General features: G+C 73.4%; 43 protein-coding genes and 2 pseudogenes (2 of these 45 only partly in view). 21 read left to right on the forward strand and 24 right to left on the reverse strand.

From position 1 onward, the window contains the following. Positions 1-999, forward strand: partial view of a hypothetical protein gene (locus ACZ6CL_RS18755; RefSeq protein ID WP_468937221.1) — the 3' portion only. The gene continues 285 nt to the left of window position 1, outside the view; only the last 999 of its 1284 coding nucleotides appear in the window; its start codon lies off the left edge, out of view; the stop codon is at positions 997-999. 559 nt (positions 1000-1558) lie between these two features. Here the strand turns inward: ACZ6CL_RS18755 and ACZ6CL_RS18760 are convergent. Continuing rightward, entirely contained in the window at positions 1559-3811 is a 2253-nt protein-coding gene (locus ACZ6CL_RS18760) for an ATP-binding protein (protein ID WP_468937222.1), read from the reverse strand. A gap of 159 nt (positions 3812-3970) precedes the next feature. Next, a complete protein-coding gene (locus ACZ6CL_RS18765; protein WP_468937223.1) occupies positions 3971-4453 on the reverse strand; it encodes a MarR family winged helix-turn-helix transcriptional regulator in 483 nt (160 codons plus the stop codon). A gap of 51 nt (positions 4454-4504) precedes the next feature. On the opposite strand from ACZ6CL_RS18765, the gene ACZ6CL_RS18770 reads away from it, so the two are divergent. Beyond that, positions 4505-5767, forward strand: a complete 1263-nt coding sequence (locus ACZ6CL_RS18770; RefSeq protein ID WP_468937224.1) for an FAD-dependent monooxygenase — start codon at positions 4505-4507, stop codon at positions 5765-5767. On the opposite strand, the gene ACZ6CL_RS18775 is transcribed toward ACZ6CL_RS18770, so the two are convergent. Beyond that, positions 5745-6617, reverse strand: a complete 873-nt coding sequence (locus ACZ6CL_RS18775) for an erythromycin esterase family protein (RefSeq protein WP_468937225.1) — start codon at positions 6615-6617, stop codon at positions 5745-5747. The two genes, ACZ6CL_RS18770 and ACZ6CL_RS18775, sit on opposite strands and share 23 nt — an antisense overlap. A gap of 45 nt (positions 6618-6662) precedes the next feature. Here ACZ6CL_RS18775 and ACZ6CL_RS18780 point away from each other — a divergent pair, with 45 nt between their 5' ends. The 5 genes from ACZ6CL_RS18780 to ACZ6CL_RS18800 all read left to right on the forward strand — a co-directional run bounded on the left by ACZ6CL_RS18780 (position 6663) and on the right by ACZ6CL_RS18800 (position 13230). Then, the gene (locus ACZ6CL_RS18780; protein WP_468937226.1) at positions 6663-7052 is read left to right on the forward strand and encodes a TioE family transcriptional regulator; all 390 of its coding nucleotides are present in this window, start codon (positions 6663-6665) and stop codon (positions 7050-7052) included. Between the two features lie 194 nt (positions 7053-7246). Further along, a complete protein-coding gene (gene rsgA, locus ACZ6CL_RS18785; RefSeq protein ID WP_468937227.1) occupies positions 7247-8359 on the forward strand; it encodes a ribosome small subunit-dependent GTPase A in 1113 nt (370 codons plus the stop codon). 151 nt (positions 8360-8510) lie between these two features. After that, positions 8511-9950, forward strand: coding sequence for a dihydrolipoyl dehydrogenase family protein (locus tag ACZ6CL_RS18790; RefSeq protein ID WP_468937228.1), 1440 nt, complete (start codon positions 8511-8513; stop codon positions 9948-9950). Positions 9951-10109: 159 nt separating this feature from the next. Continuing rightward, positions 10110-11405 (forward strand): protein phosphatase 2C domain-containing protein, encoded by a 1296-nt coding sequence (locus ACZ6CL_RS18795; RefSeq protein ID WP_468937229.1) that lies wholly within the window; start codon positions 10110-10112, stop codon positions 11403-11405. Between the two features lie 82 nt (positions 11406-11487). Beyond that, the gene (locus ACZ6CL_RS18800; protein WP_468937230.1) at positions 11488-13230 is read left to right on the forward strand and encodes a pyruvate dehydrogenase; all 1743 of its coding nucleotides are present in this window, start codon (positions 11488-11490) and stop codon (positions 13228-13230) included. Between the two features lie 6 nt (positions 13231-13236). Here the strand turns inward: ACZ6CL_RS18800 and ACZ6CL_RS18805 are convergent, their stop codons facing one another. The 7 genes from ACZ6CL_RS18805 to ACZ6CL_RS18835 all read right to left on the reverse strand — a co-directional run bounded on the left by ACZ6CL_RS18805 (position 13237) and on the right by ACZ6CL_RS18835 (position 18336). Next, positions 13237-13650, reverse strand: a complete 414-nt coding sequence (locus ACZ6CL_RS18805; protein WP_468937231.1) for a cupin domain-containing protein — start codon at positions 13648-13650, stop codon at positions 13237-13239. A 33-nt stretch (positions 13651-13683) separates the two neighbouring features. Further along, complete coding sequence (locus ACZ6CL_RS18810; RefSeq protein WP_468937232.1) at positions 13684-13986, reverse strand: putative quinol monooxygenase; 303 nt, start codon at positions 13984-13986, stop codon at positions 13684-13686. Continuing rightward, complete coding sequence (locus tag ACZ6CL_RS18815) at positions 13983-15056, reverse strand: Ldh family oxidoreductase (RefSeq protein WP_468937233.1); 1074 nt, start codon at positions 15054-15056, stop codon at positions 13983-13985. Before ACZ6CL_RS18815 ends, ACZ6CL_RS18810 begins: the two co-directional genes overlap by 4 nt. A 116-nt stretch (positions 15057-15172) precedes the next feature. Continuing rightward, positions 15173-15898, reverse strand: coding sequence for a GntR family transcriptional regulator (locus ACZ6CL_RS18820; protein WP_468937234.1), 726 nt, complete (start codon positions 15896-15898; stop codon positions 15173-15175). A 59-nt stretch (positions 15899-15957) separates the two neighbouring features. After that, positions 15958-16680: a hypothetical protein gene (locus ACZ6CL_RS18825; protein ID WP_468937235.1), complete on the reverse strand. Its 723-nt coding sequence runs from the start codon at positions 16678-16680 to the stop codon at positions 15958-15960. Between the two features lie 86 nt (positions 16681-16766). Beyond that, positions 16767-17519: an ABC transporter permease gene (locus ACZ6CL_RS18830; protein WP_468937236.1), complete on the reverse strand. Its 753-nt coding sequence runs from the start codon at positions 17517-17519 to the stop codon at positions 16767-16769. Positions 17520-17538: 19 nt separating this feature from the next. Then, positions 17539-18336 (reverse strand): ABC transporter ATP-binding protein, encoded by a 798-nt coding sequence (locus ACZ6CL_RS18835; RefSeq protein ID WP_468937237.1) that lies wholly within the window; start codon positions 18334-18336, stop codon positions 17539-17541. 74 nt (positions 18337-18410) lie between these two features. Between ACZ6CL_RS18835 and ACZ6CL_RS18840 the strand changes: the two genes are divergently transcribed. Then, positions 18411-19070 carry a TetR/AcrR family transcriptional regulator gene (locus ACZ6CL_RS18840; RefSeq protein WP_468937238.1) on the forward strand — a complete coding sequence of 220 codons (660 nt, stop codon included), beginning with the start codon at positions 18411-18413 and terminating at the stop codon, positions 19068-19070. Further along, positions 19058-19366, forward strand: a complete 309-nt coding sequence (locus tag ACZ6CL_RS18845; protein ID WP_468937239.1) for a DUF6204 family protein — start codon at positions 19058-19060, stop codon at positions 19364-19366. Before ACZ6CL_RS18840 ends, ACZ6CL_RS18845 begins: the two co-directional genes overlap by 13 nt. Before the next feature lie 45 nt (positions 19367-19411). Here the strand turns inward: ACZ6CL_RS18845 and ACZ6CL_RS18850 are convergent, their stop codons facing one another. After that, positions 19412-22570, reverse strand: coding sequence for an alpha-mannosidase (locus ACZ6CL_RS18850; RefSeq protein WP_468937240.1), 3159 nt, complete (start codon positions 22568-22570; stop codon positions 19412-19414). Between the two features lie 177 nt (positions 22571-22747). Between ACZ6CL_RS18850 and ACZ6CL_RS18855 the strand changes: the two genes are divergently transcribed. Further along, positions 22748-23200 carry an ATP-binding protein gene (locus tag ACZ6CL_RS18855; protein WP_468937386.1) on the forward strand — a complete coding sequence of 151 codons (453 nt, stop codon included), beginning with the start codon at positions 22748-22750 and terminating at the stop codon, positions 23198-23200. Between the two features lie 335 nt (positions 23201-23535). Further along, complete coding sequence (locus tag ACZ6CL_RS18860; RefSeq protein ID WP_468937241.1) at positions 23536-24294, forward strand: PDZ domain-containing protein; 759 nt, start codon at positions 23536-23538, stop codon at positions 24292-24294. A gap of 353 nt (positions 24295-24647) precedes the next feature. On the opposite strand, the gene ACZ6CL_RS18865 is transcribed toward ACZ6CL_RS18860, so the two are convergent. Further along, positions 24648-25856 (reverse strand): DUF2637 domain-containing protein, encoded by a 1209-nt coding sequence (locus ACZ6CL_RS18865; protein ID WP_468937242.1) that lies wholly within the window; start codon positions 25854-25856, stop codon positions 24648-24650. A 478-nt stretch (positions 25857-26334) separates the two neighbouring features. On the opposite strand from ACZ6CL_RS18865, the gene ACZ6CL_RS18870 reads away from it, so the two are divergent. Then, entirely contained in the window at positions 26335-27024 is a 690-nt protein-coding gene (locus tag ACZ6CL_RS18870) for a GntR family transcriptional regulator (RefSeq protein ID WP_468937243.1), read from the forward strand. Between the two features lie 247 nt (positions 27025-27271). Here ACZ6CL_RS18870 and ACZ6CL_RS18875 read toward each other — a convergent pair whose 3' ends face one another. Beyond that, positions 27272-28051, reverse strand: a complete 780-nt coding sequence (locus tag ACZ6CL_RS18875) for a hypothetical protein (RefSeq protein ID WP_468937387.1) — start codon at positions 28049-28051, stop codon at positions 27272-27274. A gap of 161 nt (positions 28052-28212) precedes the next feature. After that, a complete protein-coding gene (locus ACZ6CL_RS18880) occupies positions 28213-29949 on the reverse strand; it encodes a PucR family transcriptional regulator (protein WP_468937388.1) in 1737 nt (578 codons plus the stop codon). Between the two features lie 219 nt (positions 29950-30168). Here ACZ6CL_RS18880 and ACZ6CL_RS18885 point away from each other — a divergent pair, with 219 nt between their 5' ends. The 5 genes from ACZ6CL_RS18885 to ACZ6CL_RS18905 all read left to right on the forward strand — a co-directional run bounded on the left by ACZ6CL_RS18885 (position 30169) and on the right by ACZ6CL_RS18905 (position 36788). Then, positions 30169-31059 carry an FAD binding domain-containing protein gene (locus ACZ6CL_RS18885; RefSeq protein ID WP_468937244.1) on the forward strand — a complete coding sequence of 297 codons (891 nt, stop codon included), beginning with the start codon at positions 30169-30171 and terminating at the stop codon, positions 31057-31059. Then, entirely contained in the window at positions 31050-31616 is a 567-nt protein-coding gene (locus ACZ6CL_RS18890) for a (2Fe-2S)-binding protein (RefSeq protein ID WP_468937245.1), read from the forward strand. Before ACZ6CL_RS18885 ends, ACZ6CL_RS18890 begins: the two co-directional genes overlap by 10 nt. Before the next feature lie 2 nt (positions 31617-31618). Beyond that, a complete protein-coding gene (gene pucD, locus ACZ6CL_RS18895; protein ID WP_468937246.1) occupies positions 31619-33988 on the forward strand; it encodes a xanthine dehydrogenase subunit D in 2370 nt (789 codons plus the stop codon). A 325-nt stretch (positions 33989-34313) separates the two neighbouring features. Beyond that, a complete protein-coding gene (locus tag ACZ6CL_RS18900) occupies positions 34314-35843 on the forward strand; it encodes a glycoside hydrolase family 6 protein (RefSeq protein WP_468937247.1) in 1530 nt (509 codons plus the stop codon). 189 nt (positions 35844-36032) lie between these two features. Next, positions 36033-36788 carry a DUF4232 domain-containing protein gene (locus ACZ6CL_RS18905; protein WP_468937248.1) on the forward strand — a complete coding sequence of 252 codons (756 nt, stop codon included), beginning with the start codon at positions 36033-36035 and terminating at the stop codon, positions 36786-36788. Positions 36789-36881: 93 nt separating this feature from the next. Here the strand turns inward: ACZ6CL_RS18905 and ACZ6CL_RS18910 are convergent, their stop codons facing one another. Next, the gene (locus ACZ6CL_RS18910) at positions 36882-37760 is read right to left on the reverse strand and encodes a phosphatidylinositol-specific phospholipase C (RefSeq protein WP_468937249.1); all 879 of its coding nucleotides are present in this window, start codon (positions 37758-37760) and stop codon (positions 36882-36884) included. Between the two features lie 207 nt (positions 37761-37967). On the opposite strand from ACZ6CL_RS18910, the gene ACZ6CL_RS18915 reads away from it, so the two are divergent. Then, entirely contained in the window at positions 37968-39704 is a 1737-nt protein-coding gene (locus ACZ6CL_RS18915; protein WP_468937250.1) for a hypothetical protein, read from the forward strand. 73 nt (positions 39705-39777) lie between these two features. Here ACZ6CL_RS18915 and ACZ6CL_RS18920 read toward each other — a convergent pair whose 3' ends face one another. From ACZ6CL_RS18920 to ACZ6CL_RS18955, 8 genes and pseudogenes are all read right to left on the reverse strand, one after another. Beyond that, the gene (locus tag ACZ6CL_RS18920; protein ID WP_468937251.1) at positions 39778-40419 is read right to left on the reverse strand and encodes a cutinase family protein; all 642 of its coding nucleotides are present in this window, start codon (positions 40417-40419) and stop codon (positions 39778-39780) included. 83 nt (positions 40420-40502) lie between these two features. Then, a pseudogene (locus ACZ6CL_RS18925) lies at positions 40503-41060 on the reverse strand (PucR family transcriptional regulator); the annotation flags it as partial. Positions 41061-41528: 468 nt separating this feature from the next. After that, positions 41529-42413 (reverse strand): annotated as a pseudogene (locus ACZ6CL_RS18930) (PucR-like N-terminal domain-containing protein); the annotation flags it as partial. A gap of 122 nt (positions 42414-42535) precedes the next feature. Next, complete coding sequence (locus ACZ6CL_RS18935) at positions 42536-43489, reverse strand: alpha/beta hydrolase (protein ID WP_468937252.1); 954 nt, start codon at positions 43487-43489, stop codon at positions 42536-42538. 35 nt (positions 43490-43524) lie between these two features. After that, positions 43525-47706 (reverse strand): beta-ketoacyl synthase N-terminal-like domain-containing protein, encoded by a 4182-nt coding sequence (locus ACZ6CL_RS18940; RefSeq protein WP_468937253.1) that lies wholly within the window; start codon positions 47704-47706, stop codon positions 43525-43527. Then, positions 47703-49478 (reverse strand): fatty acyl-AMP ligase, encoded by a 1776-nt coding sequence (locus ACZ6CL_RS18945; RefSeq protein ID WP_468937254.1) that lies wholly within the window; start codon positions 49476-49478, stop codon positions 47703-47705. The genes ACZ6CL_RS18940 and ACZ6CL_RS18945 overlap by 4 nt, the downstream gene beginning before the upstream one ends. A 79-nt stretch (positions 49479-49557) precedes the next feature. Then, positions 49558-51111 (reverse strand): acyl-CoA carboxylase subunit beta, encoded by a 1554-nt coding sequence (locus ACZ6CL_RS18950; protein ID WP_468937389.1) that lies wholly within the window; start codon positions 51109-51111, stop codon positions 49558-49560. A gap of 213 nt (positions 51112-51324) precedes the next feature. After that, positions 51325-52515 carry a magnesium and cobalt transport protein CorA gene (locus tag ACZ6CL_RS18955; protein ID WP_468937255.1) on the reverse strand — a complete coding sequence of 397 codons (1191 nt, stop codon included), beginning with the start codon at positions 52513-52515 and terminating at the stop codon, positions 51325-51327. Between the two features lie 407 nt (positions 52516-52922). Here ACZ6CL_RS18955 and ACZ6CL_RS18960 point away from each other — a divergent pair, with 407 nt between their 5' ends. Further along, the gene (locus tag ACZ6CL_RS18960) at positions 52923-53543 is read left to right on the forward strand and encodes a TetR/AcrR family transcriptional regulator (RefSeq protein WP_468937256.1); all 621 of its coding nucleotides are present in this window, start codon (positions 52923-52925) and stop codon (positions 53541-53543) included. A gap of 43 nt (positions 53544-53586) precedes the next feature. Here ACZ6CL_RS18960 and ACZ6CL_RS18965 read toward each other — a convergent pair whose 3' ends face one another. After that, positions 53587-54390, reverse strand: a complete 804-nt coding sequence (locus tag ACZ6CL_RS18965) for a helix-turn-helix transcriptional regulator (protein ID WP_468937390.1) — start codon at positions 54388-54390, stop codon at positions 53587-53589. Between the two features lie 177 nt (positions 54391-54567). Between ACZ6CL_RS18965 and ACZ6CL_RS18970 the strand changes: the two genes are divergently transcribed. Both ACZ6CL_RS18970 and ACZ6CL_RS18975 read left to right on the forward strand, forming a co-directional pair. Next, the gene (locus tag ACZ6CL_RS18970; RefSeq protein ID WP_468937257.1) at positions 54568-56280 is read left to right on the forward strand and encodes an AMP-binding protein; all 1713 of its coding nucleotides are present in this window, start codon (positions 54568-54570) and stop codon (positions 56278-56280) included. A 38-nt stretch (positions 56281-56318) separates the two neighbouring features. Continuing rightward, on the forward strand, positions 56319-57327 hold the 5' portion of the coding sequence (locus tag ACZ6CL_RS18975; protein WP_468937258.1) for an AMP-binding protein. Its footprint extends 713 nt past the window's final position; the window shows 1009 of its 1722 coding nt (coding positions 1-1009); its start codon is at positions 56319-56321; its stop codon lies off the right edge, out of view.

A 57327-nucleotide genomic window follows, 5' to 3' on the forward strand; every position in this document is an offset into this window, starting at 1 on the left:
CTCGCGCTGGCCGCGGGCCACGGCAGCCTGCACGAACTCCACGCGCCCGTCATCGTGCTGCCGCACGGCGCCGGACACAACAAGATCGTGCCCGGTCGGCGGCGGGGGCGCGCGGTGGCGGCGCAGCGCAGCGTCTACGGGCTCAGCAGGCAGCGGCTGGTCCGGGACGGGGCCGTGGTGCCCGAGGCCATCGTCCTGGCGCACCAGGAGGAATTGGCCCGGCTGGGCCGGGAGTGCCCCGAGGCGCTGCCGGTCGCGGAGGTGGTCGGCGACCCGTGCTTCGACCGCATCACCGCGAGCCTGCCCGCCCGCGCCCTGTACCGGGAGGCGCTGGGCGCCCGCCCCCGGCAGCGGCTCGTGCTCGCCTGCTCCACCTGGGGGCCGGACTCCCTGCTGGGGCGCGCCCTTGAGGTCCTGGAGCGGCTGGTGGCGGAGCTGCCGCGCGAGGAGTTCCGGGTCGCCGCGCTGCTGCACCCGCACGTGTGGAACGGCCACGGCGAGTGGCAGGTCCGCAGCTGGCTCGCCCGCCTCGGCCGCTCCGGGCTCACCGTGCTCAGCCACTACGCCGACTGGACGGGGGCGCTGGTCGCGGCGGACTACATCGTCGGCGACCACGGCTCGGTCACCCTCTACGGCTCGATGACCGGGGTGCCCGTCCTGATGGCCACCCTGCCCGACGCCGATGTCGACCCCGGCTCGCCGCTGGCCGAACTGGGCTCGTTCGCGCCCCGGTTGCACGGTGACCGCCCGCTGCGGGAGCAGTTCAAGCGCAGCTCGGCGACCTACCGCGCGCAGCGCCACCAGCGGGTGGCGGCCCGGATCACCTCGGAACCGGGCCGGTTCGCCCGCAAGATGCGGGCGCTCCTCTACCGCAAGCTGCGGCTGCGGGCCCCCGCCGGGCGGCCGACCACCGAGCCCGCGCGGCTGCCGTTCACGGTGCCGTACGACGAGCCGGGCAGCGTCGCGCCGGGCGGCATGCGGCCGGGGGCCGTGTCATGACGCCGGTGACGTGGGCGTCTCCGGTGACCTCGGTGGCTCCGGTGACCGCCGTGGTGACCGAGCCCGCGGGTGGGGTGCCGACGGGCCGCGTCCATGTCGTGCTGCTGCGCCTGGGGAGCGGTGTGCGGGGGCCGCGGGTCCGCCGGACCGTGGACGAGCATCTGCGCGTCCTGCTCCCCGCGCCGGTGGCCTCGCTCTGCCCGCTCGCGGATGTGCTGCTGGCCGGGACCGGGACCGGGACCGGGACCGGGGCCTGGGCTGAGGATGGGGCCGACGCCGGGGCCGGGGCTGACGGTGGGGCCGACGCCGGGACCTCGCCGCCACACCGGCAGACCGCCGCGCTGGCCGCCCGGCATCCCGGTGCCCTGGTGGTGGCGGTTCACCGGGGTCCCCGCCTCTGGATGCGGCTGGGCCGCGACGGCCTCGCGCTGACGCTGCGCGCGCGGTGCCCGGCGGCCGGGCCGCCCTGGGCGGTGTGGGCCTCGGTGGCCCACACCTGGCTGGTGGCCGGACTCCCCGCCGCTGAGCTGGGGGCGGCGCCGGTGCGGCTGGTGTGGAGTCAGCCTGCCGTGTCCGCCGCGCCTTCCGCGTCGCCGGTGTCCGCCGGGCGTCTCGCGTCCGGGGCCCGCAGACGCCCGAGCCGGGTGCGTACGGCCTCGGCGTGGGCCGACTTCGAACGGTTCACCGCCGAGTAGAGGTCCAGCGCCTCCCGGTAGCGCTCCCGGGCCAGCTCCGTCTGGCCACGCCGCTCGGCGAGCGTGGCCAGACTCTCCACGGCGCGCGCCGTCTCGTAGTGCGCGGCCATGCCGCGCAAGGTGGTGAGCGCCGTGGACAGCCACTCCTCCGCGAGGTCGTGCCGGTCCCGGCCGAGGTGCGCGCGGCCGAGCAGGGTCGCCGCGCGGGCGGCGTTGTACGCGTCGCCCGCCTCGTCCAGCGTGGTGTGCGCGGCGTCGGCTTCCGTCACCGCCTGCTCCCACAGCTCCCGCTCCAGGGCGATGTCGGCGAGGTTGAGCCGGGCCAGTCCGCCCGCCCGCGGGTCGCCGGCCGTGGGCAACTCGGCGGCGGCCCGGGTGAACAGCTCGGCAGCCCGGTCCAGGCGGCCCAGCCGCTGATGGGCCAGACCCTGGTAGTTGACCGTACGGGCGTGGCCGAGCGCGTTCCCGCCCGCGTGGAACGTCCGCGCCGCGCGCTCGAACATCTCCAGGGCGCGTTCGTGGTCGCCCATCCCCAGTTCGCCCATTCCGCCGGAGGTCAGCATCCGGCACTCCGCGACCGAGTCCCCCAACTCCTCCGCCGCGAGCAGCCCTTCGCGGTGGGCGGTCCGCCAGTCCTCGTAGAACTTCCGGCGCAGGAACAGCGGCCACAGGGCGTCGGCGAGCTGCCAGGCGACGGTCGGGAAACCGGCGGGGCGGGCGACGCGGATCACCGCCATCAGATTGGGCAGTTCGCTCTCCAGCCAGCCCAGCGCCGCGTCGCTGCCCTCCCCGAAGTCCTCCGGTACGGGTGCGTCGCCCTCACCGTCCTCGCCGTAGTTCCGTTTCAGCGTTCCGTGCTGCGGGTCGACGATCCCCTCGGCGCGGGTGGCGGTGGCGAGGTAGTGGTCGGCGATGCGGCGCAGCGCCGCCGCCCGCTCCCGCGCGGTCTCGTCCGCCTCCGCCTTCTCGGTGGCGTGCAGCCGTACGAGGTCGTGGAACCGGTAGCGCTCGTCCCCGGCGTCGATGAGCAGATTCGCGTCGTACAGCAGATCCAGTGGCCCGGCCGCGTCCCGGCCGCCGCCCAATGCCGCCTCCGCCACCGCGCTCCCGAACTCGGGGCCCGGATGCAGGCTCAAGCGCCGGTACAGCCGGGCGGCCTCGTCCCGCAGCCCCTGGTACGACAGGTCCAGTGCGGCCCGTACGTTGTGGTCGCCTTCGATGGCCAACGCCTCCAGCCGGCCGCGCTCCTCGGTCAGGGCGCGCACCATCGTCGTGATGTGCCGTCGCGGCCGCGCGGCGAGCCGGGCCCCGGCCACCCGCACCGCGAGCGGCAGCCCGGCGCACAGCTCGACGAGGGCCCGCGCCTGGTCGGGCTGCGCGGCCACCCGGTCGTCGGCGAGCGTGACCTCCAGCAGCTCGACCGCCGCCTCGGTGGCCAGCGGGTCGAGATGCACCGCGTAACAGCCGTCGACCGTCAGCCCCGGCATCCGCCACCGGCTGGTCACGGCCGTCACGTTCCGGCCGCCCGGCAGCAGCGGCCGGACCTGCGCGGCGGTCGCGGCGTCGTCGAGCAGCACCACCAGCCGCCGGTCCGCGGTCAGCGACCGGTACAGCGTCACCCGCTCGGCGAACGCCGTGGGTATCTGCCCGGTCGGCACCCCCAGCGCCCGCAGAAACCGCCCCACGACCTCCTCCGGCGATACGGCACCGGCCGCGGACTCGGCGCCGAGGTGGGCATAGAGCTGCCCGTCCGGAAACCGCTCGCGCAACCCGTGCAGCCACGCGAGCGCCACCGCCGTCTTCCCGACCCCGCCCAGCCCGCTGACCGCGGCCAGCGTCCCGTACCCCGCCGCGGCCGCCCGCTCCCGGTGCCCCTCCAGCGTCCGCAGCTCCACCGTCCGGTCGGTGATCCGCACCGACGGCGGCAGCTGCCACGGCACGTGGGCCCGTCGTCCCTCGCCGGGGTCCCCGGCCCGGATGTGAATCCCCCCGTAGACCGCCCCCGCCTGCACGGCCCCGCCGTGCACCGTCCCGCTCAACTCGTTGTGGTCACCGCGCGGTTGCCCCTGCACCCGTCCCCCTCCGAACGCATGCGTGACACGGCCCCTGGAGAACATGCCACTTCCCGTGACGAGGTTACGTGCGAATGCCTCCGTCATATGCCTATTTCGATATGCCTCCTTGGACAGGGCAGTCCGGTGGGGACATTCTCGGCGCTGCTCCTTCGGCCGCGGTCGCGGCCGCCTCGACCGATCGATGCCCGCCGCGCCGCCGCGTCAAGCTTGCCCACGGGTGTCGTCGGCGGCGGACAGGTGGGCCGAGAGGTCGTCGACCATGCGGCCGAGGAGGCGGCCGAGGTCCTGGCGGTCCTGGGCGGGCCAGTGGGCGAGGGCGCCCGTGAACCAGCCGAGCACGGTGCGCATGTAGCGGTCGGCGGTCGAGGCGCCCTCCGGGGTGAGGCCGATCAGGCGGGCGCGCTGGTCGTGAGGGTCGGCGATGCGGTGGACCAGGCCGCGTTGTTCGAGGCCCTGGACCTGGCGGGTGGCGTGGGGGCCCGCCACCTGCATGCGGTCGGCGATCTCGCCGATCCGCAGGGGCTGACCGGCCATCTTGAGGACGCCGAGCACCGCCATCGCCGGTCGCTCCAGCGAGATTCCGGCGGCCGCGGCGGCCTGCTCGAACAGGCGGCCGCGGTTCAGCACGTTGCTGAGCTGGGTCAGCCGGGGGAGCAGCTCTGCGAGCAGGTCGTCGTCATGCATGGGGGTTGATTACCTAACTTAGGTATATAGTTTGGCGTGGGAGGTACAGCAATGAGGAAGTTACCGAAGCGGACGGTCCTGATCTCCGGCGCCAGCATCGCGGGGCCCACCCTGGCCTACTGGCTCCACCGGTACGGCTTCGAGGTCACGGTCGTGGAGAAGGCGGACGCGGTGCGCGGGGGCGGGTACCCCATCGACATCCGCGGCACGGCGCTGGACGTGGTCCGGCGGATGGGGATGGAGGACCGGATCCGGGCCGCGCACCTCGAGACCCGCGCCATCACCTTCGTCAACGGCGAGGGGAAACCGGTGGGTTCGATGAAGCCGGAGATGCTGACCGGCGGAGTGGAGGGCCGGGATGTGGAGCTGCCGCGCGGGGAGCTGGCCGCGGCGCTCTACGACGCGGTGCGGGACGACGCCGAGTTCCTGTTCGGCGACTCCATCGGCACGCTCGACGAGACCGGCGACGGCGTGGACGTCACCTTCCGGGGTGGAGCGCGGCGCACCTTCGACCTCGTGATCGGCGCGGACGGACTGCACTCGCACACCCGAGGTCTCGTCTTCGGCCCCGAGGAGCGGTACCACCGCTACCTCGGCTACTGCTTCGCCGGGTTCACCATGCCCAACCGGCTGGGGCTCGCGCGCGAGGGCGTGGCCTGCAACACCCCGGGCAGGGCGGCGATCCTCTACGCGCCCACCGACGACGGCCCGCTGCACGGGTTCCTCACCTTCGTCCGGGACACTCCGCCCTTCGACGCCTTCACCGACCCCGCCGCCCAGCGCGACCTCGTCGCCTCGGTCTTCGCCGATGGCCGGTGGGAGACCCCTCGGATGGTCGAGGCCATGCGGACGGCCGACGATCTCTTCTTCGACGTCGTCAGCCAGATCCGCATGGACCGGTGGTCACGCGGCCGGGTCGCCCTCGTCGGCGACGCCGCGTACGCACCCTCCTTCCTGTCGGGGCAGGGATCGAGCATCGCCCTGGTCGGCGCGTACGTCCTCGCGGGGGAGCTGGCCACCCGCACCGGCCACACCGCCGCTTTCGACGCCTACGAGCGCGGCATCCGGGCGTTCGTCGCGCGGAACCAGGCCATCGCCGACGGCGGAGGCGCCACCCTCGTACCGCGCACGGCCCGTGGCCTGTGGCTGCGGAACCAGGCGCTGCGCGCGGCGCCGCTGCTGGCGCGTACGGGGCTGTCCGGTCTGGCCGGGCGCAAGGCCCGGAGCGCCAACTCCGCGCTCACGCTGCCCGGGTACGAAAAAGACGTGTCCGGAGCGGAGCGACCGTCGGCTAGCTCCGCGGGACGTCCTTGACGAACACGATCCCGTCGTACGAGGCCAGGTGGGCCGGGTCGAGCGGAGCGTAGCCGTAGTAAGGGGAAACGCGCGGGGCGTTGGGGGCAGTGGGCAGCTGGCGGGGGTCGATGACGCACTGCTTCTCCGGGAGCGCGTACAGGAGCCCTTCGAGGGTGTCTGGCGGCGGGGTGTCCACGCCCTGGTGGCGCATCGTGCCGAGGGCCGTGGCGAGGAAGGCGTACCCCTCACCCAGGTGTGCGCTCACGAGCGCGCCGGCGCTCCACCACTCCAGCGGCGGCTGGTCCCACAGGCGCATCGTGCTCTTGTCCCGCTGGAGATGGGCGTTGTGGGCGTGGACCAGCGCCGGGCCCCGTGCGGCGAGGGAGAGGAGGTTGTCGGCCATCATCTGGTCCCGCAGGCCCACCAACCGTGTCATACGGCTCGGTGAGGAGTCGGCCATCCAGAAGTGGTAGCGGAGCAGGCCGACGGCGGTGCGCGCGTACAGGCGCGCCCGGTCCCAGTCGTCCCGCGAGGTCGCCGTGATCAGGTGCGGCGTCTGCGCGTCGAGCAGCGCCACGAGATCGTCGGCGTGCAGCCGCAGCTCCCTGGCCTCGGCCGACTGCCCCACGGACCGGGCCGGGTCCCTCATCGCGGCGGGATCGGTCCAGGGGCCGTCGGCGCCGAGGAGGCGGTCGAGCGTTTCCGCGGTGCAGGGGAGCTGGCCCCCGTCGACGCGGGCCGCGAGGTAGTCGTGGAGTGCGGTGAGGGCCGGCCGGGGGCTCGCGGCGCCGGTGATCTCCAGCGGGCCGTCGAACCCGGCGAAGCGCAGCCGCTCGGGCGCGGGTCGGCCGTCGTTGTACGCGCGCATCCAGCGCACGAGTTCGCGATTGGCCGCGGACGCGCCGAGCGCGGTGTGGGGCCCGACGGCACGTTCATCGGCTCGCTGGCGGGAAGGCTCGGCATCCGGCCCGCGACGCTGCGCACATGGGAGCGCGCAGGGCTGCTGCGCCCGAGCCGCGACCCGCGGACCGGGTACCGGGTGTACGACGAGGCCGACGTACGGGACGCCCGGCTCGCCCACCAACTCAGGCGGGGCGGCTATCTGCTGGAACAGATCGCCCCGCTGATCTCCCAGGTGCGGACGGCGGGCGGGCTGGAGCCGCTGGAGGGCGCACTGCGCGAGTGGCGCGGCCGGCTGTCGGCCCGCGGGCGCGCGATGCTGACCGGGGCCGCCGCGCTGGAGGCGTACCTCGGCGAACGCGCGAAACCCGGTGGCGCCCGGGGCCGTGGCCCCCTACGGTGAGGCGTACTTCACGCGGCGGCCGTTGGCCGCCGCTGTGGGCTGTCGTTGTCGGCTGAGCGAGGAAAGGGAGGTGTGACCGATGGCTGTCTCGGTGATGGGCGCTGCCCGCGACCAGAAGTTCCTTCACTCCACCTCCGTGGTCTCCGGCTGACGTATCCGAAGCGCGCCGGGGCCGCCCTTCGAAGGGTTTTCCCTTGAGCAACGCTTTTTCTGATGCCGCCTTCCGCCGTGCCGCCCTCGCCCTTTACGGCTGGGACGACCACTGGGAGGCGGAGTTCGCCCCGTACGCGGTGCGGGGCCTGCTGCCCGGCCGGGTGGTGCGGGTGGACCGTGGCCTGTGCGATGTGGTCACGCCCGGCGGCACCGTCCGCGCCGACACGGAGTTCGTCGTTCCGCGTGACCCGATGAAGGTCGTGTGCACCGGCGACTGGGCCGCCGTGGACGCGGGCGGCGAGCCGCGCTACGTACGGACGCTGCTGCCGCGGCGTACGGAACTGGTGCGGTCCACCTCCTCCAAGCGCTCCGACGGCCAGGTGCTGGCCGCCAACGTCGACCACGCCGTGATCGCCGTATCGCTCGCCGCCGAGCTGGACCTCGGGCGGGTGGAGCGGTTCGTGGCGCTCGCCTGGGAGAGCGGGGCACAGCCGGTGGTCGTGCTCACCAAGGCGGACTTGGTGGACGACCCGGCCGCGCTGGCGCATCTGGTCGCCGACGCACAGAACGCCGCGCCCGGGGTCGAGGTACTGGCGGTGAGCGCCACGACCGGGCACGGGATGGACGTCCTCGGCGCGCTGCTCGCGGCCGGGACCGCCGTCCTCCTCGGCCAGTCGGGCGCGGGCAAGTCCACCCTGGCCAACGCCCTGGCGGGCGAGGACGTCCAGGACGTACGCGCCATCCGCGACAGCGACGGCAAGGGCCGCCACACCACGACCACCCGCAACCTGCTGCCCCTCCCCTCGGGCGGCGCGCTCATCGACACCCCCGGGCTGCGCGGGGTCGGGCTGTGGGACGCGGAGGGCGGGGTGGCGCGGGCGTTCGCCGAGATCGAGGCGTACGCCGAGGACTGCCGCTTCCACGACTGCGCGCACGAGACCGAGCCGGGGTGCGCGGTGCTCGCCGCGGTCGAGGACGGTGCGCTGCCGCCCCGGCGGCTGGACAGCTACCGCAAGCTGCTCCGCGAGAACGCCTACCTCGCGGCCCGCACCGACGCCCGGCTGCGGTCCGAGATGCGGCGCGAATGGAAGCAGCGACAGGCCCTCGGCCGACACATGGTCGAGCGCAAGCGCGGCCCACAGCGCAAGCCGTAGCGCCGCGCGACCCCTGCGGGGTGAGGTCCGCCGGGCGTCCGGTTCCGGTGGCCGTCGGGGGTGACTCGACGGGAGGATGGAGGAAGCGCCATCCCACGTCGGGCACACCGTCGGCGGCCGGTCACCGGCTGTCGGCAGAGAGCGGGTCGCGATGAATTCCGGTACGGATGAGTACGACGTCGTTGTCCTGGGCGCGGGCCCGGTCGGGGAGAACCTGGCCGACCGGGCCCGCGCGGCCGGGCTGTCCACGGCGATCGTGGAGAGCGAGCTGGTCGGCGGCGAGTGCTCGTACTGGGCCTGCGTCCCCAGCAAGGCGCTGCTGCGCTCCGTCCTCGCGCGCGCCGAGGCGCGGCGTACGCCCGGGGCGCGGCAGGCGGCGGCCGCGCCGCTGGACGCGGGGGCCGTCTTCGCCCACCGGGACGCGTTCGTCTCGAACTGGAAGGACGACGGCCAGGTCGGCTGGCTCGACTCGGTGGGCATCGACCTGGTCCGCGGCCACGGGCGGCTCGTCGAGCCGCGCCGTATCGCGGTCACCCAGCCGGACGGGCAGGAGCGCTTCCTCGCCGCCCGGCACGCCGTGGCCATCTGCACCGGCAGCCGCGCCGCGCTGCCGGATCTGCCCGGCCTCGCGGAGGCCCGCCCGTGGACCAGCCGGGAGGCGACCAGCTCGTCCACGGTGCCGAGGCGGCTGGCCGTGGTGGGCGGCGGGGTGGTGGCCGTCGAGATGGCCACCGCTTGGAGCGCCCTCGGCTCCGAGGTGACCATGCTGATCCGCGGCTCGGGGCTGCTGGAGCGCATGGAGGCGTTCGCGGGCGAGCTGGTGGCGGAGTCGCTCGCCGAGGCGGGGGTGAAGATCCGTACGGGGACGTCCGTGACGGCGGTGCGGCGCGACGGCGCGGACGGCCCGGTGACGCTCACGCTGGACGGCGGGGAGACCGTCGAGGCCGACGAGGCGCTGTTCGCCACCGGGCGCGCCCCGCGCACCGATGGCCTCGGACTGGAGGCGGTCGGGCTCACGCCCGGCGGCTGGCTGGACGTGGACGACACCTGTCGGGTGCGGGACGTGCCGGGCGGCTGGCTGTACGCCGCGGGCGACGTCAACCACCGCGCGCTCCTCACCCACCAGGGCAAATACCAGGCGCGGATCGCGGGCGCGGCCATCGGCGCCCGCGCCCAGGGCGTACCGCTCCTGGAGACCGACCGCTGGGGCGCCCACGCGGCCACCGCGGACCACGGGGCGGTGCCGCAGGTCGTCTTCACCGACCCGGAGGTCGGCGCGGTCGGGCTGACCGCCGAACAGGCCGAGGCCGCGGGCCGCAGCATCCGGGTCGTCGACTACGACCTCGGCCAGCTCTCCGGCGCCGCCCTGTACGCGGACGGCTACCGCGGCCGCGCCCGCATGATCGTCGACCTGGACCGGGGCCATCTGATCGGCGTGACGTTCGTGGGCCCGGGCGTGGGGGAGCTGCTGCACTCGGCGACCGTGGCGGTGGCCGGTGAGGTGCCGGTCGAGCGGCTATGGCACGCGGTGCCGTCGTTCCCCACGGTGAGCGAGGTATGGCTGCGCCTGCTGGAGGCGTACCGGGGCTAGACCGTATGGAGGGCCGCTGCTTCCGCTTCCGCACAGCCACGCCCGCCCCAGGGGCGTTTGGGCGCGGCCTTGCCCGTGGCGCCCGGAGACGGCCTCGCCGGGGGTTCCGGAGGGCATCGCGTGGTGTTCCCGTGAAGCTCCGCTGTGGACAATATGAGGATGAGCCAGCAGGGGGACGACCGACGCCGTCAGGAAAACGACTGGTGGGGGGAGTTGTACGACCCTGCCCGGGCCGATGCCGGGCCCGCCGCCGCGGCCGATTCGGTGGACGACCGCTTCGACTCCGCGTCCCGCACGCTCGGCAGCGGACGGCCGAACGGCGGGGAGCAGAGGCCCGCCGCGGGGGCGCCCTGGGGCTCGCCGGAGCGTGAGCCGGGCGGTGCCGCGCCGGGGCCGGAGGGCAGGTCGGGCGGGGACGCGGGAGGTGGCCCGCAGGGGTGGCGATCTCCCGGCGGTGACGGGTCCCCAGCCGCCCCCGCGCCCCGGCGGCCCTGGCGGGCTGCCGGGGACGGGTTCGTCGGCGACGGGCCGCCCGTCTACGAGGCCGAGCCGACCACGCTGCCCGTCGCCGACCCGGAAGAGCCCGGCGGGACCGTGCCCGACACCGTGCTCGACGGCGCCCGCTACGGGACGTTCACCCTGCGGGCCGTATCGCTGCGCGGCGACGCGGCGCGCTCAAGCGGCGAGCCCCGGCGGGACACGCTGCTCACGGCCCGGTTCGGGACCGGGGACGGCGCCCTGGTCCTGGTGGCTGTGGCGAGCGGGGCGTCGCCGGAGGCCGCGCGGGAGCTGTGCGGCTGGATCGGCGCCGCCGTCGGCCGCAGCCACGCGCGGCTCGCGCAGGACATCCACGCGGCCCGGCGCGGCGCGCTCAAGTCGGGGCTGCACCGGCTCACCGACCGGGGCTACGGGCGGCTGCGCGCCCGCGCGGCCGCACTCGGCCTCGACCCGGACGCGTACACCGCCCCGGTGCGCTGTCTGCTGCTGCCCGCCCACCCGGGCTGCCGGGTGCGGGTGTTCTTCGGGGCGGGTGACGGCGGGCTGTTCCGGCTGCGCGACGGCGCCTGGCAGGACCTGGAACCGGACCCTCGGGAGGGCGACACCGTCGGCGGGCCCGTGCTCGCCTTCGGCGACGGACGGCCGTCAGAAGCGCTCGGCCCGCCCGCCCCCGCGCTGCCCGCCGACTGGGAAGCCGTCGCGGACGCCGTCCCGCGGTCCGAACCCACCGGCGCCTTCCGCTTCCGCGCCTCCGTCGCCCAACCGGGTGACACCCTGCTGCTGTGCGGCACCGGCCTCGCCGAGCCGCTGCGCGCCGAGCCCGCGCTCGCCGCGCGCTTGGCCGAACGCTGGTCCGGGGCCGAGCCGCCGGGCCTCGCGGGGTTCCTCGCCGACGCCCAGGTGGGGGTCAAGGGGTACGCCGACGACCGTACGGCGGCGGCCGTCTGGGAGGCGTGAGCGTCCCGTTCATGGGTTGATGGACCGTGAGGAAACACGGCAACCCGGGACGACAGGGCTGACAGGGACGAAAGGCGCCGCGATGGGCAAGCAGACCGTGGCCGAGCAATTCGTGGACATCCTGGCCCGCGCCGGGGTGCGGCGGCTGTACGGGGTGGTCGGCGACAGCCTCAACCCCGTCGTGGACGCCATCCGCCGCAACTCCGCCATCGACTGGATCCAGGTCCGCCACGAGGAGAGCGCCGCGTTCGCCGCGGGCGCCGAGGCGCAGCTCACCGGCAAGCTCGCCGGGTGCGCGGGCTCCTGCGGGCCCGGCAATCTGCACCTGATCAACGGGCTGTACGACGCCCACCGCTCCATGGCCCCGGTCCTCGCCCTCGCCTCGCACATCCCCAGCAGCGAGATCGGCACCGGCTACTTCCAGGAAACCCACCCCGACCAGCTGTTCCGCGAGTGCAGCCACTACAGCGAGCTGATCTCCAGCCCCCAGCAGATGCCGCGCGTGCTGCAGACCGCGATCCAGCACGCGGTCGGCCGCCGCGGCGTCAGCGTCGTCTCGCTGCCCGGCGACATCGCGGCGCGCCCGGCGCCCGAGCGTGCCGAGGAGCACGCGCTGGTGACCTCACGCCCCACCGTGCGCCCCGGCGACACGGAGATCGACGCCCTCGCGCGCATGGTGGACGAGGCGGACCGGGTGACGCTCTTCTGCGGCAGCGGCACCGCCGGGGCCCATGCGGAGGTGATGGCCTTCGCCGAGCGGGTGCAGGCACCGGTGGGGCACGCGCTGCGCGGCAAGGAGCACATTCAGTACGACAACCCGTACGACGTCGGCATGAGCGGACTGCTCGGCTATGGCGCCGCGTACGAGGCCACCAACGAATGCGATCTGCTGATCCTCCTCGGGACCGACTTCCCGTACAACGCCTTCCTCCCCGACGACGTCCGCACCGTCCAGGTCGATGTCCGCCCCGAGCACCTGGGCCGCCGCTCCAAGCTCGACCTGGCCGTCTGGGGCGACGTCCGCGAGACGCTGCGCTGCCTGACCCCGAAGGTGCGCCCCAAGAGCGACCGCCGGTTCCTGGACCGGATGCTGAAGAAGCACGCGGAGGCGCTGGAGGGCGTGGTCAAGGCGTACACCCGCAAGGTGGAGAAGCACGTTCCGATCCACCCGGAGTACGTGGCCTCGATCCTGGACGAGGAGGCCGCCGACGACGCGATCTTCACCGTTGACACCGGTATGTGCAACGTTTGGGCGGCCCGCTATCTGACCCCCAACGGCCGCCGCCGGGTGATCGGTTCGTTCACCCACGGCTCGATGGCCAACGCGCTCCCGCAGGCGATCGGCGCCCAGTTCCTCGACCGCCGCCGCCAGGTCATCTCGATGTCCGGCGACGGCGGGTTCACGATGCTGATGGGCGACTTCCTCACCCTCGTCCAGTACGACCTGCCGGTGAAGGTCATCCTCTTCAACAACTCCTCCCTCGGCATGGTCGAACTGGAGATGCTGGTCTCGGGCCTGCCCGCGTACGGCACCGGCAACCACAACCCCAACTTCGCCCAACTCGCCCGCGCCGCCGGGGCCTACGCCGAGCGGGTCGAGAAGCCCAAGCATCTGCGCTCCGCGCTGCGCACCGCCCTGCACCACAAGGGCCCCGCCCTCCTCGACATCGTCACCGACCCCAACGCGCTGTCCATCCCGCCGAAGATCAAGGCAGAGATGGTGACGGGGTTCGCGCTGTCGGCCAGCAAGATGGTGCTGGACGGCGGTGTCGGCAGGATGGTCCAGATGGCCCGCTCCAACCTCCGCAACGTGCCTCGGCCATGAGGGAGTTCAGGAGACGGGCGCTCCGCCCTTGTCGTGGACGGACAGGTGCTCGAAGGTCTCGCCGGTGGCGGTGATGGTCCGGGTCACATCACGGCCGCCGTAGACCCAGTAGATGCGCATCACGCCCTCGCCGCGATTGAGGAAGCGGTGCGGGACACCGGCCGGGACCCAGGTGGCGTCGCCCACTTCCAGGTCGAAGGTCTCACCGTCGATCTCGGCGGTGGCCTCGCCCTCCAGGACGAGCACGGACTCCTCGACGTTGTGGCTGTGCAGCGGCAGGCCGTTTCCGGGCTGGAAGACGGTCTGACCGGTGGTGATGGAGGCGGTCCGGGAGTTCCACTTCCCCACGTAGGGGAGGGTGGCGACCCCGCCGCCGCGGTCGAAGCGCTCGACCTCGTCGGAGTGGATCAGGAGGCACACGGCAGTTGGCTCCGTTCTGGTGATCGGCGGGGATCAGGGGTGGTGGAACAGGCGGCGGGAGAGGGTGTTGACCTGGCTGCCCGGGGCCACGTACCGCGCCGCGGCCTCCCGCCAGACCGCGAAGTGCGGGGCGGCGCGGTGGGCCTCGACGGCGGCCTCGTCCTCGTACAGCTCGTGGAAGACGAAGTGGTGGTCGTCGGAGAGGTCGCAGACGACGTCGAAGTACCGGCAGCCGGGCTCGTCGGTGAAGGACCGCTCGGCCTGCGCCTCGATCGCGGCGAGGAAGTCGTCGCGGCAGCCCGGCTTGACCTGGAGGGACACGGTCAGGGCGATCATGTGGACAGCTCCTCGAAGCGGGGGTGGGGTACGGGCGGCGCCACGCCGGTCCGTTCGGCGACGCTGATGAGGGACCGCCAGGTGTCCTCGACGACCGTGACGCCCTCGGTCCGGAGGCGCTCGGCGGTACGGGCCTCCGGCTCACCGGGTACGAAGATCTCCTCCGTGCCCGGGGCGGTGGGGGTCCCCTTGGTCTCCTCGATCAGCTGCTCGATGTGGTGTGCGAACTCCTCCGGCGCGGTCATGGACCGGACGTCGACGCAGAGCAGCAGGTGGCCGGCACCGCTGCGGCCGTGCGGGGAGTACGGGCCGACCACCGCGCTGCCGTGGGCGCTGCCGGTCAGCACTCCGGCGAGGACGTCGAACATGAACGAGATCGCGTAGCCCTTGTGCCCGGCCATCGGCAGGATCAGCCCCTCGACCGCCTGCCGGGCATCGGTGGTCGGCACGCCGTCGGCGTCGGCGGCCCAGCCTTCGGGGATGGGGTCGCCGCGCTCCTTGGCGTGGTAGATCTTGCCGCGCGCGACGGCGGTGTTGGCGATGTCCATCACCACGGTTCCGTAGCGGCCGCCGGGCGCGGCGATCGACCAGGGGTTGGTGCCGACCCGTTTCTCGCGGCCGCCCCAAGGGGCCATGGCGGGGCTCGCGTTGGTGGCGAGCAGCGCCACGCAGCCCTGTTCGGCCGCTTGGCGGGTGAAGTACGCGGCGGTGCCGAAGTGGCCCGAGTTACGGACGGCCACGGCGCTGACGCCATGCCGCCGGGCGCGCTCGACGCCCAGGGCGGTGGCCCGGTGGGTGAGCACCTGCCCCAGCCCGTGGCGGCCGTCGATCACCAGCACGCCGCCGTTGTCGACGACGGTCTCCGGCCGTGCGACCGCGGCCGTCGCACCGCTCGTGAGGCGGTCCAGATACCAGGGCAGGCGCAGCATCCCGTGGGAGGGATGGCCCCACAGCTCCGCGGTCACCAGTGTGTCCGCGAGCAGCCGGGCGTCCTCGGGCGGCACCCCGTGGGCCTCGGCCGCCGCGGTGGCGAACCGGAGCAGTTCGGCGGCGCCGACGATGTGCGGCATGCGTTGTCCGTCCTCGCGTCGTCGGAGAGCTGTATCCGAAAGCTGCACCAAGAGTTGTATCCACTCCTGTATACAGCAGCGGCCACGGGAAAGGCCATGCCCGCATGGGCCGGATCTCAGCGCGCTACATCCACCTGAACCTCCACCCCGCCAGTGGAACCCTCGCTGGTCAGGCTCTCGATGAGGGCCTGAAGGGTCTGCGTCAGGTGATGACGGCAGGCCGTCTCGGCGGTCTGGGGGTCCCCGAGCGTGATCGCCTTCAGCAGCGCGCGGTGCTCGTCCAGGGACGTCAGCATGCGCCGCGGGCCACTGTGCGAGACGTTCCGCAGCCGCACCGTCTGGCTGCGCAGATCACCGATGGTGCGGGCGAGATACGGATTGCGGCACGCGCCGATGACCGCCTGGTCGAAGCCCTCGGCCAGCGCGTAGAAATCCTGGTAGCCGCGCGTCTGCCCGGCGGCGTCCAGGGCGCGGAAGGACTCCTCGAACTCCTCCAGCCGCTCCAGCAGCACGCGGAACGGAGCCACTACGCGCTCGTCGGCCGTCCCCGAGGCCGCGATCAGCGCCGCCGCCCGGGGCTCCAGCAGCATCCGGATCTCGAACAGGTCGCGCACCCCGCCCAGCGAGATGGCCGCCACCCGCGCCACCTCGCCCGGTACGAAGTCGACCAGCCCCTCACCCGCGAGGCGGCGGATCGCCTCCCGTACGGGCGTACGGGAGGCACCGAGGTCCTCGCCGAGCTGGACCTCGCTCAGCTTCGCCCCGGGCCGCAGCCGCAGCGACTCGATGTCCTCCTTCAGCCGCCCGTAGACCGCTTCGCTCTTGCCCGTCGCCCGAGCCATGGTTCTCCTTGCCGATCGCCGTGCACACCTATGTGTATACAGGCTAGCCAGGGAGGGCCTCAGCCCGTGAAGTCGTCGGTCAGCACGCAGTCGTCGACGAGGGCCGGCGCGGTGCTGGTGTCGCCGGTCGGCTGGTAGTTCGGGTTGCAGTTGAGGACGAGCAGCTGGGACGCGGACAGGTCCCGCAGCGTGTCGGGGTCGGCCGCGATCACGGCGAAGTCCTTGCCGACGCCGAATCCGCCGTCGATCCCGGCGTTCGGGGAGTTCTTGACCCGCTTGGCGAGGTCGGCGCGGTAGGCCTTCTGGAACGTCTTCATGCCCTCGCCCGCACCGGTCCAGAAGACGCGGATGTAGTCACCTCCGCCGTCGTCGCAGGTGCCGCGGAACCGCACGCCCCAGCTCTGGTCGAACGTGTCGTCCATCGGGTAGTAGCGGGTGTCGGACGGGTCGATGCTGTACTCCTCGCAGGTCGTGAACCGCTGGAGGTACTCACCGGCCGCCATGACCGCCCCGGACTCCGGGAGGTTGTCGAGCATGAACCTCTGACGCGTGGTGAGCCCGTCGGGCAGCACACCGTCATCACCGGCGCCGCCGTTGCGCCCGCCCTCGGCGATCGCCGGCGGTTCCTCCGAGCCGTCGGCGCCACCGGCCAGCCCGGAGGCGCCGATCGCGGCGGGGGTGTCGCCGCCGCTCTTGCCCTGGTTGTCGTCACCGCATCCGGTCAGCGACGCCGTCATCGCACCCGCGATGACCGCGGCCACCAGTACCCGCGTCCTACGCATGCTCATCCCCGTTGCCCCCGTCGTGCCCTGATCCAGCTCAGCTCAGGGAATCTACGGCATGCTCATGTCGGTGATCAAAGCCGCCCTCACCGTTCCGCGCGGCGGAAGAGGCGGGCTCCGCCGAGCAGGCAGACGGCGGCCAGGGCCAGGGTGACCGCGGCGCCGAGGGCGATGGTGCCGTCCGCGTAGTGGCCCAGGTACGCCTGGCGCACGGCGTCGACCGTGTAGCGGAACGGGACGGCGCGCGAGGCGCCGTCCAGCCAGCCCGGGGCCAGGGACATCGGCAGCAGCAGCCCGGACAGCAGCATCAGCGGCATGCCCGCCGTATTGGCGATGGCGGCGAACTCCGGCGGTGTCCGCACGTGCATGGCCAGCCCGTACGAGAGGGCGGCCAGCGCCGCCGAGAGCACGGCCACGAACAGCAGCCCGAGCAGGATCCCGGCGAGCGGCGCCCGCAGTCCGAAGGCCAGCCCGAGGAGGACGAGCAGCACCGACTGGGCGACCAGCTGGACGACATCGCGCAGCACCCGGCCGAGCAGCAGGGCCAGGGGGCTCACCGGGGTGACCCGCATCCGGTCGATGACCCCGAGGTTGCGGTCGACCAGCAGGCCGAGCCCCACGTACGAGCCGCCGAGCAGGGCGAGCTGGACGAGCACCCCGGGGACCAGGGTCTGCCAGGACGAACCGCTCGTCCCCAGGCTGAGCCTGGTCAGCAGCGGTCCGAAGAGGGCGAGGAAGAGCAGTGGTTGGAGCATGCCGAAGAAGAGGTTGGTCTTGGAGCGGAGCGTGGCCCGCAGATAGCGGTGGAATACGACGCCGGTGTCGGCGAGCAGGGTCATCGGAATGCCTCACGTGGTGTCAGACGGAGAGGGGTTCGTCGGCCGTCGCGGACCGGCCGGTGATGGCCAGGAAGGCGTCCTGGAGGCTGGCGGTGGGATCGCCGCCGTGGCGGGCCTTGAGGTCGGCCGGGGTGCCCTCGGCGACGATCACCCCGGAGTCCACGACCACGATCCGGTCGGCGAGCGCGTCGGCCTCGTCCAGATAGTGCGTGGTCAGGAAGACCGTGGTGCCGTGCTCGGCGCGGATTCGCCGGACCAGGTCCCACAGTTCGGCGCGGCTGCCGGGGTCGAGCCCGGTGGTCGGCTCGTCCAGGAAGAGAACCTCGGGCTGGTTGATCAGGCCGAGCGCGATCTCGACGCGGCGGCGCTGACCGCCGGAGAGCGCGCCGGTGGGGCGGTCCAGCAGGGCCGTGAGGCCGAGGTCCCGGGCGAGTTCCCCGGCGCGCTCGCGCGCCTCGGCCCTGGGCAGCCGGTGCAGCCGTCCCTGGGTGACCAGTTCCTCGCGTACGGCACAGGCGGGGTCCAGGCCGCCGGACTGGGCCACGTAGCCGATCCTGCGGCGCACCCCCGCGGCGTCGCGCCGCAGGTCGTGCCCGGCGATCGACGCCTCGCCCCCGCTGGGCGGCAGCAGGGTGGTGAGCATGCGCAGGGTCGTGGTCTTGCCCGCGCCGTTGGGGCCGAGGAAGCCGAGGATTTCGCCGCGTTCGACGGTCAGGTCGATGCCGCGGACGGCGTGCACCGGGCCCGCCGGGAGCTGGAAGGTCCGGGTGAGGCCCCGGGTGCGGATGGCCGGTGGAGGGGCGAGGGGTGTGGACATGGCGGCGATAAAAACATAGTCTGCTGCAAAATTGCAATCTATTTCAATTTTGCAACACGGTTAGACTTCAGGGCATGGCAGAAGGGCTACGGGAACGCAAAAAGCGGGAGACGCGGCAGCGCATCAACCGGGTCGCGATCGAACTGTTCGTGGAGCGGGGCTTCGACCGCGTCACGATCGCCGAGGTCGCGGCCGCGGCGGAGGTGTCGGTCAACACCCTCTACAACTACTTCGAGGCGAAGGAGGACCTGGTCCTGCCGCCGGACCAGGCGTCCTCGCGGCGGCTCGCCGACATCGTGCGGGACCGCGGCCCCGGCGAGTCGGCGGCCGGTGCGGTGCTGGCGCGGCTGCGGGACGAGGTGGGGCGGCGGGACCGCTCGCTCGGGCTGACCGAGGGCTTCGGGCGGGTCTTCGCGATGATGCGGGCCGCGCCCACGCTCATCGCCCGGCTGGAGGACCTCGGCCGGGAGATGACCGACGCGCTGGCCGCCGTGCTGGCCGAGGAGACCGGCGCCGCGCCGGACGATCCGCTGCCGCGGGTGGTGGCCACACAGCTCGGGGCGTTCCACGCGCTGGTCTTCTCCGAGATCGGCAGGCGGACCGAGGCCGGGGAGGGACCCGAGGCGATCGCCGCGGCCGTGACCGGTCTGCTGGACGCGTTCGAGGGGGTGCTGGGTGAGCCGCTGGCCACCTATGCCGTACGGGAGAAGGGGGACCGGCCGTGTTCCGGGTGACGATCCGCGGCGTGTTCGAGGGGCTGACGGAGGAGGACCGCGCCGCGCTGCTGAAAGAGGTCGACGCCTTCCGGGCCGCCTTCACCGAGGAGGGCACCTTCAGCTACGACCGTGGCCTGTCGGCGTTCACCTTCCGCTGCCAGCTGCCCGCGGAAGCGGAGGACGACGGCGAGACGGAGGCGACCGAGCGGGCCATGGCGGCGCTGGTGGCGCACGGCTATCCGCATCGGGTCCTGCGGGTCGGGGTGACCGACATGCGCGCCATCAAGATCCGCCGCAAGGGGCGGGGGAAGTAGGCGGGGACGCCCGGCGGCACGGGGGACCGCCGGGCGTCCAACGCCCTACGCGGGCACCGGCCGCAGCCGCAGCGTGACGATCTGATGCGGCCGCAGGGCCAGGCTCAGCCCGGCCGGGCCGGTGGCAGCCGGGTGGAGCGGGCGCTCCAGCAGATCGGTGACGTCCGCCGAGAGGACCGGGAAACCGGCGATGAGCGTGCCCGCAGCGCGGCCGCCGTGCGACTCGTACAGCCGCACCACCACATCCCCGCTGCGGTCCTCGGCGAGCTTGACCGACTCCACCGTGATCGCCGGGTTGTCCACGGAGAGCAGCGGCGCGGGCCCGGCCAGGCCGCTGGGCAGGGCGCGCAGCGGCAGGTTCAGGGCCAGGCCCCCGGCGACCGCGTCGCCGACGCTCGCGCCGGGCAGCAGCGCGTAGCGGAAGTGGTGGGTGCCGAGGTCCGTTTCGGGGTCGGGGGAGTGCGGGGCGCGCAGCAGCGTCAGCCGTACCGTCGTCCCCAGCACCTCGCCGTCGTCGGTAGAGCCGTCCGGCGCCTCGTGCGTCGTACGGGTCACGTCATGGCCGTACGTCGAGTCGTTGAGCAGCGCGGCCCCGTAGCCCGGCTCGGCGACCCGCAGCCAGCGGTGGGCGCAGATCTCGAAACGGGCCGCGTCCCAGCTGGTGTTGGTGTGCGTGGGGCGCTCCACATGGCCGAACTGGATCTCCGCCGTGGACTCCCGGGCGTGGACGTCCAGCGGGAACGCCGCCTTGAGGACCTTCTCCGACTCCTGCCAGTCCACCTCCGTCGCGATGTCGACGCGCCCGCTGCCCGCCGCCAAGGTCAGTTCCTCCACGATCCGCGAGGCACCGAAGACCCGGACGACGCGGACGGTCGCGCGCAGCGGACCGGACTCGGTCAGCTCGACGGACTCGGCGGCGGTGAGGTCGGTGTGGGTGCGGCGGTAGTGGCGGTCGATGTCCCAGGCGTCCCAGTGGTTGGGGTGGTCGGGGTGGAGCTGCAGGAGGTTGCCGCGCGCGCCCGGGGCCAGCACCTCGCGGCCCGCCGTCAGATCGAGGACGGAGGTGAGCAGCCCGTCGCCGTCGATGGTGACCCGCAGCAGATCGTTGTCGAGGACGATGGCGTGGCCGTCGCTCAGCGAGGTCACCGGCGGCGCGCTCCACGTCGTACCGGCGAGGGCCGCCGTGCCCAGCCCGCCCACCCGGACCCCGGCCGCCGCGCGCCCGTCCCCCAGCGGCTGCACCGGGAGGTCGGTGGGCAGGGCCGCCGCCGTCTCCGCGTCCAGCACGGCGACCTCCTCGCGCTCGTACGGCGAGGCGTTGAGCACCGCGGGAGAGCCGGGACCGCCGACGGTACTCAGGGCCCGTAGCGCGTCCGCGACGATCCGCTCCAGCTCGGTGCGCACCCGCGCGTAGGTCTCGCGCGCCTCGCGGTGCACCCAGGCGATCGAGGAGCCCGGCAGGATGTCATGGAACTGGTGCAGCAGCACCGTCTTCCAGATCCGGTCCAGGTCGTCGTACGGATAGGCGTACCCGGGCGCGTGGAGCTCGGCGGCCGTGGCCCACAACTCGGCTTCCCGCAGCAGGTGTTCGCTGCGCCGGTTGCCCTGCTTGGTCGCCGCCTGGGTGGTGTACGTGGCGCGGTGCAGCTCCAGGTACAGCTCGCCCGACCACACCGGCGCCTTGGCCCCGTACTCCCGCTCCGCCTCGGTGAAGAACACCGACGGCTTGTGGATCTCGACGCGCGGCGAGCCCTCCAGGGAGCCCAGCCGCCGCGCCTTCTCCAGCATCTCGCGGGTGGGGCCGCCCCCGCCGTCGCCCCAGCCGAAGGGGACGAGGGAGCGGGTGGCGAGGCCCTTGTCGGCGAAGTTCTTCTCGGCGTGGGCGAGTTCGGCCGCGCTGAACTGGGCGTTGTAGGTGTCCACCGGCGGGAAGTGGGTGAAGACGCGGGTGCCGTCGATGCCCTCCCACCAGAAGGTGTGGTGCGGCATCTTGTTGGACTGGTTCCAGGACAGCTTCTGGGTGAGGAACCACTTCACCCCCGCCAGCTTGGCGAGCTGCGGGAAGGCCGCGGTGTAGCCGAAGGAGTCCGGCAGCCAGATCTCCTCGGTGTCCACCCCCAGCTCCTCCAGGAAGAACCGCTTGCCGTGCACGATCTGCCGGGCCAGGGCCTCGCCGCCGGGCATGTTGGCGTCCGACTCGACCCACATCGAGCCGACCGGAGCCCAACTGCCCGTCGCCACCGCCTTCTTGATGCGCTCCCAGATGTGCGGCTGGTTTTCCTTGACCCAGGCGTACTGCTGCGCCTGCGAGCACGCGAACACCAGCTCCGGGTAATCGCCCGCGAGCGCGGTGACGTTGGCGAACGTACGGGACGCCTTGCGCACGGTCTCGCGCAGCGGCCACAGCCACGCCGAGTCGATGTGGGCGTGCCCGGCCGCCGAGACCCGGTGCGCGCTGGCGTGCGCGGGGCGGCTGAGCACCTCGGTCAGCTCGGCGCGCGCGGCGGCCGCGGTGGCGGGTACGTCGTGCAGGTCGAGCGCGTCGAGCGCGTTCTCCAGGGCGCGCAGGATCTCGTGGCGGCGCGGCCGGTCCGCGGGCAGTTCGCGCATCAGCTCGGACAGCACCTCGATGTCCAGGACCAGATGCCAGACGTCCTCGTCGAGGACGGCCACATCGGCGGAGGCGAAGCGGTACAGAGGCCGGTCCCCGGCGGTGAGGACGTCGCCGAGCGGGGTCGGGGTGAAGCCGTCGCGCAGCACGGACGGATTGGCGGCCGCCTCCAGCAGCAGCCGTACGGGCTCGCCTCCGGCGGCCGGGGCCGCGAGCGGGATGTGGCGGTTACGGGGGTGGATGCCCTTGATCGGCACGCCGTGCGCGTCGTACACCAGCCCCTCGGCCTGGAAGCCCGGACCGTCGTCGGTGAAGCCGGGGTCGATGACGGCCTCGACCCGCCGCCCCGCCCACTCCGGCGGCACCGCGCCCTCCAGCCGGAACCACCACGTCGACCACGGCTCGCCCCACTCCGTACCGGCCTCGAACCGCTCGTACGCCCCGTCCAGCGCGTCGGCCACCGGGACCGGCTCACCGGGGGCGCGCCAGGCGTAGAGGGACAGCGGAACGCGCGCCGGGTACTGGGCGGGCCGGATGAACTGGTGCAGCGCCCGCTCCAGGCGCCCCTCCACCAACAGTCGGTCGTCGTGCATCACGGCTCCTCGGGCTCGGCGCTCAGCGGATCACTCGGGAGGTGTCTTCCCCCGGTGTGTGGCGCGGCAACAGGCGGGAATGCATTCCGTGAGCGTGTTCGACGGCTTTCGACGCTGGCCGCGCCGAGGCGGCCGGGGCGGGGGAGGATGAAGCGTCAGCCTGTACGGCAGGGCCGGATGACCAACCGGCCGGACTCTGGGGCGGTGGCCATCGAAGGGGAGCGGGGCCGGGCCCTCAGCAAGCGACTGAGGCATGACGACTACGCGGCGGTGGCGGACGTCCGCGCCGCGCTGCGCGAGATGCTGCGGCACTGGGGCGAGCCCGGCCGGGCCGATCTCGCCGAGCTGCTGACGAGCGAGCTGGTGACGAACGCACTGGTGCACACCGACCGGGGTGCGCGGGTCAGGGCCACCCTGGGTGGCGGGAGCGCCGGGCCGGTGGCGGGCCGATTACGGGTCGAGGTGCGGGACTTCGTGTCCCGTCACCCGACGCTGCGCGGCCACCCCCCGGAGGAAAGCACCTCCGGGAGGGGCCTGCTGCTGGTGCACACGCTCGCGGACGCGTGGGGCGTACGGGCCCACGGCGTGGGCAAGGCGGTCTGGTTCGAGCTGGACGCGGACGGCGGCTGATGCCATCGGGCGCCGTTGCCCGGTGTCCTGTGACAACGAAGGTTGATCAGTGCCAGTGAAGTTTGAGTGGTGCGGGTCACTTGTGGCTGAGCGTCGTAGCTGGAGGAGCTGAGCGTTGTACTTGGCGGGCGCGCGGGCGCGCGGGTGCGATTTTGGTCGTGGTCAGGTGTTGCGGTTGGGCTGCGTCGTTCGGATGAGGACGATGTCGCGCAAGATGCCGTGGGGACGACCGTTGCGTTAGCGGGTGCTGAGGTCCAGTGAACCGAGCCCGAAAATCAAGCTGTGCTCTGGCGCGGGCTGGGACATTTGGGCCCCTGCGATCAGGAAGGCTCCTGATGATCCGTAAGTTCCGTAGAGCATGCGGCGTCCTTGCCCTGGGCACCGCATTGCTCGCAGCCGGGGCGGCTGTGCCCGCCACCGCGTTCTCCGCGTCGGCAGCGACGTCCGCGCCCTCTCAGGCGCGTTCCCTGCCGCCTCAGCAGAACGTTCCCGACCTGGATGCCGGCGGGCCGGGGAAGACCGTCGACTATCCGCCGGACGGGCAGCGGTACAACCAGCCCGCCTCCATCAGCATCCAGGCCCCGCCGCACACCCGCATCACCGGACTGGACCTGCGCTGCTCGGGGATGTCGTGTCCGGTGCAGATCGCCGGGGACGGCAAGTCCGCCACGGCGCAGGGCTCGGCCAGCACATGGGACTTCATCCGGCCCTACACCGTCCACGTCGTCGCCGACAGCGATGCTCCTCTGGCCGGGGGGACTTTCACCGGGAGCTTTACCCTGAACGGGGTGACGCAGCCGCTCACCGTGCACATCGCCCCCGGAATCCAGGGCGTCATCGCCGGCAACCTCAAGAACACCAGCCCCTCGGGCGGCGGTGTACGAGTGCTCTCTGTTGATCCGGGCAGCAGCACCGAAGCCGCAGGACTCCTGCCCGGTGATCTCATCACCGAAGTCGCGGGAATCCTCACCCCGACCGTCAACGACCTCGATGCGGTCCTCAGCGGCAAGCGGTCGGGCGCCACCTACCCGGTCGTCGTCAAGCGCGGGGGCGTGCTCGTGACCCTGAACATTCCCCTGGACCCGGAGCCGTAAGCGGCATCGACCTGCGCATCGTGCACCATGGGCCCAACGTCCCGCAACAGGCCCCGCCGCCGTGGTGAGCGGGGCCTTCCCCTGTCTCCCGTGAGACCCGGCCCGGGCCACGCTGACCTGGGCCCAGCCGTTTGCGCCCCATGATCGTGACCCGGCCCGCCGACTACGGCGCACATCAGTTCTGCTGCGGTGGCTCTAGATGTGCGAGGTCTCGGGCCAGGAGCGGGTGCTCCGGATGGTGCTTATGGTGCCGTCCTTGCTGTCGATCTTGGGGGACCCTGCCCGCCCAAGGACTGCCCGAGGGGACCGAGGCGGACCTTGCCGACGCTGTCCCCGCCCATCACGCGCCCGCCTCAGCCGAACTGCCGCTCGATCTCCGCGAGCTTCTCCTCCAGGGAGTCCAGCCGCGGGATGGTCAGGGTGTCGTCCTCGGCGGTGAGGTCGACGGTCCGTGCCCTGTCCGTGTCCTTGCCGTCCTTGTCCTTGTCATTCGCCTTGTTCTGGTCGGCTTCGGTGGCGCCGGCGTCACCGAAGCCGAAGCTGAAATCCAGGTCGCGGCTCCAGTCCCGGCCGCGGTCCTCGCGGCGGTCGTCGCGGTGACCGGACTCAGCCGCGTCCGCGGACTGCAAGGCGGGCCGAGCTGAGGGCGCTGCCAGCTCGGCCGCTTCGGCTTTTCCCAGCGCGTTCTCCTCAAGGGAGGACTCCGCGGTGAGCTGCGGCGGCTGTGCCGCGGGGGTGATGTCCACCTGGCGGCCACCGCCCCGGCCCCACGCGCGGTGCTGCCGGTTGAGCGCCCGGATGCGGGCCTTGTCCAGCTTCTCCTGGCCGCGGCGGCGGTTGCGGTTCTGCTCCTTCTCGCGCCGGTCCTCGCGGACCTCCTCGACCGCCTCGTCCAGCGTCCGGACGTTCTCCAGCAGCATCAGCGACCAGGCGCCGAAGGTCTCGCGGGGTGCGCGCAGCCAGCGGACGATACGGATCTGCGGCAACGGGCGGGGCACCAGGCCCTGTTCGCGCAGCGCCGCCCGGCGGGTCTGCTTGAGCGCCCGGTCGAAGAGGACCGCGGCCGACAGCGACATGCCCGCGAAGAACTGCGGGGCGCCGTCGTGGCCCATGCCGCGCGGGGCGTGCACCCAGTTGAACCAGGCGGCCGCGCCCGCGAACAGCCACACCAGCAGCCGCGAACCGAGCGCCGCGTCACCGTGGCTGGCCTCGCGCACCGCCAGCACCGAGCAGAACATCGCGGCGCCGTCCAGCCCGAACGGCACCAGGTACTCCCAGCCGCCGGAGAGGTTCAGGTTCTGCTGCCCGAAGCCCACGAGGCCGTGGAAGGAGAGCGCGGCAGCGACCGCGGCACAGCAGAACAGCAGGACGTACGAGGCCATCCCGTAGATGGCCTCCTTGCGCCGGCGGCGCTCCTCACTGCGCTCCCAGGAGTCGGTGATCCCGTTCTCGTCCTTCTTCCCGTTACGGCCGCGCGCGAGGACAACTCCCGCCCCCACGACTCCGACGAGCGCTATGACGACTGGCAGGGCCCAGCCCAGCGATATGTCCGTCAGTCTCATCCGGTGCCCCTTGCCTCGCTTCGTGAAGTTCTGGCCGCAGTACGGCCCTACTCGCGCGACATCCTGGCGGAATCCTGCCGGGCCTCAAGCGGTTTCTGGACAAGAGGCCGCCAAGTGGGCGGGGGGACACGCGGATAGGTGCGATACGGTTCGAACGCTCGCTCGTTGCAAGCGGCTTGATTCTATTCACGGAACCCGAGCGCGGGTAAATCCGATCCATCGCCTTACCGTCGGCCGACCCTCGGCCGTTCGAACCCCTTGGTGATCTTTTCCCGCCGCTGTCCGGCCCGTGTCCGGTTCGTGTCCGGTAGAGGGTGCTTCGGGAGCCCCGTATCCGTGGCCGAAACGCATCGATCGCCGGTTCCGGCCCGGTCGGGGAGTGTGGTCAGGGTCATGCCGATTTTCCTGTCCACTGTGTGTGGGCTTTGTCCTCGGGCGCCATCCGCATATCGTTCGATGGGATGTCAGGAGGACCCGAGTGGAGCAGGCCAAAGCCGAGGCGGCGACGGAGCCGCGGGACCCCTCCGGCGTGCCCGCGGCGCGCCGGTCCCCGCGCCGCCACTCCGTGCGCGGGCAGATCCTGGACGCCCTGCGGGACGCGCTGGTCGGCGGTGAACTGACCCCGGGCGAGGTGTACTCCGCCCCGGCCCTCGCCGAGCGCTTCGGCGTCTCGCCCACCCCCGTACGCGAGGCCATGCAGCAGCTCGCGGGCGAGGGTGCCGTCGAGGTCGTGCCGAACCGCGGCTTCCGGGTGGCCCGGCGCAGCGCGCGTGAGCTGGCCGAGCTGGCCGAGGTCCGCGCCCTGCTGGAGGTCCCGGTCATGCTCAGCCTGGCCCGGGCGGTCGCGCCCGAGCGCTGGGCGCGGCTGCGGCCGTTCGCGGAGGCGACGGCGGTGGCCGCGGCGAAGGGGGACCGCGCGGCCTACCTGGAATCGGACCGTACGTTCCACCAGACGGTGCTGAGCCTGGCCGGGAACCAGCAGCTGGTCGTCGTCGCCGACGAACTCCATCGGCGGGCACAGTGGCCGCTGGCCTGCGGTCGTGCCGTGCGGACGGCTGATCTCGTGGCCGACGCGGCCGAACACATGGCGCTGCTGGATGCCCTCGCGGCCCGCGACCTGGACGTGGTGGAGTCGCTGGTCCGCGAACACTTCACCTCCGGTGCCTGACCGCGGGTTCTCCCCGGGGCGCCGCCCCGGACCCCGCCGCGCGGGCGGGGGCTCCGCCCCCCGCACCCCCGCACCTCAAGCGCCGGAGGGGCTGGACGGTGGCGGACCAACCCGGTTGTGGGCAATCGTTTCGCCGGGGGGCACCTCCCGGCGGTAGCTGGGGGAGGAACGGGTGGGCGCGACCCGGCCACCGGCCCGCACGCGGGGGCGAAACCTCAGGGGGCGCTGCCTCGGCCGCCGCGCGCCGTCAGGGCGCTAACTGTTCGGCCAGCCAGACCGGCACACCGCCCAGCAGCCGCACCAGCCGTCCCGCCTCGGCGCGCAGCCGCTGCGCCTCCGGCGGCTCCTCGACGTCCGCCAGGGAGGCCAGCGCGGGGGCGATGCCGACCAGGTAGCCCAGCTCCTCGCGGATCCGCAGCGACTCGGCGAAGCCGCGCCGGGCCTCGGCGAGGTTGCCCTCCTCCTCGGCCATCCCGGCCAGATGGCGCCACGTGAACGAGCGCAGCAGCGTGTCGCCGTGCGTGGCGGCGCCCGCGTGGGCGCGCTGGAAGGCGGCCTGGGCACCGGTGGGGTTGTGGGCGAGGTGCTGGGAGATCAGCCCGCGGCGGAAGTCCAGCAGCGGCCGGGTGGCCGAGCCGGGCCCGAGCAGCGCGGCGGCCCGGCCGAGGGCGGTACGCGCCTCATCGGCGCGGTCCCGGTTCCCGAGCAGGGTGGAGGCGTACGCGAGATAGCCGCGCTCGCACGCGATGGCGCCCCGCTCGTCGTCGGTGAGCGCCAGGGCCTCGGCCGCCCGCAGGGCGTCCTCGGCCGCGTCCCAGCCCTGGGAGGTGTACATGCAGCGCTCGATCAGGATGGCGCTGCGCTTGAGGGCCGAGGCCGCGTCGGCCGTGGCGTGCGGGGCGAGCAGTTCGGCGGCGTCCTTCCAGCACGCGCGCGAGCGCAGCCGCCACACCGCCGTGTCGAGCGGGTCATCCGCCCGCCCGGCCCGCAGGCCGGGATCGGAGTTCGACGATCCAGGTGGTGACATGGCGGTGTCCGCCACATTGCCCTCCCCAAGCGCGCCATCGAGCCGGAAGCCGTTGCCGAATCTCAACACGGAAGCGCGCGCCCGGCCAAGAGGTTGGTGTGAATGAATTCACAAACCACCGTCGCGAGTGGTGGCGCGGCGATCCGTCGGTGATCCGTCCGTCAGCTCATCCGCAGGGCGAGGAAGAAGTCCAACTTGTCTTCCAGCCGGGCCAGATCGCGCCCGGTCAGCTGTTCGATCCGGCCCACCCGGTAGCGCAGCGTATTGACGTGCAGATGCAGCCGCGCCGCGCACCGCGTCCACGAGCCGTCGCACTCCAGGAACGCTTCCAGGGTCGGGATCAGCTCGGCCCGGTGACGGCGGTCGTACGCGCGCAGCGGGTCCAGCAGCCGGGCGGTGAAGGCACGGCGTACGTCGTCCGGGACGAAGGGGAGCAGCAGTACGTGCGAGGCCAGCTCGTGGTGCCCGGCCGCGCTGACCCGGCCCGGCCGGGCGGCGGCCACCCGGCGGGCGTGCCGGGCCTCCTCCAGCGCGCCGCGCAGCGCCTCGGCGGAGTGCACGGGGGCGCTGACGCCCAGGGTCAGCCGGGCGTCGTCGCCGAGCCCCCGGCCGAGCGGTTCGCCGACGGTGGCGAGCAGGGCGTCCGCGTGTAGTCCCGCCTCATCGCCCTCCGCATGCGACTCCGCCTCCGCGTGCAGGGGCGTGGCGTCGGTGGCGACCGGTAGCGGCAGGAGCGCCACCGCCTCGTCACCGGTGTGTGCCACGGCGATCCGGTCCGAGGGCCCGGCCCCCGCCGCCCGCGGGTCCACCAGGATCTCTTCCAGCAGCGCCTGGGCGACCAGCCCGCGACCCGGCCCCCCGTCCCCGCTCCCGTCTCCGTCGCCGGGGGTCGCCTCCAGTCGCGCCACCACGACCTGCCAGTGCGGCACCGCGCCGCTGTCCAGCCCCGGCAGCAGCACCGGCGCGGCCACCCGCAGCCGGGCCGTGACCTCGGCGGACGGCGCGCCCGTCTGGAGCAGCTCCAGCACCTCCTGGGCGAGCTGCCGCCGCACCGCGCCGGCCGCGTCCCGCCGGTCGCGCTCGACCGCGATCAGCTGGGTGACCCCGTGCAGCAGGTCCAGCCGCTCGTCCGGCCACTCCCCGGCGTCCGCGGCGACCGCCAGCAGCCAGTCGGCGAGCGGGGTCGCGAGGGGGGCACCGGCGTCGCCGCCGCCCGTACCGCCGCGGATGGGGAAGAGGGAGTACGTCACGCCGTTCGCGGCGGTCAGCCGGTGCGGGCCGTGGCGTCCGGCGCGCCGGGCGGCCAGGTGCTCACCGGCCAGCTGGGCGCGGACCGGCCGCGGCAGCTCGGCGGCCGCGGGACCGGTCGGCCCGGCGATCGGGCGGCCGGTGGGGGAGAGCACCCAGGCGGCCAGGTCGAGGTCCGAGCCGAGCAGATCGAGCACCACCTCGGGCCCGCCGCCCGTGGCCCCCGGGGTCATCAGCCGCCGGTGCCGGTCCACCACGGCGGCCAGATCCCCGGCCCGCTCGCCGGAGACCTTCCGTACGACGTGCTCGGTGATCGACGCGAACGCCACGTCCTCGACCACGGAGAACAGCGGCAGCCGATGCCGCGCGCAGGCCCGCACCAGATCCTCGGGTACGGACCCCAGCTCCGCCTCGCCCGCCGCGAGCCCGGCCACCCCGGCGGCCACCAGGATCGTGACGAACCGCTCGGAGTCGTCCGGCTCGCGCCGCCACGCCAGCCCCGTCAGGACCAGTTCGCCGCCCGACAGATAGCGGCTCGGATCGCGCAGATCGGTGGTCATCACGCCGCGTACGGTGCGGTCCAGCTCGTCCTCGCCGCCGAGCAGGCGCAGGCCCAGGGCATCGGTTTCCAGCAGTGCGCGCAGCCGCATGGTGGTGCCAGCCGATCTCGTTTTTGTCACTCGTGTTCGTTACCGGTCGAATACCGCGAGGTTTCCGCTCCCCGTTGTTCGTTCGAATCTACAAGACCGGCCCGCTGGCCAGCCAATTGCTTCATGCCTTCGGTGACTGCACTGGCGGCCCGTCGCCGGGTCTACTGGACTGGGAGCCGCGTGCACGAGTTCCTTCAGGACTGGTGAGAAGAGAGGCCCATGGACTTCCTGCGCCCCGCCGACTGGCCGGAGGCGCTCGCCGCGAAGGCCGAGCACCCCGACGCCGTACCCATCGCGGGCGGCACCGATGTGATGGTTGAGATCAACTTTGATCACCGTCGGCCCGAACGGCTGCTGGATCTGACCCGTATCGGCGAATTGGCCACGTGGCAGACCGGTGAGCGGACGGTCCGGCTCGGTGCCGGGGTTCCGTACACCCGGATCATCGAGCGGCTGCGCCCCGAGTTGCCCGCCCTCGCGCTCGCCTCGCGCACCGTGGGCTCGCCGCAGATCCGCAACCGGGGCACCGTGGGCGGCAACCTCGGCGCCGCCTCGCCCGCCGGGGACGCGCATCCGGCGCTGCTGGCGGCCGGGGCCGAGGTGGAGGTGGCCTCGGTGCGCGGCACCCGGATGATCCCGGTCGAGGAGTTCTACACCGGAGTGAAGCGCAACGCGCTGGCGCCCGACGAGCTGATCAGGGCCGTCCACATCGAGAAGGCCGACGGGCCGCAGCAGTTCTCCAAGGTCGGCACGCGCAACGCCATGGTCATCGCGGTGTGCGCGTTCGCCCTCGCGCTGCATCCGCGCACCCGCACCGTACGGACCGGCATCGGCTCGGCCGCGCCCACCCCGGTCCGGGCCCGGGCGGCGGAGGACTTCCTGGCCGCGGCGCTCGCGGAGGGCGCCTTCTGGGACAGCGGCGAAACGATCCGGCCCGCCGTCGCCCGGGAGTTCGCCCAGCTGTGCGCGGCCGCGTGCGACCCCATCGACGACGTACGCGGCAGCGCCGCCTACCGCCGCCACGCGGTGACCGTCATGGCGCGCCGCACGCTCGGCTGGACCTGGCAGGCGTACCGCGAGGGTGAAGGGAGGGCCACGGCATGCGCGTGAACATGACCGTCAACGGACGGCCGCAGCAGGCCGACGACGTCTGGGAGGGCGAGTCGCTGCTGTACGTCCTGCGGGAACGACTGGGCCTTCCGGGCTCGAAGAACGCCTGTGAGCAGGGCGAATGCGGATCGTGCACGGTCCGGCTCGACGGTGTGCCGGTGTGCGCGTGCCTGGTGGCCGCCGGGCAGGCCGAGGGGCGCGAGGTGGTGACCGTCGAGGGGCTGCCGGAGTACGCGGAGCGCCGCACCGCTGGGGAGCCGGGTGCGCCGGGCGTGGCGGGCGCGGTGGGCGCTCGGGGCGAGCCGCGCGCCGGGGGTGGTGCGCTGGCCCCCGTCCAGCAGGCGTTCATCGACGCGGGCGCCGTCCAGTGCGGCTTCTGTACCCCGGGCCTGCTGGTCGCCGCCGACGAGCTGCTGGAACGGCACCCCGACCCGTCCGACGCCGACATCCGCGAGGCCCTGTCCGGCAACCTCTGCCGCTGCACCGGCTACGAGAAGATCCTCGACGCGGTGCGCCTCGCCGCCGCCCGCACGTCCGCCTCAGGGGAGGCGAGCTGACCATGCGACCCGACCGCGCCCCCACCAGGATCACCCAGTCCCATCTGACCGAGAGCCGGGGCAAGGGCCACATCGGCGAGTCCACCCTCCGCCCCGACGGCACGCTCAAGGTGACCGGCGAGTTCGCGTACTCGTCCGACCTGTGGCACGAGGACATGCTGTGGGGCTTCACGCTGCGCAGCCCGCACGCCCACGCCGAGATCCGGTCCATCGACATCAGCGGGGCGCTGGCCGTGCCCGGCGTCCACGCCGTCATGACGTACGACGACCTCCCGGCCGCCACCCACTACGGGCTGGAGGTCCACGATCAGCCCGTCCTCGCCAAGGACCGGGTCCGCTACCACGGCGAGGCCGTCGCGATCGTCGCCGCCGACCACCCCGAGACCGCGCGCCGTGCCGCCGCCCGGATCGAGGTCGACTACGCCGAGCTGCCGCTCGTGGTCGACGAGGCCACCGCCACCGCGCCCGGCGCGCCGCTGCTCCACCCCGGCCGCACCGACCGCCACGCCGCCCACGCCCCGCACCCCAACGTCGTCCACCGCCAGCCCGTGCGGCGCGGCGACGTCGCCGCCGCCAAGGCGCGCGCCGATGTCGTCGTGCGCCGGGACTACGAGGTCGGCATGCAGGACCAGGCCTTCCTGGGCCCGGAATCCGGGCTCGCGGTGCCCGCCGAGGACGGCGGCGTCGACCTCTACATCGCCACCCAGTGGCTGCACGTGGACCGCGACCAGCTCGCTCCGGTGCTGGGCCTGCCGCCCGACAAGGTGCGGCTGACGCTCTCCGGGGTGGGCGGGGCGTTCGGAGCGCGCGAGGACCTGTCCATGCAGGCGCACGCCAGTCTGCTGGCGCTCCGTACCGGCAAGCCCGTGAAGATCGTTTACAACCGGTACGAGTCGTTTTTCGGCCATGTCCACCGGCACCCCGCCAAGCTCACCTACGAGCACGGCGCCACCCGCGACGGTCAGCTGCTCTACGTCCAGTGCCGCATCGTGCTGGACGGCGGAGCGTACGCCTCCTCCTCTCCGGCGGTCGTCGGCAACGCCGCCTCCCTGGCGATCGGCCCCTACGTCGTCGAGCACGTGGACGTCGAGGCGCTCGCCCTCTACTCCAACAACCCGCCGTGCGGCGCGATGCGCGGCTTCGGTGCGGTGCAGGCCTGCTTCGCGTACGAGGCCCAGATGGACGCCGTGGCCCAGGAACTCGGGCTGCACCCCGTCGAGTTCCGGCGGCGCAACGCCATGGCGCAGGGCGCCGTCATGCCCACCGGCCAGGTCGTGGACTCCCCGGCCCCGGTCGCCGAGATCCTGCGCCGGGTCCGCGACCTCCCGCTCCCGCCGGAGCGCGCCTGGCAGACGGCGGACGGGGACGTCGACGTCCGCTCCCTGCCCGGCGGGCTGTCCAACACCACCCACGGCGAGAGCGTGGTGCGGGGCGTCGGCTACGCGGTCGGCATCAAGAACGTCGGCTTCTCGGAGGGCTTCGACGACTACTCCACGGCCCGGGTGCGCCTTGAGGTCATCGGCGGCGAGCCCGTCGCCCTGGTCCACACCGCGATGGCCGAGGTGGGCCAGGGCGGGGTCACCGTCCACGCCCAGATCGCCCGTACCGAACTCGGCGTCAGCCAGGTCACCATCCACCCCGCCGACACCCGGGTCGGCTCCGCCGGGTCCACCTCCGCCTCCCGCCAGACGTACATGACCGGCGGCGCCATCAAGCACACCTGCGAGGCGGTACGGCAGGAGGTCTTCCGCCGCTGCGGTGCCCTTGGCGGTGACACGGAGCTGCTGTTGCGGGACGGCAAGGTGGTCACCGTCGGGGGCGAGGTGGTCGCCGACCTCACGGACCTTCTCGGTGACGACGCGATCGACATCGAGACGGAGTTCCGGCACCGCCCCACCGAGCCGTTCGACCTCACGACCGGTCAGGGCTTCGGACACGTCCAGTACTCCTTCTGCGCCCATCGCGCGGTCGTGGAGGTCGACACCGAACTCGGCCTGGTGAAGGTCATCGAACTGGCGGCCGCCCAGGACGTCGGCAAGGCGCTCAACCCGCTGTCCGTCGTCGGCCAGATCCAGGGCGGCTCCACGCAGGGCCTCGGCCTCGCCGTGATGGAGGAGATCCTCGTCTCGGACGGCGCCCGCGTCCGCAACCCGTCCTTCACCGACTATCTGATCCCCACCATCCTCGACACCCCGACCATGCCGGTCGACATCCTGGAGCTGGCGGACCATCACGCCCCCTATGGGTTGCGGGGCGTCGGCGAGGCCCCGACCCTCTCCTCCACCCCGGCGGTCGTCGCGGCCATCCGCGCCGCGACGGGGCTGCGGCTGGGGCGGGTGCCGGTGCGCCCGGAACACCTCACGGGCACGTGACGCGCGCCGGGCGGGGCGCCCGGCCGGGCGCGTGGTCGCGCTCCCGGCCGGGCTTCCGGCCGCCGGGCCTTCGGTCGCCGGGCCGGAAGCCAGACGATACGGTCATCTGACGGTACGCCACCCCTGGGCGGGAATCTCGTTGCGCCACTCGGCGGACGCTCGCGTTGCCGGGTCCCGGTTTCTGAGTGAGCCTCAGAAACGACCTATGCGCCCCGCCCCTTGGAGTACGCCCGTGCGAACGAGACGGAAAACCCTCGCCGTGTCGATGGCCGTTCTGGCCGCAACTGCCCTGCCACTCTTGAGTGGTTCAGCCGTAGGGGCTGCCGTGAAGGAGCGCGCCGCCGCGCCCTCGCACGGCATGCCCCTCTACGTCCCCCCAGCCGACAGCGCCTCATACCGTCAGGTGACGCGGCTCGCCTGGCGGGGCGACTACCGCGCGGCCGCCGGGCTCCTCGCCATGGTGCGGACCCCGCAGGCGGTCTGGTACGGGGACGACACCCCGGCCGAGGTCGCGCGCCTGGTCCGGCAGACCACGAGCGACGCGGCGGCGCTCGGCAAGCTGCCGGTGCTGGCGCTCTACAACGTCCCGGGCCGTGACTGCGGCAGCTATTCGGCCGGGGGTGCGCGGACCACCGACGAGTACAAGGCGTGGATCGACGCCGTGGCGCAGGGGATCGGCGACCGCGAGGTGATGGTCGTCCTCGAACCGGACTCGCTGGCGCTGCTGCCGTCCGACTGCGGCGGGCAGGCGAGCGAGGACACCCCCGCCGAGGCCAAGCCCCTGAACCCGGCCGAGGCGACCGTCCCGACTCCGGCCACGACCCCGGACACGATCCCGACCCCGGCCGCGGGTGCGGCCACCACGGCCCCCGAGGTCACGACCCCCACCACCGCCCCGACCCCGAATCCGCAACCCGGCACCCTCGCCACCCCCGGCGCGGCCACCGCCGCCGAGGCCCCGGCCCCGAAACCGGCCGCCCCCACCCCGGCCCCGTTCCTCCCCGCCGACCCCGCGGACCTCGACAAGGAACCCGAGGTCATCGCTCAGGGGACCACCGAGGCCGCCACGGAGAGTGCGGCAGAGACTGGGACAGAGACGGCGGCGGAGACGCAGACCACGGCCGAGGCGACGGCCGAGACCACGGTCGAGTTGACGGCGGAGACGGACAACACGACCGGCGAGGACGCGCAGACCGTCGCCCGCTTCACCGAGATCAAGTACGCCGTCGACACCCTCATGGCGCTCACCAACGCCAAGGTCTACCTCGACGCGGGCCACGCGGACTGGCACGACGTCAGCAGCATCGTCCCGCGCCTCATCAAGGCCGGTATCGACGAAGCCACCGGCTTCGCCCTCAACGTCTCGCACTACCAGACGGACCAGGCCAGCGCCCTGTACGGACGGCTCATCTCCACGTGCCTGGCCTACGTCGCCGACGGCGGCGACCCCGACACCTGCCCCGACCAGGACTGGTCGCGGCGCCACCTCCGGGCCTGGCTGAGCGCCCATGAGCCGGACGACCCGTCGAGGATGAAGCACTTCGTCACGGACACCAGCCGCAACGGCCGCGGCCCCTGGACGCCGCCGCGGTACCGCCGCCACGCGGACGCCCAGTCCTGGTGCAACCCGCCCCGCCGCGGCCTCGGTACCCGCCCCACCACCGACACGGGCGATCCGCTGCACGACGCGGCCCTCTGGGTGAAGACGCCCGGCCAGTCCGACGGCCGCTGCCTGCGCGGCACCTCCGGCCCCTCGGACCCAGTGCGCAGGAAGGTGAACCCCGAGGCGGGCCAGTGGTTCGATGACCAAGCCCTGGAACTCGTGCGCTTCGCCCGCCCCTCGGTCACCCCTTAGCCTTCCCCTCCACCCACACCAGACGCGCGGAGATGTGCGGCGGCCGCCCGGACCGCCGCACCCCGTGCCCTGGTCACCGTCGTGTTAGCCGGATGTTAGTGGGGCGGCAGTGTTGCGGTAGTGGCCCCGGCCAGAGTCGTTGTCGTACCGAGCAGAGCACGACACCGACCTCTCCGGGGGAGACCCGAAATGCGCTCCGACACCACTGCCCGCACCGCCCGCCGTCGCACCCTCCGCGTCGCCGCCGCGGTCCTGACCGCAGCCGCCGCCCTGACCCTGACGGCCTGCAACGGCTCGGACACCGACGACGCGAAGTCCGCGGGCCAGGCCGACACGGCCCCGGCCGGGTCCGGCGGCTCCTCGGATTCCTCCGGCGGTGCGCAGGGTTCTGACGCCGAGGCCAACGGGGGCTCGGAGGCGGGCGGCTCGGAGAAGCAGTCGGGCGGCGGGCAGGAAGGCAGCGCTCAGGAAGGCAGCGCGCAGGAAGGCAGCGGCAGCGCGCACGCGGGTGTCGAGCGCTGCCGCACCGACAACCTGGAAGCCGCCTTCGCGACGGGCGAGGACGCGCTCCCGGTCCCGGAAGAGGGCGCGGACGGCGGAACGACCGCCACCATCGTCCTGATGAACAAGGGCACCAGCTCCTGCAAGCTCAGCGGCTTCCCCGGTGTGGACCTGACCTCGGTGAACGGCGGCGAGCGCTGGTCCCTGGCCCGCTCCTCGCAGAAGGCGAGCCCCGTGGAGGTGGAGGCCGGTCAGAGCACCGAGTTCACCCTCAACCTCGCCTTCACCAAGGAGGAAGAGGGCTTCTACCAGCCGGCCTGGGTCGAGATCACCCCGCCCAACGAGACCAAGGCCCTCAAGATCGAGTGGCCTTGGGAGAACGAGAGCCTGGTCGACCAGCGCAGCGCCACCCGCCCCGGCACCTTCGTCAACCCCATCGGCTGACCAGCTCAGAGCTGTGTCATGAAGGTCCGCTGCCCCGGTGCGTCACACCGGGGCAGCGTGGTGTCGGCCGAGTCGCCGACCCCGCCGGTGCTGTCACCCGTTGTGCCGCACCAGGGCGTCGACCAGGCCCGGGGTGGTGTTCGGGTAGTCCATCGGTACGATGCCGAGCCCTCTCCAGCCCAGGTTGCCCGCGTTCTCCAGCAGGGACTTGACCTGCGGGTTGAGGCGGTCCGCGTTGGAGCGGGGCGGGAGGAGGGCGGCGGTGCTGACGTAGTTGATGTACAGCTTGCCGGGCTGGGCCACCGCCTTGCGGAAGTGCGCCTCGATCTTGGGGTACTTGCCGAACGGCTCCGCCATGTAGTCGTCCTGGATGTCGAACAGCCCCGTGTCGCCGTACCGCACGCCCGGCATGTTGCCGGAGTCCGCGAGCAGCACCACCCGGCCACGGGCCTGGCCCAGGGTCGGGAGCGTGGTGTCGAGGCGGAAGAGGGAGCGCCAGCCCTTGTCGTCGAGGTAGGTGTCGAAGATCCGGCGGAACTCGGCGGCGCTCACCTCCGAGTACTCCTGCTTGACGCGCATCAGCACGGTCTCGGACGGATGCGCGGAGAGGAAGGCCCGGCACGCGCCGAGCACATCGTCGAAGTTGAGGTTCTGGTAGAAGGCGCCGTGGTGGATCGGGAAGGCGTTGTCGAACGCGCGGCAGCGGATGTCCAGGAAGCGGATGCCGCTGCTCAGTTGGTCGGCGATGGTGGTGTTCTGGCACTCGGTCCACGGCCCGCCGAAGCGGGCACCGGAGTCGTGTGTTCCGGGAAGGGTCAGCCGCTGCACGGGCGTGGCGTCGGCGATGCCGGAAAGCCAGTCCTGCGCGGCCAGCGCCCGAGCCGGTGCGGCGCTCGCGACCCCTCCTAATGCTGTGATCGCCCCCGCCGCGGACAGCGCGGCCGCGCCCTTGAGGAACCCTCGCCGATCCATACGCATACTCCCGTCGCTCGCCCGTTCGTACCGTGCGCACGGCATCGAAGCACAAACGGGGAGCGGAGGGGAGAGCGGAAATCCCTGGACTCCGCGCGGACTTCGCGCGGGGGCACGGTTGGGGTCTGGTGACAAAGATCTTGGTGGGGGCTGCGTTCTTGTGAGCATGGGCGGGGTGGGGCCTTCGCGCGGTCCTACCGTCCCAGCATGGACACGACTCGCAAGCGAGGAAGAACCGCGAAAGCCCTGCGCGGCGCCGTGACGGCGGTGCTGCTGGCGCTGGGGATGGTGGTCACGGGAGTGCCGGACGCGCGAGGGGAAGGGGAGGGGGTACGGACCGAGGCCGGGGTGGGGTCGGGAATCGCGGTCCGGGGGGTGACCGAAACGGTGGTGCGGGTGAAGGTGCCGCTGCCCGCGTCGTTCGGGGCGCGGCCCGCGGCGTGCGACTGGCTGTCGTACCTGCGCTACCGGGCCGCCGACGGGCCACAGTCCTCGGCCGACGCGGACCGGATCCTCGTCGCGCAGCCGGGGATCCTGGAGGGGGCCGGGGCGTTCGACAGTGTCGCCCGCAACACCGTGGCGCGCGCCGCGGAGCAGGGGCGGCACATCGAGTTCTGGGCGCTGGACCGGCGGTCCAACTGCCTGGAGGACCGCACCGGTATCGCCTCCGGCGACCAGCACGCGGCCGTCGACTACTACTACCGGGGGAAGGCGGTCGCTGGCCGCACCTTCGACGGGTACGTCGGGAACGGCCGGATGGGGTGGATGGCCAAGCTCGGCATCGAGCAGACCGTACGGGACGAATACGACCTGCTGGCCGCCGAGTTGCCGGATCAGAAGCTGCGCAAGCAGAAGGTGCTGTGCGGCGGCCACTCGCTCGGTGGTGTGATCACCGGCTATCTGGCAGCCGCCGACTTCGACGGCAACCCCGCCACCACCGCCGACGCCGGATACAACCAGTGCGCCGGGTACTTCGCCCTCGACACCACCGTGTCCACCTCGCTCGGCGATCTGAGCGGCAGCATCCCGGACGACACCAACCTGCCCGACATCGGCCTCGGTTACGGCGTGGTGCAGGCCGGGCTCGACACCGGCGTGCTGCCGCGGTCGCTGTCCGCGCCGGTCCTGCTGAACCCCGAGACCATGACCCTGCTGGGCATCGCCGGACTGGGCGCCGTACGGGACCCGGGCGGGGAAGCCGACCTGCCGAGCTATCTGCCCGCGAACGTCAACATCGAGGCGACCAACCGCTTCCTGTTCTCCAAGGACACCGCCACCTTCCTCACCGGCAAACCGGCGGTGAAGGACTTCCGGCTCACCAACGAGGCCGTGCTCGGCGCGCTGATGGACGACCACTCCGTACCGCTCGCGTTCCTGCAGAGCAGCGTGGGCTTCTTCGACGGCGGACCGGTCGTCGACAAGAGCTTCCCCGTCGCCAATGGTGGCGACGCGCAACCGGGGCTGTTCGGGGGCGAGTACAAGGCCATCCCGGACCGGCCCGGCGGGCCGCTCTACACCTGGCGGAATTACGACCGTGTCGGCGACCCCGACGACCCCGGATACCGGTCGGCCGACGGAACGCCGTTCACCGGTGCGGGCAAGGAGGTCACCGACATCCAGGAGCTGGCCCGCAGCCTGGCCGAGCAGCCGCTGGACTTCACCGAGCAGTACTTTCCGACGAAGCTGGTCACCGACCTCCAACTGGCCACCTCGCCCCAGGTGAAACGGCTCGTCGTGCACCCGAAGGGGCTCACCGCCAACCCGGTGCTCACCGTGCTCGCGGGCGACGGACTGCTGGCGGGCCGTATCCCGGCCGACCTGCACCCCGTGGTGGCCGACGGCTATCAGCACCTCGACGTGCTGACCGCGGCGCCCACGCAGAACAACGGCCGCCCCGAGCCCGTCTCCACGAACCTCGCGACGTTCGCCCATACGCCGCGGTAGCCCGTCCTGCCTCGTTACGGGAGAAGGGCCCGGGCGGATCGCCTCCCGGGCCCTTCTCTTACCTGTACGGGGATCAGACCTTGCCCGCGGCGAAGGTGGCCGCCGCGTCGGCGTCCTTGGTGTAGCCGAGGTGCGCTCCCACGTCGAGCCCGCCACTCTGGCAGATGGGGTCGCCCTTGGCGCAGAAGTCGATGGTGCGGGTCTGGTACGTGCCGGTGACGCTCTTGCCGATGGCCCGGATCGGGTTGCCGAACAGCAGCACGGCGGCGACCTTGGGTTCGAGCGCGGCGGGAATGGTGGCCACGATGGGGCTGCCGACCACCGCGCCCGCGCTGCTGATGCCGATCGAGTTGTCCACGACGTTGGCGCCCTGCGAATACCCGACCAGCACGAAACGCTGGTTCGGGCACACGGCCGCCTGGCTCTTGACGTGGTTCACCACGTCCGCATTGCCCTGTGCGGCCGAGGTGAGGGAAAGGTCGGCGGGGTAGTTCACCTTGTAGCTGGACAGGGTCTTGCCGGTGACTTTCTTCTGCAGCGCGGAATACACGGGGTCGCCGACGATGAAGCCGAGGTTGCCCGGTTCGAAGGTGCCGCGGGCCGCGACGACGTCGATGTCGGCGCAGGCCGCGGCCGTTGCGGTGGGGGCCGACAGGGTGACCAGTCCGGCCCCGCCGAGCAGCGAGAGCACGGCGAGGCCCAAGCGGATACGCATGAGGGGAATCCTTTGCGGATGAGGCGCGTGGAGCGCCTGCGGACAAGGACGTCCCGAAGGTATTCGCGTGAACTGACCGAGTGTTATGGACGGGAATTCAAATATTCCTCGCCTTTTTGTGCGGAGGTGAGTGCGGAGGTCAGTCCGGAGGTGAGCGAGGGGAATTCGTTGCGCAGTGCCTCGGCGCGCAGGGCCAGGATGAGGTCCAGACGGCTGTCGGGGTCGTGCAGGGCGTCGCCGAAGAGCTTCTCCAGCTGGCGCAGGCGGTAGCGGACCGTCTGCGGGTGGATGTGGAGGCGGGCGGCGACGTCGGGCACGTTGCTGCCGCTGAGCAGCCACGCCAGCAACGTCTCGGCGAGCCGCCCGCGCTGGCCCTCGGAGACGGCGGCGAGGGGCGCGAGGGCCCGTGCGTGGAGCTGGGCGAGCATGGGTTCGTCGCTGTGCAGGAGGAGGGTCGACAGATGGTCGGCGCAGCGGACCACCCCCTGCCGGGGCAGGATGCCACGCCCCATCAGCCCGAGGGCCCGGGTGGCCCAGTGCAGCGACCGGGCGGCCTCGGCGAGCGGCACGGTGGGCCCGATAGCGGCGGGCCGCCCACGCAGCGCAAGGCTGAAAGCGCGCCCACCGAGCCCGCCGAGTCCGGTGCCCCCGGCTCCGGTCCCGCCGTGGCCTCTGTAGCCGCCGTATCCACCCGAGTCACCGGTGCCGCTGGATCCAGAGCTGCCAAAGCCCCCGGATCTGCCGGACCCACCGCGCCCGCCGGAACCGCCTGGACTGCCCGAGCCGCCGGGCCCGCCGGGGCTGCCGGGGCTGCCGGGGCTGCCTGAGCCCCCGGAGCCGCGCGAGCTGCCGGGGCCGCTGGAGCGGACCGAGCCCCCTGAACTGCTGGAGCCGCCTGAGCTGCCCGGCCCGCCGGGCCCGCCGGAGCCGCTGGAGCTGCCGGGGCCAGCGTGGCCGCTGGAGTCGCTGTACCCGCCGGACCCGCCGGACCCGCTGTACCCGCCGGACCCGCTGTACCCGCCGGGCCCGCTGGAGCTGCCGGGCCCTCCGGAGCCGCCTGAGCTCCCGGGGCTGGCGGGGGCGACCGGGCCGCCGGAGCTGCCGGAGCCACCGCGGCCGCCTGAGCCTCGGGAACCGCTCGAGGCGCCCGAACCGCCGGGGCCCCCGGGGCTACTGCGGCCGCCCGCAGCGCCGGAGCCGCCGAACCCGGCGAACCCGGCGAACCCGCCGGGGCCGCCGGACCCCGCACCGTCCGCGGCCTCCGGCACCGGCACCAGGATCCGCGGCGGGCGCGACTCCATGTCCACCAGGGCCCCCGCCGCCACCAGTGGCCATTCCTCCTCCCGCTGGTCCGCCGTGGCCGCTAGCGCCACGACCGCGACGTGGCCCGGCACCGGCCACCGGGCGGCGTGTGCCAGGTCCTGTATCGCCTCCGGGGCCACTGGCCCCTCGCCCAGCAGCAGTTCGAGCAGCCGACGGCGGCGCCGTTCCAGCTCGTCGGTGCTGTGCGACCGCGCCTCCGCGTATCCGGCCGCGGCCGCCTCGGCGACCTCGTGCACGGTACGGAACGCCAGCTCGCCCAGGGCAGCCACGACCGTCGAGTCCAGCCCCAGTTCCTCCGCCGTACGGCCCAACAGCCGCCAGGCGTGCAGACCGCCGATCCGCAGCGCGGACTGCAGTGCGTCCAGGCTGCGGTCCTCCAGCGCCTCGCCGCGCCCGAGTTCGTAGTACGTCGTGGCGATCGAGGCCCCCTGACCGCCCGGTTCGGCGATGTGGTCGACGAACAGGGTCAGCGCCTGCACGACCCCCGATCTCAGGTGCGCCCGGTACGCCCCGTCGGCGGGCCGCGCGTACTCCGGAACCTGCCTGCGCACCTCCGCCTCCACCTCGTCGGCCACGCCCTCCAACTGGTCGCGCAGCAGTTTGGCCAGTTCGGGCGGGACCGGGGCGGCGTCGGGGCCGTCCGGTGCGCCGTGCGGGGTGGGGGCAGCCACGGCGGACCCTCCGTTCAGCCGGAAGCGGCTCACCCACGGGCCGTTGCCCGGGGCGCGCGGGACACGTACCGGGTTGGACGCACGTCCCCTGCGCTCCGTTCCGTGCCCCGACGGAACCGGCCTCACTCCGGCACCCCCAGCGCACCGGCGAGCATCGGCCACGACGCGGTGAACTCCCGCTTCCAGTAGGTCCAGCTGTGTCCTCCTCCCGCGTAGTAGTGGGTCGTGACCGGGATCCGGAGCAGCGCGAGCCGGTCCGTGAAGGAGTGGGCGGACGGCCACAGCACGCTCTCCAGCGCCTCGGGCAGCCAGTCGCCGATGCCGCCGATCACACCGCTGCCGCTGGACACGTACAGCGGTGTGCCGCGCAGCCCCTCGGCGCGGGCCCGGGGGTTGAAGTCGAGCCAAGTGAGCAGGTTCAGGACCGGGCTGCCCCACAGGGAGCGGGGCAGCAGCTTCTCGCGGGCCACGATGGCGTCCATCAGGGCGGGCATGCCGGGTGCCATGGTGTCGAGGGTCCCGCTGTACGAGGCCGCCGCGCCGAACGCGCCCGGGTGGCGCGCCGCGTGCGCCATCGCGCCGTAGCCGCCGGTGGACACCCCGGCGACGGCCCGTACGCCGGAGGCCCGCCAGTCGCGCGCGAGCAGCGCGGGGACCTCGGTGAGCTGGAACGTCTCGTAGTCGGGGCCGCTGCGCCAGGCGGTGGGAATGCCGGTGGGGCCCGCGTCCGGCATCGCCACGATCAGGTCCCGGCCCTCGGTGAACGCCTCGATGTCCGTCTCCCGGGTCCACGACGTGTAGTCGTCGTGGGCGCCGTGCAGCAGGTACAGCACGGGGTACGTCCGCCCGGGCCGGGTGTCGAAGCCGGACGGGAGGATCAGCCGTACCGGCGCGCTGCGGCCCAGCGCGGCGGAGGGCACGGACAGGTCGAGGGTGCGCGGCCCGAGCCGGGTTACGGCTCTCGCCGTGGTGGCGTGGGCTGCCGCGGCCGTGGCGCCGGACACCACGGCCAGACCGGCGGCCGCCGCGGCTCGGGCGACGGCGCGCCGGGACACTCCGGTGGTGCGGTGGGGCATGGCGGCTCTCCTCGGCTCGGGCTCGATCGCTTCGATCACGTTCGGCGGGGTATCTCGGCGAGCTGCCGCCGCAGGTGGGCGGCGATCTCGTCGACGTGGGGCGGGTCGAGCAGCGACAGATGGTGTCCCGCGACCCGTACGACCGTCAGGCGCGGGCACACCTCGTCCCAGCCGAGCGCGTCGTCGTCCCGTTCGTACGCGGGGTCGCGCACGGTGTGCGGGGCGGGTTCGCAGGCCCGGTAGAGCACCACACGCCCGTCGTGGCGGCCCGGCCGGTGCGCTTCGCCGATCCTCAGGTCCAGGTACGAGGAGCGCTGGTGCTCCAGCGCGGCGGGCGGCACGTCGGCCGCCTCGCGCAGGGCCCGCAGTACGGTGTCGATGCGCTCGCCGTCGTCGTCCATCGCGGCCAACTTGTCGTAGTCCAAGGCCAGTTGTACCCCGTAGGCGTCGGCCACGTGGCGGGCGAAGCCGGTGAAGTGGGCGCGGATCCGGTCGGCCGGTGTGCGGCCGGGTTGGGGGAGGGGGCGTACGGAGTCGATGAGCGCCACCAGCGCCACGTCCCGTCCGGCGGCGGTGAGCTGCCGCGCGGTCTCCTGGGCGACGAAGCCGCCGAAGGACCAGCCGCCCAGCAGGCAGGGCCCCTCGGGGTGGACGGCCGTGACGGCCTCGGCGTAACGGCGCGCCTTCCCGGCCACCGTACGGGCCTCCTCGACCCGCTCCAGCCCGTACACCGGCCGCTCGCCGCCGAGCCGTTCGACGAGCCCCCGGTAGACGTCGGTGGTGCCGCCCGCGGCGTGGACGAGGAAGAGCGGTGGCCGGGAGCCGGTGGCCTGGAGGACCCGCAGGCTCGCGTCCCGCGCGGGCAGCGCCCGCTCGATGCGCGCGGTCGCCTCCTCGACGGTGGCGGCGCCGAGCAGCTCGCGCAGCGGCACCTCGACGGCGAACTCGCGCTCCAGGGCGGTGCGGATGCGGACGGCCATCAGCGAGTCCAGGCCGAGCTGGGCGACGGCGGTGGCCGGGGTGACACGGGCGGGCGGGTGGCCGGTGACGGCGGCGATGTGATGACACACCCGGGCGGCGATGGAGGTGTCCTCCTGGACCCCTGCCGCCGGTGCCGCAGGTGCCGCCGGTGGGTCCACCTGCGCGGTACGCCCGTCCGTCCACCAGTGCCGCACATGCCGCCAGCGCGGGGCGGGCAGGTCGATGACGCGCCCGGGTGGCGGCGGCAGCCGCAGACCCGCCGCGTACAGGGCGCCCACCTGGGCCAGGAACCCGGCGGAGCCGTCCGCGTCCCGGTGCAGCGTGGAGACGGCCAGGGCGCCGGGCGCGGTGTCGGTCAGCGCCCGGGTCAGCACCGGGTGTGGCGAGATCTCCACGAACGCGCCGTGGCCGTCCGCGGCGGCGGCCGCGACCGCCCGGTCCAGACGCACGGGCCGCCGCAGGTTGGCGGCCCAGTGGGCGGCGTCGAACACGCAGTCGCCACGCGGATCGTCCAGCACGGTGGAGTACACGGGGACGCGGGGCGGTGCGCCCCGGACACCGGCCAACTCCCGGGCCAGCTCCCCGAGCAACGGCTCGACCTGGGGCGAGTGCCCCGCGCCCACCACCCGCATGGCGCGAGCCGCCCGCCCTTCCCGCTCCAGCCGCCGCACGAGCCGGGCCACCGCCGGTTCCTCGCCGGTGACCACTTTCTGGCCGGGGGAGGAGTGCACGGCCACGTATACGCCGGGGAAGTCCCTTTCCAGAAAGGCGAGTTCGTCATCCTCAAGGTCGACGACCGCCATGGCGCCACCGCGCAACCCGCCGAGCAGCCGGGCCCGTACGGCGACCACCCGGGCCGCGTCCGCCACCTCCAGGGCACCCGCGCACACCGCGGCGGCCACCTCGCCCAGGGAGTGGCCGACGACGGCGGCGGGCTCGACACCGTACGAACGCCACAACTCGGCGAGCGCCACCTGCAGTCCGAACAGCACGGGCTGGGCCACCTCCAGGCGGTCGAGGCCGCCACCGGACGCCAGGTGGTCGTACAGCGACAGTCCGCACTCCGGGGCGAGGTGCGCGTCGAGCTTCTCCGCGGCGGCCGCGAAGGCGGGCTCCTCGGCCAGCAGCCGCCGCCCCATCCCGGGCCACTGGCTGCCGTACCCGGAGAACACCCACACCGGCCCGCGCCCGGCGGCCACGTCCCGGTCGTCGGACACGACGCGCGCGTCGGGCCGCCCCGCCGCCAACGCGCCGAGCGCGTCGGCGAGTTCGGCACGGCCGCGGGCGACGACCGCGGCACGCACGGACCCACGGCCACTGCGCCCGGCGAGCGTGCGCGCCACGTCGGCGGGGTGCGCGGCGCCACCCTCGGGCGTACGGAGCCACGCGGCGATCCGGACGGCGGTGTCCGCGAGGCGCGCGGTGTCGACGTCGGAGAGAAGATGCAGACGCGCGGCCCCCTCCGGGGCCGGGGCCGGGTGCGGTGGCGCGGAGACATGTCCGCCACGTTCCGCCGGGCCCGCGACGTCTGACGCACTCGCCCCAGGAGGCCCGCCCCCGGGCTCCGTCCGGGAGGCGCCTCCGGGAGGGTGCTGCTCCCCGGGCTCCGCGGGCTCCGCTGGCTGGCCCGGCGCGGTGCCGGTATGCCCTGGGCCCGGCCGCCACTCCTCCAGCACCGCATGGGCATTGGTGCCGCCGAAGCCGAAGCCGGAGATCCCGGCGGTGGCCGTGCCGCCGTAGCGGGGCCATGGCTCGGGCTCCGTCACCACGCGCAGCCGTGCGTCGTCCAGGGCGGTGCCCTCGGCGCAGTGCAGCGACGGCGGAATGACGTCGTGGTGCAGCGCGAGCACCGTCTTCACCAGCCCGGCGATGCCCGCCGCGGACTCCAGGTGGCCGAGGTTGCCCTTGACCGACCCGAGCAGCAGCGGCTGCTCGGGGTCGCGGCCCGCGCCGAGCACCGCGCCGAGCGCGCCCGCCTCGATCGGGTCGCCGAGCGGGGTGCCGGTGCCGTGTGCCTCGACGTGGTCGATGTGTGCCGGGGCGAGCCCGGCCCGTGCGTACGCGGCCGTCAGAAGGGCCCGCTGGGCGGCCGGGTTGGGCGCCAGGAGGCCGTTGGAGCGGCCGTCGGAATTGACGGCCGTGGCGCGGATGACGGCGAGCACGCGGTCCCCGTCCCGCTCGGCGTCGGACAGCCGCTTCAGCAGCACGGCCGCGCACCCCTCACCGCGTCCGATGCCGTCCGCCGCCGCCGAGAACGGCTTGCACCGGCCGTCCGGGGCGAGCGCCCCCGCCCGCCGGAACGCCACGGTGACGGTGGGGGAGAGCAGCAGGTTGACCCCGGCGGCGATCGCCGTGTCGCTCTCGCCCGTACGCAGGCTGACACAGGCGTGGTGGACGGCGACCAGCGACGACGAACAGGCCGTGTCGACCGCCATGCTCGGCCCGCGCGCGTCCAGGACGTACGACAGACGGCCCGCCGCGACGCTCAGCGCGCCACCGGCCGGTGCCCAGGGGTCGACGGCCGCCGGGTCGGCGCCGGTGAGCTGCCCGTACTCGGGCGCGGAGACCCCGACGAAGACACCGGTGGCGGTGGCCGCCAGCGACGCGGCCGCGACGGCGGCATGGTCGAGCGCTTCGTGGACGACCTCCAGGAGGATGCGCTGCTGCGGGTCCATCACCGCGGCCTCGCGCGGGGTGATGCGGAAGAAGTCGGCGTCGAACCCGGCGATGTCGTCGAGGTAGCCGCCGTACGGGGGCGCGTCGGCGGGCGGGAAGGCGGTGAAGTCGCGCCACCGGTCCTCCGGGACGCGCCGGATCGCGTCGGTGCCCTCGCTGAGCAGCCGCCAGTAGTCGTCCGGGCCGTGCACACCGCCGGGAAGCCGGCAACCGACCCCGATGACCGCGATCGGTTCGCCGGGCGCGGGCGGGGCCGGGGTCGACGCCGGGGCCGGGGCCGGGGGCGCCTCGACCGGGCTGGCCTCCGCCCCCGCGGCGCACACCGCCGCCACCAGCGCATCGCCCGTGGGCGCCTCCCACAGCAGGGTCGCGGGCAGCTCACGGCCCGTCGCGCGGGACAGCTCCCCGGCCAGGACGACCGCGTCCCGGGAGGACATGCCGAGGTCCGCGAGCGGCCGGTCCATCGGGACGTCCCCGGCCGCCGTGCCCTGCCACGCGGCCACCCGCTCGGTGACCAGGCGGCGCAGCGCGCCCTCATCGACACCTCCGGCGGCCCTCATTCCGCGGCCCCCGGCGCGTAGGCCCCCGCCAGATAGCGTTCACGGGTCAGCGCCCGCGACACCTTGCCGCTGGAGGTGCGGGGCACGGTGCCCGGCGGGACGAGGACGACATCGGCGAGCCGCAGCCCGTGCCGGGCAGAGACGGCCGCGCGCACGTCCCGCATCAGGGCCGGTACGTCGATCGCCTCCAGCTCCGTGTTCCGGGCGTGCTCCGCCACGACGATCACCCGCTCGCCGAAAGCGCCCGCTGTGCCGAACGCGGCGAGCCGGTCGCGTCGTACGGCCGGATGCGCGTCCTGGGCCGTGGCCTCCACGTCCTGCGGGTAGTGGTTGCGGCCGTCCACCACGATGAGGTCCTTCAGCCGCCCGGTGACGATCAGCTGCCCGTCCAGGACCGTGCCCAGGTCGCCCGTACGCAGCCAGCCGCCGCCCGGACCGCCCGGACCGTCCGGACCGTCCGCACCAGCCGTCGGGGCGTCGGCGAACGCGGCGCCGAAGACGCGTCCGCTCTGCCGGTCCTGATTCCGGTAGCCGCGCCCCACGTTGGGGCCCTGTACCCAGATCTCGCCGACCTCGCCCTCGTCCAGCGCGGCGCGCGAGACGGGATCGGCGATGCGGACCAGCTGGCCCGCCGGAGTGCCGCATCCGGCCAGCAGCACGGCCGTCGGATCACCGGGCAGCGCGGGCAGCGCCTTGCCGGTGGCGAGCGCGTCACGGTCGAGCGCGAAGCGGCGTAACGGTTCCCCGGGCCGGGCCGCGCTGACGAAGACCGTCGCCTCGGCGAGCCCGTAGGACGGGCAGTGGGTCTCCGCCGCGAGCCCCTGGGCGGCGAACGCGTCGTGGAAGCGGTCGGCGGTGCCGGGGCGGACGGGCTCGCTGCCGTTGATCAGCGCGGTGACGCCGTCCAGCCGCAGGCCCGCCTTCTGCGCGTCGCTGACCGTCGAGGCGCAGTAGTCGTAGGCGAAGTTGGGCGCGGCGCTCACCGCGCGCGGGTGCGCGGCCAGCAGCCGCAGCCAGCGCACCGGCTCGTGCAGGAAGGCGACCGGATCCATGAGCACCGACAGCAGACCCCGCACCACCGGGGCAGCGACGCTCAGCACGAGCCCCATGTCGTGGTACAGCGGCAGCCAGCCCACGCAGCTCACCGGGTGCGCGTCGGCGCCGTAGGCGGTCAGCGCCTGGCGGGCGTTGGCGACGACATTGGCGTGGGTGATTTCCACGCCGGCCGGAACCCGGGTCGAGCCGGAGGTGTATTGCAGGTAGGCGACCGCCGCGTCGTCCGGTGCGCTCGGCCGCCAAGCGTGGGCATGGGCATCGGGCACCTGGTCGACGGCGATGACAGGAAGGGACCGGCCCGTGCAGAATTCGCGTACCTCGTCCAGGGCATGGCCCGTCGTCACGACGGCCGAGGGAGCCGCGTCGGCCAGCACGGCCGACAGCCGGTCGCCGTGCCCCGGCAGGCCCGGCGGATACAGCGGTACGGCGACCATCCCGGCGGCGAGCGCCGCGAGGAAGGCGGTGACGTACTCCGTCCCCTGCGGGCACAGCAGCGCCACCCGCGCCCCGGGCTCGCACTCCTCGGCGAGCCGCGCGGCCACCGCCCGGACCCGCAGGTCCAGGCGCCGCCACGTCAGCGTGCGATGGACGCCGCGCGAGTCGGGGGCGGGATGCTCGACGAAGGTGAACGCGCGGCGGTCGGGGGTGGCCCCGGCCCAGTGCCGCACGTACTCCGGCAGACTCACGTACTCGGGCACACTGCGGAACGCGTCCATCGGGCATGGCTCCTCACGTCAGCGTCAGCGTCGACATCACGGGATGGACTTGCGGGGGCGGGGGCGGGGCGGAGGCCGGTCAGAGCGGGATGTTGCCGTGCCTGCGCTCCGGCATCGCGGCGCGCTTGCCGCGCAGCGCGCGCAGGGCGCGGCAGATGTGGGCGCGGGTGTCGCGCGGCGCGATGACGGCGTCGACGTATCCGCGCTCGGCCGCCAGGTACGGGGTCCCATGGGTGCCCTCGTACGCGGCGAGGAGCCGGGCCCGCAGCGCCTCGGGGTCGTCCGCGGCGGCGAGTTCGCGCCGGTGGAGGACGCCCACCGCGCCCTCGGCGCCCATGACGGCGATGCGCGCGGTGGGCCAGGCGAGGTTGATGTCGGCGCCCAGGTGCTTGGAGCCCATCACCGCGTATCCGCCGCCGTACGCCTTGCGCACCACCACCGTGACCTTCGGGACGGTCGCCTCGGCGTACGCGTACAGCAGCTTGGCGCCCCGCCGGATGATCCCGGCCTGCTCCTGCCGGACGCCGGAGAGGTAGCCGGGGACGTCGGCGAAGGTCAGCAGCGGGACGCCGAACGCGTCGCAGAACCGCACGAAGCGCGCGGCCTTCTCGGACGCGTCGATGTCCAGGACCCCGGCCGCGTGCAGCGGCTGGTTGGCGACGACCCCGACGGAATGGCCGTCGACCAGTGCCAGGGCGCAGATGATGTTCGGCGCGAACAGCTCCTGGATCTCCAGCAGTTCGCCGTCGTCGACGACCGCGCGCAGGATGTCGCGCATGTCGTAGGCCTCCCCGAGCCGGTCCGGCACGGTCTCATCGAGGCACGCCCCGGCGGGCGGGGCCGGTGCGTATCGCGGGGGTCGTTCCAGGTTGTTGGCGGGCAGGTACGACAGCAGATCGCGCACGGTGCCGAGGGCGCTCACCTCGTCGGCGGCGAGGAAGTGGGCGTTGCCGTTGACGGTGTTGCTGGTGCGGGCGCCACCCAGCTCCTCGGCGGTGGCGCGCTCACCGGTGACCGCCTCGATGACATCCGGCCCGGTGACGAACATCTGCGAGGCCCCGTCCACCATCACGGTGAAGTCGGTGATGGCGGGCGAGTACGCGGCCCCGCCCGCACACGGCCCCAGCACGACCGAGATCTGCGGAATCACCCCGGACGCCCGCACATTGCGGCGCACCAGCTCGGCGTAGAGCGCGAGCGAGGCGACCCCCTCCTGGATGCGGGCGCCCCCGCCGTCGTTGAGTCCGACGACCGGACAGCCGGTCTTCAGCGCGAGGTCCATCAGCGCGACGGTCTTCTCACCGAAGGCCTCGCCCATGCTGCCGCCGAACACCGTGGAGTCCTGCGCGAAGACACACACCGCGCGGCCGTCGACCGTGCCGTGCCCGGTGACGACCCCGTCGCCGTACGGGCGCCCCGAGCCGCCCCCGGCGGGCCGGGCCCGCACGAACAGCCCGGTCTCGGTGAACGACCCGGCGTCCAGCAGCAGATCGATCCGCTCCCGCGCCCCGAACTCGCCCCGCCGCCGCACCCCACCCGGCGCGGCCGCCTGCTTCCTGCGCACCTCCAGGTCGGCGAGGCGTTCGGCGGTGGTGCGGCCGGGTGCGTGTGGTGGGGAGAGCGGTGCGGAAATCCGGGATGTCGTCGCCTCAAGCGTCACTGCCACCTCCGAAGGGGGCCTTCGAATATGGCAGCGCCCAAGGCGCGGACCGGGACGATCGCGGTCGCGTGTGGCCGAGGTGAGTCCCCCGGGCCCCTGGTTCGTGCGGGCGTGACAAGGCCACCGGCACCCGGGCACCCCGAGCGCCCACCCGGACAGGTGAGCCCGGGCCGACTCCGGCGCGCCTCAGAGCCAGTCGCGGCGCTTGAAGATGACGTACAGGCTGACGCACACCACCGCCATCAGCAGGAGCGCGAAGGGGTAGCCCAGGACCCAGTGCAGCTCCGGCATGTGCGTGAAGTTCATGCCGTAGATGGTGCCGACGAGGGTGGGGGCGAAGAGGATGGCCGCCCACGCGGAGATCTTCTTCACCTCCTCGTTCTGCTCGAAGCCCGCCTCGGCCAGCGCTCTCATCTCGGCGTTCTGCTGCTGGGTGACCAGGGTGGCGTTGACCGCGAGGATGTCGGTGAGGGCCGAGCGGAAGCCGTCCACGCGCTCGCTGGTGTGGGTGACGTGGTCGGCGACGTCCCGCAGGTAGCGCTGCAGCTCCTCGTCGGTGCCGTACTTGTCGAACCCCGCCATCAGCCCGCGCAGCATCCCCACCAAGGGGCGGGTCGCGCGCTGGAACTCGACCATCTCGCGGGAGAGTTCGTAGATGCGGCGCGATACGGCGGGGTCGCCGCGGAAGACCTCGGTCTCGATCTCGTCGATGTCGTTCTGCACGCCCGCCACGACCGGGGCGTAGCCGTCCACGACCGCGTCCAGGATGGCGTACAGCACGGCCTCCGCGCCCAGGGCCAGCAGCTCGGGGGCCGACTCCATGCGGGCGCGCACCGCCGACAGGTCCGGGGCGGCGCCGTGCCGGACGGTGATGACGAAGTCGGGGCCGACGAAGACGTGCAGCTCGCCGAAGTCCACCTCCTCGACCGCGTCGAGGTAGCGGGCCGCGCGCAGCACGACGAAGAGCGTCTCGCCGTAGCGCTCCAGCTTGGGCCGCTGATGCGCCTCCATCGCGTCCTCGATGGCCAGCTTGTGCAGGTCGAATTCCTCGGCGACCGACAGCAGCTCCGCCTCGGTCGGCCGGTACAGCCCGATCCACGCCATCGCGCCCGGCTCCTCGCGCAGCCGCCGGAAGGTGGCGGCCAGGCCGTCGGGCGTGCCGACCCGGCGGCCGTCGCGGTAGACGGCCGCGTCCACCACGCTCTGTTCCTCGGCGACCGGCGTGCCGTCGACCGCGGCGGGCCCGGATCCGGTGCCCGGCGGGTTCGCCGCCCCGGCCCGGGATCGCGGTCCGGCGCCCGCTCCGCGCTCCGCCGCGGACCGCAGCCAGGGGTACTTCCTCAGCGGGCGCGGGGTGTGGGAACGGCGCTCGGACATGCGGGGTCCTTTACGAAGAGGTGGCGCCGGGCAGCTGGCGCCGGGCGGGGCATCCGGCACACCGGGGTGCCGCCCCCCGAGTGCTGGGCGGTGCCGCGCTCAGCGCGGCCGGGCCGGGGCGGCGGCTCGCGGCATGCGACTGGGAGGTTCACTGGTCATCGCGTGGACCTCACCTCCTTGTCGCGGTCCCTCGGTGCGGGGACGCCATGGGCGCCCTGGGCGGACCACCGGCCTCAGTGCAGGATATCCCCCGATATGCCCGGGCGGCGGCCGGGGCGGTGGCGGGGACAGCGGCTGGGGCCTGCCCCCGCTGTGCCCTCGTACCCGCTCCTGGCGCGCCCACGACTGTTTGCCTACGATTGTTGGCATGGACGATCCCGGGCGGCGCCTCCCCTCCGGAGCCTCCGATGCCTTCCCCTAGCGAACCCGCCCCCGGCCCGGCGGGCGGCTCGGCAGACAGCCCGGCGGGCGGCCCGGCAGGCTGCCTCACGGGCGCCCGGAGCGCCGACCGCACCCGCGCCACCATCCTCCGCGCCGCCCGCGCGCACTTCGCCCGGCACGGCTACGAACGCACCACCATCCGCGGCATCGCCGCCGACGCGGCCATCGACGCCTCGATGGTCATGCGCTACTTCGGCAGCAAGGAAAAGCTCTTCGACGCGGCCCTCACCATCGACCTGCGGCTGCCCGACCTCACCGCCGTGGCCCGCGACGACCTCGCGCTCGTCCTCGTACGCCACTTCCTGGACCGCTGGGAGGGCGACCCCGCCGACGACGCCCTGCTCGTCCTGCTGCGCTCCGCCGTCACCAACGAACGGGCCACCGAGCGGCTGCGCGAGATCTTCGCCGAGCAGGTCGCGCCCGCCCTCGGCGAGGCCACGGACCCGCGTCGCGCCGGGCTGGTCTGCTCCCAGCTCCTCGGCCTCGCCCTCACCCGCTATCTGCTGCGCGTCCCGGCCGTCACCGCCCTCACACCGGACGAGGTCGCCGACCTGTACGCCCCGGCCCTCGCCGCGGTCCTCTCCTGACCGCCGTCACGAGCACCACCACCGTCACCGCACCATGGGACCCTCACGGCAGCAGCCCCGCGCGCCGCGCCTCGACCACCGCGTGCAGCCGGGTGCGCGCCCCCAACTTGCGCATGCACGACCGCAGATAGCTCTTCACCGTCTCCGGCCGCAGCCCCAGCCGGTCGGCCGCCGCCGAGTTCGTCGCGCCCGAGGCCACACAGGCCAGGACGTCCACCTCGCGCGGCGACAGCCGTACGCACCCGCGCGACGCCGGGTCGCGGGCGTCGCCCGACGAGGCGCGGGCCAGACGGCCGCAGGCGGTCAGGATCTCCTCGCGCAGCTGCGGATCGGCCACCCGGTGGGACAGGGCCCGCAGGTCGACATGGGCCCGGCGGACCTCTTCCCAGACCGCGGGGTCCGGCTCGGCCTCCGGCACCGGCTGCTCCGCGACCGTCATCAGCCGCTGCGCCTCGTCCTGGACGGCGAGGGCCTGTTCCAGCTCGTGGGCGGCCTCCACCGCAGCGCTCAGCGCGCGGTCGCCGAGGAGCAGCGGCTGCCGCAGCGCCCCGTACAGCACGGCCCGCACCCGGCCCCGGACGACCACCGGGACGGCCATCATCGAGCGCAGCCCCTCGGCGCCGACCACACCGTCGTATTCATGGCTGATGGCCCGCGAGACGGGGTAGTCGATCACGGAAATCGGCCGGGACAGGGTGAGGACCTTGCCACCGAGCCCATTGCCCGCCGTGATGGCGAGCCCGCGCAAGGAGTTCGTGGTGGTTCCGGTGAGTTCGGAGATACGGAACTGCCGCGCGCCCGAGAACAGCCCGCCGAAGGCGACGGGCAGCCCGCCGCGCCGGCGCATCCGCAGCAGTGCTGCCCGTACGTCGACGACACGCTCCGATCTCGCGGCACGCTCCGATTCCGACACGGTCGCCTCCCCGAAACGTCACCACCCCCGCCCGGGGGATGGTGAGACCCAGATCACCCGTCGCACGATGCTAGCGAGCGGCACGCCACATCAGGAGGACAAGTGACAGCAATGAGTCCGTCTCACGAATTCCGTGCGGCACGGGATTTCCTTCTCGACCGCCGGGAGGACTACGAGGCGGCGTACGAGGGGTTCAGCTGGCCGCGCCCGGACCGCTTCAACTGGGCCCTGGACTGGTTCGACCAGATCGCGGACGGCAACGACCGCACCGCCCTGCACATCGTGGAGGAGGACGGCCAGGAGACCCGGCTGAGCTTCGACGCGATGCGCCGCCGCTCCGACCGCGCCGCGAACTGGCTGCGCGCGCGGGGCGTGCGGGTCGGGGACCGGATCGTGGTCATGCTCGGCAACCAGCGGGAGCTGTGGGAGACGGCGCTGGCGGCCATGAAGCTGCGCGCCGTCGTCATCCCCGCCACCCCGCTGCTCGGCCCGCTGGACCTGGCCGACCGCATCGGCCGCGGCCGGGCGAAGCACGTGATCGCGCGGGCGGAGGACACCGGCAAGTTCGCCGAGGTGCCGGGCGACTACACCCGCATCGCGGTCGGCGGACCCCGGGGAGCGGCCCCGGACGGCTGGCTGGCGTACGAGGACGCCGGGACGGACACCGTGCCGGACGAGGCGCCGGGCGGGGCGGCGGACCGCTTCGTACCGGACGGCCCGACCTTCGCCGCCGACCCCCTCATGCTCTACTTCACCTCCGGCACCACCGCTCAGCCCAAGCTCGTCCAGCACACCCACATCTCGTACCCCATCGGCCATCTGTCGACGATGTACTGGATCGGCCTCCGGCCCGGGGACGTGCACCTCAACATCTCCTCTCCGGGCTGGGCCAAGCACGCCTGGTCCAACCTCTTCGCCCCGTGGAACGCCGAGGCGACCGTCTTCCTCTACAACTACACCCGCTTCGACGCCACCCGCCTCATGGCCGAGATGGACCGCTGCGGCGTCACCACCTTCTGCGCCCCGCCCACCGTCTGGCGGATGCTCATCCAGGCCGACCTGACCCAGCTGCGGCACCCGCCGCGCGAGGCCGTCGCCGCCGGTGAGCCGCTGAACCCCGAGGTCATCGAGCATGTCCGGCGCGACTGGGGCGTGACCATCCGGGACGGTTTCGGCCAGACAGAGACCGCCGTCCAGGTCGCCAACACCCCCGGCCAGCCGCTCAAGACCGGTTCGATGGGCCGCCCGACCCCCGGCTTCGCCGTCGTCCTCCTCGACCCGGTCACCGGCGAACCCGGCGACGAGGGCGAGATCTGCCTCGACCTGACCGGACGGCACGGCCGCCCGGTCGGCCTGATGACGGGGTACGAGGACGACGAGGAGCGCACCGCCGAGGCCACCGCGGGCGGCTACTACCGCACCGGCGACATCGGCTCGCGCGACGCGGACGGCTACATCACTTACATCGGGCGCGCCGACGACGTCTTCAAGGCCTCCGACTACAAGATCTCCCCGTTCGAGCTGGAGAGCGCCCTGCTGGAGCACGAGGCGGTCGCCGAGGCCGCCGTCGTCCCGGCGCCCGACCCGCTGCGGCTGGCCGTGCCGAAGGCGTACATCGTGCTCGCCGAGGGCTGGGAGCCGGGGCCCGAGACGGCGAAGGTGCTGTTCGCGCACTCCAGGGCGGTGCTGGCGCCGTACAAGCGGGTCCGGCGGCTGGAGTTCGCGGAGCTGCCCAAGACGGTGTCCGGCAAGATTCGCCGGATTGAACTACGGGAGCGCACGGCGATGGGTGACGGCGTCGAGTTTCATGAGGGAACCTCATGAACGGCAGCTCTCTTTCGTGTGACCGCTAAGGAGACACCATGACCGACCCGATCGCCGACGACCCGACCCCGCCCCCGCCCGCCCTCTCGTACGCGAGCGGCACCGGGGACCAGCCGCTGCTCGGCGACACCATCGGCGCCAGCCTCGCCCGGTCCGTCGAACGCCACGGCGACCGTGAGGCGCTGGTCGACATCCCCTCCGGCCGCCGCTGGACGTACGCCGCGTTCGGCCGGTCGGTCGAGGAGGTCGCGCTCGGGCTGCTGGCCAAGGGCGTCGGCAAGGGCGATCGGGTCGGCATCTGGGCGGTCAACTGCCCCGAATGGGTGCTGGTGCAGTACGCCACCGCCCGCATCGGCGCCATCATGGTCAACGTCAACCCCGCCTACCGCGTCCACGAGCTGCGCTACGTGCTGCGGCAGGCCGGGGTGTCGGTCCTCGTCTCGTCCACCGAGCACAAGGACAGCGACTACCGCCGCATGGTCGAGCAGGTGCGCGCCGAATGCCCCGCCCTGCGCGACGTCATCTACATCGGCGACCGCACCTGGGACGGGCTGGTGCGCGCGGGGGAGGCGGTGCCGAAGGACAAGCTGGCCGAGCGCGAGGCCCGGCTGTCCTGCGACGACCCGGTCAACATCCAGTACACCTCGGGCACCACGGGCTTCCCGAAGGGCGCCACCCTCTCCCACCACAACATCCTCAACAACGGCTACTTCGTGGGGGAGACGGTCGGCTACACCGAGCGCGACCGGATCTGTCTGCCGGTGCCCCTGTACCACTGCTTCGGCATGGTCCTGGGGGCGCTGGCCGCCACCACCCACGGCGCCTGCCTCGTCCTCCCCGCCCCCACCTTCGACCCCGCCGCCACCCTGACCGCCGTCGAACGGGAGCGCTGCACCTCGCTGTACGGCGTCCCCACCATGTTCATCGCCGAGCTGGCCCTGCCCGACTTCGCCACCTTCGACCTCTCCTCGCTGCGCACCGGGATCATGGCCGGATCGCCCTGCCCGGTGGAGGTGATGCGGCGGGTGGTCGACGAGATGCACATGG

The organism is Streptomyces sp. NPDC041200 (genome assembly GCF_055591805.1).

Bases quoted from the DNA above. Each gene is read 5' to 3' on its own strand.
- ACZ6CL_RS18860 (WP_468937241.1), top strand. From the start codon at position 23,536: ATGATCCGTAAGTTCCGTAGAGCATGCGGCGTCCTTGCCCTGGGCACC.
- ACZ6CL_RS18815 (WP_468937233.1), bottom strand. From the start codon at position 15,056: ATGCCGCACATCGTCGGCGCCGCCGAACTGCTCCGGTTCGCCACCGCG.
- ACZ6CL_RS18960 (WP_468937256.1), top strand. From the start codon at position 52,923: ATGCCTTCCCCTAGCGAACCCGCCCCCGGCCCGGCGGGCGGCTCGGCA.
- ACZ6CL_RS18850 (WP_468937240.1), bottom strand. From the start codon at position 22,570: ATGCACGACGACCGACTGTTGGTGGAGGGGCGCCTGGAGCGGGCGCTG.
- ACZ6CL_RS18865 (WP_468937242.1), bottom strand. From the start codon at position 25,856: ATGAGACTGACGGACATATCGCTGGGCTGGGCCCTGCCAGTCGTCATA.
- ACZ6CL_RS18905 (WP_468937248.1), top strand. From the start codon at position 36,033: ATGCGCTCCGACACCACTGCCCGCACCGCCCGCCGTCGCACCCTCCGC.
- ACZ6CL_RS18840 (WP_468937238.1), top strand. From the start codon at position 18,411: ATGGCAGAAGGGCTACGGGAACGCAAAAAGCGGGAGACGCGGCAGCGC.
- ACZ6CL_RS18890 (WP_468937245.1), top strand. From the start codon at position 31,050: ATGCGCGTGAACATGACCGTCAACGGACGGCCGCAGCAGGCCGACGAC.
- ACZ6CL_RS18970 (WP_468937257.1), top strand. From the start codon at position 54,568: ATGAGTCCGTCTCACGAATTCCGTGCGGCACGGGATTTCCTTCTCGAC.
- pucD (WP_468937246.1), top strand. From the start codon at position 31,619: ATGCGACCCGACCGCGCCCCCACCAGGATCACCCAGTCCCATCTGACC.
- ACZ6CL_RS18885 (WP_468937244.1), top strand. From the start codon at position 30,169: ATGGACTTCCTGCGCCCCGCCGACTGGCCGGAGGCGCTCGCCGCGAAG.
- ACZ6CL_RS18765 (WP_468937223.1), bottom strand. From the start codon at position 4,453: ATGCATGACGACGACCTGCTCGCAGAGCTGCTCCCCCGGCTGACCCAG.
- ACZ6CL_RS18855 (WP_468937386.1), top strand. From the start codon at position 22,748: ATGACCAACCGGCCGGACTCTGGGGCGGTGGCCATCGAAGGGGAGCGG.
- ACZ6CL_RS18940 (WP_468937253.1), bottom strand. From the start codon at position 47,706: ATGAGGGCCGCCGGAGGTGTCGATGAGGGCGCGCTGCGCCGCCTGGTC.
- ACZ6CL_RS18875 (WP_468937387.1), bottom strand. From the start codon at position 28,051: ATGTCACCACCTGGATCGTCGAACTCCGATCCCGGCCTGCGGGCCGGG.
- ACZ6CL_RS18935 (WP_468937252.1), bottom strand. From the start codon at position 43,489: ATGCCCCACCGCACCACCGGAGTGTCCCGGCGCGCCGTCGCCCGAGCC.
- ACZ6CL_RS18835 (WP_468937237.1), bottom strand. From the start codon at position 18,336: ATGTCCACACCCCTCGCCCCTCCACCGGCCATCCGCACCCGGGGCCTC.
- ACZ6CL_RS18825 (WP_468937235.1), bottom strand. From the start codon at position 16,680: ATGCGTAGGACGCGGGTACTGGTGGCCGCGGTCATCGCGGGTGCGATG.
- ACZ6CL_RS18965 (WP_468937390.1), bottom strand. From the start codon at position 54,390: ATGCGCCGGCGCGGCGGGCTGCCCGTCGCCTTCGGCGGGCTGTTCTCG.
- ACZ6CL_RS18915 (WP_468937250.1), top strand. From the start codon at position 37,968: ATGGACACGACTCGCAAGCGAGGAAGAACCGCGAAAGCCCTGCGCGGC.
- ACZ6CL_RS18880 (WP_468937388.1), bottom strand. From the start codon at position 29,949: ATGCGGCTGCGCGCACTGCTGGAAACCGATGCCCTGGGCCTGCGCCTG.
- ACZ6CL_RS18820 (WP_468937234.1), bottom strand. From the start codon at position 15,898: ATGGCTCGGGCGACGGGCAAGAGCGAAGCGGTCTACGGGCGGCTGAAG.
- ACZ6CL_RS18790 (WP_468937228.1), top strand. From the start codon at position 8,511: ATGAATTCCGGTACGGATGAGTACGACGTCGTTGTCCTGGGCGCGGGC.
- ACZ6CL_RS18775 (WP_468937225.1), bottom strand. From the start codon at position 6,617: ATGCGCGCGTACAACGACGGCCGACCCGCGCCCGAGCGGCTGCGCTTC.
- ACZ6CL_RS18910 (WP_468937249.1), bottom strand. From the start codon at position 37,760: ATGGATCGGCGAGGGTTCCTCAAGGGCGCGGCCGCGCTGTCCGCGGCG.
- ACZ6CL_RS18945 (WP_468937254.1), bottom strand. From the start codon at position 49,478: ATGGACGCGTTCCGCAGTGTGCCCGAGTACGTGAGTCTGCCGGAGTAC.
- ACZ6CL_RS18955 (WP_468937255.1), bottom strand. From the start codon at position 52,515: ATGTCCGAGCGCCGTTCCCACACCCCGCGCCCGCTGAGGAAGTACCCC.
- ACZ6CL_RS18795 (WP_468937229.1), top strand. From the start codon at position 10,110: ATGAGCCAGCAGGGGGACGACCGACGCCGTCAGGAAAACGACTGGTGG.
- ACZ6CL_RS18830 (WP_468937236.1), bottom strand. From the start codon at position 17,519: ATGACCCTGCTCGCCGACACCGGCGTCGTATTCCACCGCTATCTGCGG.
- ACZ6CL_RS18920 (WP_468937251.1), bottom strand. From the start codon at position 40,419: ATGCGTATCCGCTTGGGCCTCGCCGTGCTCTCGCTGCTCGGCGGGGCC.
- ACZ6CL_RS18800 (WP_468937230.1), top strand. From the start codon at position 11,488: ATGGGCAAGCAGACCGTGGCCGAGCAATTCGTGGACATCCTGGCCCGC.
- ACZ6CL_RS18810 (WP_468937232.1), bottom strand. From the start codon at position 13,986: ATGATCGCCCTGACCGTGTCCCTCCAGGTCAAGCCGGGCTGCCGCGAC.
- ACZ6CL_RS18760 (WP_468937222.1), bottom strand. From the start codon at position 3,811: ATGTTCTCCAGGGGCCGTGTCACGCATGCGTTCGGAGGGGGACGGGTG.
- ACZ6CL_RS18770 (WP_468937224.1), top strand. From the start codon at position 4,505: ATGAGGAAGTTACCGAAGCGGACGGTCCTGATCTCCGGCGCCAGCATC.